Below are 45,846 nucleotides of genomic sequence, written 5' to 3'. Positions count from 1 at the left end.
CCCATGTGAGAGTAAGTCATCGCCAGCTCATTATTCCAAACACCCCGGTCTCGAAAGAAATCGGGGTGTTTTTTTATCGCTAAAATTAAAATAAAGATAAAAACAACTCTAAAAGAACATTTGTACAGGTGCTCTGTTTCAGAGATATAATGAAGAAGCTTTTTATTTTGGCATGATCTCGTGAAATTTAATTCTTTCTCTCAATTACCTGAAGATAATGAAGAACTTTCTCTTCCAGAGTTGATCTATTGGGCATCTTTAGGTGATCTAGAGCAAGTAAAACAATTATTAATAGAGGGAGAGGATCCTAATCAGATAGATGAGGAAGGTTATAGTGCTCTACAAGCAGCGGCTGAAAATGACCATTTAGAGATAGTGAAGCTCTTGGTAGGAAAAGGTGCGCAAGTTGCTTATAAAAGTGAATACACAGCACTACAGCTTGCAGAAATGGCAGGTAATACTGATGTAGTGGAGTATTTAAAGAGTTTATAAAATTAAAAAGGCCTCTTGTGTTTGGAAAAGAGGCTTTTTATTCAATTTAAGACAAATGATATCTTTGTAGCTTTTCAACAATTGATTGAAGACCTTTTACTTCAAATTCATTGGCTTCAAACTTTTCATCTTTATTGCGTTTAAAGATATCTCGTATTTCTATTACAGCATTGGGGTCAACAATACTTAAACTTGAGGTGACTTGGCGTATTTGGCTAATAGAGCGAGAGCCATTTGTGGAGCCATAGCCAATAAATGCGGCTGGTTTACCGCTCCATTCTTTACCTACATAGTCGAGTGCATTTTTCAAAGCTGGACTGTAACCGTGGTTGTATTCTGGGCTAATAAAGATAAATGCATCAGCTTGGGCAATTTTATCTGCCCATTCTTGTTGTTTAGGTTGATCATAAATTCCGGTAGCGGGTGGGTGAGAGCCTGAAAACAGAGGTAAATCCCATTCTTTTAAATCGACCACTTTGGTTTGGAAATCATTTAGACCTAATGTTGGAATTGTTGATTCTACCCAATTGGCAATTTTAATTGCTGTACGTCCTTCACGAACACTTCCCACGACAATATAGACCAGCATATATTTTTCCTAAGGATTTTTATCTTTATAACTTAATTCATTACATAGGACGTGAGAATATAGAATTTGTAAGGATTATTATGTCATGCATAAAGATTAAATAATAAAAAAGCCCTCAATCGAGGGCTTTTTTTACATCAACTTAATGCCTTGCTGGCCAGCTGGAGTTACTTTGAATATCTCTACTTCAAAAGTAATATTTTTGCCTGCTAAAGGATGGTTGAAATCAATTTCAGTAATATCATCATTCACTGATTTCACGACACCAAATAAAGTTGCTTTTGCTTTATCTTCAAACTCGATCATGTGACCAGGAATAGGTCGTTGTTCGAATTTAACCGTATCAAAAGTTTGTATATTTTCTGGATTCCAAGGACCAAAAGCATCTTCTGGTGGAAGATGTACTGTACGTCGGTCACCTGCACGTAAGCCGAATAAGGCTTTCTCAAAACCTGGTAACAAGTTACCGTCACCAATAGTCAAGCTAACAGGTTCTTCACGGCTACGTGTATTGTCAATTTCTACGCCATTTTCAAGAGCAACAGAAAAGTGTAGGTCAACTTTAGAACCGTCAGTAATACGAATTTCTTCATTAGGTTGAATAATTTCGGTCATATTATGCATCCGAATTTTTAGGTCTTTGCTTCTCAAGGAAGAATGTATCGATGAGTAGCAAAATGGTACCTAGAGTAATGGCACTGTCCGCAATATTAAAAGCTGGAAAGTGATGATTTTGGTAATAAACATGTATGAAATCGACCACATAACCTAAAGTAATACGGTCAATTAAATTACCAAGTGCTCCACCTAAAATTAAAGCGATAGCTACAGGTAGCACCACCATTTTTTTAGGCATACGTAGCAACCAAAATACAAAAAGTATTGAAACTAAGCCTGCCAAAGATGTGAAGAAATAGCGTTGCCATCCTCCAGCATCAGATAAAAAGCTAAAGGCTGCACCATAGTTATGTAATAGTGTCCAGTTTAAAAATGGAAGCACAGGTACAGGATCTGCATAGTTCAGATGTGTACTTGCGATCCACTTTGTCCATTGATCCAACACAATGGCAAGGACAGAAAGTCCAAGCCAAATGAGGTTGTGTGGATAAAACTGGAATAAGCCTTTTTTAGCTTGTGAATTAGGCATATTTTCTCACTTCGCCACGACCAGTGACGTTCACAATACAACGACCACATAAACCAGGATGATCGGCGTGTGTATTTACATCAGGAAGGACGTGCCAGCAACGTGCACATTTTTCACCTTCAGCTGCAGATACTTGTACACGTAAGCCTTCCATTTCAGTTGCTTCACCTTGTTCAGCAAATGGATGTACTACTACTTGCGAAGTAATAAGAACAAAACGGAGTTCATCAGCCAATTGGTTTAAAACTGTTTGTAATGATTCATTTGCCCAAAGTTCAACTTTGGCTGAAAGATTACTGCCGACAAGTTTAGCGTTACGAGCTGCTTCAATCTGTTTATTTACTGCAGATTTTACGCTAATCAATGTTTGCCAGTCTGCTTCAGAAAGTAAGTTTGCTTTTGATGAAATAGGTAGGTCATACCATTCAGCTGTAAATACATACTTCTCAGTTTGTTCTGGAATAAGTGGCCAAGCTTCTTGAGCTGTGAAGCTTAGAATTGGGCTCATCCAGCGAACAAATGCTTGTACGATATGATAAAGCGCTGTTTGTGCAGAACGACGCGCTTGTGAGTCAGCCTTAGTGGTGTATTGACGGTCTTTGATGATGTCTAGATAGAAACCACCTAAGTCATTAATACAGAAGCTTGTTAATGCACTACACACGACATGGAAGTTCATTTCTTCATATGCAGTGATAATAGTTTGTTGTACTTCATTCGCACGTTGCAAGATGTATTGATCAAGAGCGATAAGATCATCTACTGCTAAAGCATCTGTACTTGGTTTGAAACCATTTAAGTTTGCAAGCAAGAAGCGTAGCGTATTACGAATACGACGGTAGCTATCACTTACACGGCTAAAGATTTCTTTTGATGCTGCGATTTCATAGCGATAGTCGCTAGACGCTACATATAAACGTAAACCGTCAGCACCAAGTTGTTTGATGATTTCTTCAAGCGGAATATAGTTGCCTAAAGATTTCGACAATTTACGGCCATTTTCATCCACTGTGAAACCATGTGTTAACAAGGCTTTGTATGGCGCGCGGTTATGAATTGCCATAGACGTTAATAAAGAAGATTGGAACCAGCCACGGTGTTGGTCTGAACCTTCTAAATATAAGTCAGCAGGGCTTTCTAATTCTTCACGTTGCTCAAGTACAGCGTAATGCGTTGTACCAGAGTCAAACCATACATCTAGCGTATCGCGAACCGCATTGTACTGTTCAGCATCTTCACCAATGAAGTCTTTTGCATCACGGTTAAACCATGCATCGATACCTTCTTGTTCGATAAGTTTTGCAACTTCTTCGATGAGTTCAGGCGTACGAGGGTGCAATTCATTTGTATCTTTATGAACGAAGAAAGGAATTGGCACACCCCAAGTACGTTGACGTGAGATACACCAGTCTGGACGACCTTCAATCATTGATTCAATACGGTTTTTACCCCAGTTCGGTACAAACTCGATATCGTTTTCAATGGCGTTAAGCGCACCTTCACGTAAACCTTTTTGATCCATGCTGATAAACCATTGTGGTGTAGCACGGAAAATAATAGGAGTTTTATGACGCCAGCAGTGTGGGTAGCTGTGTTTAATAGGTTGATGAGCCCATAAGCGGCCTACAGCACCTAAAGCTTCAATAATCTTTGGATTGGCTTTATAGATGTGCTCACCAGCAAAGATTGGTGCGGTTGGTAAGTAAACACCGTTACCACCCACTGGGTTTTCAACTTTAAGGTTGTATTGAAGACCTACTTTATAGTCGTCTGCACCGTGGCCAGGAGCAGTGTGTACCGCACCTGTACCGCTTGTTGCGATAACGTGTTCACCTAAAATAACTGGAACTTGGCGATCGGTAAGTAAAGGGTGTTGTAAAGTAAGATTTTCAAGAGCTGAACCAGTAAAGTCAGCTAAGACAACCGGGTTTTCAAGCTTGTAACGCTCAATTGCAGAAGCAACTAGGTCTTTAGCAAGAATAAAGTTTTGTTTACCACGTTCAGTCGTTACTTGTACTAATTGATATTCAATTTCGGCATGCAATGCAACTGCTTGGTTCGCTGGCAATGTCCAAGGTGTAGTGGTCCAGATCACGATGTCTGTTGGGTCTTGAACATCTACATTTACACGAGCGCTTAAATCTTTTAAATCTACAACGCCAAAACCAACGTCAATTGCGTCAGATTTTTTATCTTCGTATTCAACTTCAGCTTCAGCAAGTGCTGAGCCACAGTCCATACACCAGTTCACTGGCTTTAAGCCCGGCTGGATATGACCATTTTTTTGGATCAAACCTAGAGCACGAACGATATCGGCTTCTTGTTTGTAGTTCATGGTGAGATAAGGATTATCCCAATCACCTAAAACACCAAGACGTTTAAAGTCAGCACGCTGTAAATCAATTTGTTTTAGCGCATATTCACGGCAGAGTTTACGGAAAGTCGCTGCGTCAACTTTTTCGCCTACTTTACCTACTTTTTCTTCAACTTTTAATTCGATTGGTAAGCCATGACAGTCCCAACCTGGAACATATGGCGCATCGAAACCTGCCAAAGTACGGCTTTTTACGATGACGTCTTTGAGTACTTTGTTAACCGCATGACCCAAGTGAATTGTACCGTTCGCATATGGAGGGCCATCATGCAAAATATATTTTTTCTTGCCAATACGCGATGCACGAATCTGCTGATAAATGTTGTCGGTATACCACTCTTCTAACCATTTCACTTCACGTACTGCCAAATTTGCTTTCATTGCAAATTCAGTATCCGGCAGGTTTAGCGTGGCTTTGTAGTCCACTGCATTTTCAGTAGTTTGCTTATCGCTCATGCAAGTTGTCTTCCAGTTTAATCAGCTTGGGAGCCGACATGTTTTACAATCAAAATTCGAATTAAAAAGGAAATTGTGTCGTGTCGTTACGATATTGTCGTAATTGTTGCACGTCATTATCAATTCCTGCCTTAAGTGCCTCAAGCGAAGGGTAGTTCAATTCACCATGAAGATAGTGAAGAAAAGTCACCCGCATAAATAAGCCATACAGATTAGCAGAAACATCAGGGAAATGTACTTCTAATCTCCACTCTGGATGTTCTTGCTGAATGGCTGGGCGAGTACCGACATGACCTGCACCATAAAGGCTATTTTCATGATATCCGGCAATTCCTGGCTTTTCAGGGTCATCCTGAAGCACTTTTTGAGTTAGCGAAGTTGTTTCGCAAATGACTTCAACGCCATAAATACCATTTAAACAAGGCTTATGGCGGTTGAGACGGACATTAATCGTTGGAAAATCTAAAGTTCGTCCAATTTGGTCGCCATATTGAACTCGTCCAGTAATACTGTACGGACGGCCTAATAATTTAGCTGCTAAAGCGAGATTACCCACTTGAAGCACTTGGCGAATACGAGTTGAACTGACGCGTTCACCTTCGAGTTCAATCGTATGTAAATTTGTGACTTGAAAGCCGTAATTTCTTAAAAATTCGCTGTTGCCTTGACGGTCTTTACCGAAATGAAAGTCATCTCCTAAAACCAAAGCCTGCGCATTTAATTTGTCTTTTAATAAATCTGCGAATTCTGATGCGCTCATGCTACGGAAATGCTGGTCAAATTTGGCAACCGCAATGTAATCCACCCCAAGTTCAGCGAGGTATTCAACTTTTTCTCGTAATGAATTAATACGAGGTGGGGCATCGTAGCCTTTAAAGAACTCAAGCGGTTGCGGCTCAAAAATCATGACCAATGTTTTTAAGCCTTGTGCTGCAGCAATTTTTTTGAGTTGAGCAATCATCGCTTGGTGACCTAAATGGACACCATCAAAATTACCAATAGTTACCGCTGTTTGCGGCAACTGGAAATTGGGCGATAACGCATTAAGACGAAGCAGTTTCATGAACTTAAAATATGGCTATTTTTGCAAGGGCTATATATTGCCATAATCTCACAGATTCGTCTTGTTGTTGTGTTTTTACTCAGGTATTTTTCAATATGAATATCTTTTATATCTAAAAAACTGATGAATTAAATAAAAATAAATCAATTTTTCTTATTATTAATTTATCCTACTATAGCTTCATCCACTCTTTGACTAGAGACTCAAGATGAAAAGACCCTTTTACCAATTAAATCAAAGTAAAGATGTTATACGGCATTTTACCCCAAATTGGTTTACAGCAACTATGGGTACTGGTGTGGTGAGTATGATTTTAATTCAGCTTCCATTTGCCAAATCATTTTTATTTATGCTGGCGACGCTGTTATGGCAATTTAATATTGTTCTATTTAGTGTTTTTTCAGGTCTTTATTTATTGCGGTGGTTTCTTTTCCCTCATGAAGCGAAGCAAGTATTTAATCATCCAAATATGAGTTTGTTTTTAGGCGCTATACCGATGGGGCTCGCAACCATATTAAATGGCTTTTTAAGCTTCGGTGTCGGGCTTTACGGTGAAGTGGCAGTTCATATCGCTCAAGCTTTATGGTACGTCGATATCTTTTTAGCACTCGCAATTGCGTGGATTGTGCCGTTTTGCATGTTTAGCCGTCAGAATCATCAGCTACATACCATGACTGCAATCTGGCTTTTACCTGTCGTTGCTTGTGAAGTAGCAGCAAGCTCTGCGGGCATGTTGGTTGCACACTTACCAGCAGATTTGCATAGCTTTCATTTATTGTTAGCGGGCTACGTACTTTGGGGAATTTCTGTTTTACCTGCATTCGCTATTTTGACGATTTTAATGCTGCGTATGGCTTTGCATCAGTTACCGGAAAAAGAAGTCGCAATTTCTAGCTGGTTATCTTTAGGTCCAATTGGAACAGGTGCGTTAGGTCTATTGTTGCTAGGTGAACAGTCAAAAAGAGTGGCGCCAAATGTAGGATTTGACCAGTTTGCCAATGTATTTCAAGCATTAGGCGTGGTGGGCAGTTTGGTACTGTTAGGCTTTGGGTTATGGTGGCTAGGTCTTGCGATCTTAACAACGCTTCGTCATGCAAAAACAGGTATTCCATTTAACTTGGGATGGTGGGGCTTAACCTTTCCACTTGGTGTGTTTATTTTGGCTTTATTTAATTTAGGGCATCAGGTTGAAGTTGTATTTTTACAGTATGTTGCGGTGGCACTCAGTGTTTTATTATTAGTGATGTGGAGCGTTGTAATGAAGAAAACCTTAGCCGGAGCCTATAGTGGGCAACTGTTCTTCTCTCCATGTTTAATCGCCTTACAACAAAAAATGCAGTAATAGTGAAAAGGTGCAAAAAAGCTTTTGCACCTGATTTATACTTATTTTCTAATTTATTTAATTTTGATTTGAGCTTTTTGAATGAACAAAGATATCGCTTTAATTATGGCACTTCCTAATGAATCTAAAGGTTTGTTTGAGCAAGCAGGTATTGAAGTCCATTATAGCGGTATCGGTAAAATCAACGCTGCCTTTAAAGCATTTGAAGTTATTCAAAAAACAGGCTGTAAAACTCTAATTAACTTAGGTTCGGCAGGAAGTTCATCTTTTAATCGACATGATTTGGTCGAAGTAAAAACTTTTGTGCAACGTGATATGGATGTTTCACCATTAGGGTTTGAAGTCGGTGTAACGCCGTTAGATGAGCACTTACCTGCTGAAATTCATCTTCAATCACATTTTTCTGATTTACCAAAAGGCATTTGCGGGACAGGGGACTCATTTGAAACGGGTCAGCCGAAAGTCGCTTGTGATGTGGTGGATATGGAAGGGTATGCCTTAGCCAAAGTTTGCCATAAGCTAGGTGTACGCCTAATTTCAGTGAAGTATATTACTGATGGCGCAGACGATACCGCTCATTTAGATTGGGAAGAAAATTTATTATTGGGCGCGCAAAAACTCTTGGCTCTTTATCAAAATCATTTCTAAAAAAAAGATCGGCAAATTTGCCGATCTTTTTTTGTTTTAACGAGGGATTACGCCGTACAGCATGAGATGTACTGTATGCTCAATCGAGCGTTGGAACATACTGCGGTTTCGCAACGTTTTTCCAGTCACCATTTCCATTTGCGTGGCAAAATCGGCATAGTTTTGTGTAAGACCCCAAATATTGAGTATTAACAGCTCAGGGTCGATATCTGGGGAAATTTTACCTTCTTCCTGCCAAGTCTGAATGACTTTAGCTTTGCGCTTAAATAGCTTTTTCAAAGGCCCTTTCAGTATAGGTAAAATGTGCGGCGCCCCTTGGATAATTTCCAAAGCAAATAGTCGCGAAGCTTTTGGTTGGCTACGTGAAAGTTCGATTTTTTGTATTAAGTAGTGAGACAAAGCTTCGGCTGGTTCTAACTCAGCTTCTAAGGTTTGTAAGGGAGCAAGCCATTTTTGTAAAACTGTGGTCAGCACTTCCACATATAAAGACTCTTTATTTTCATAGTAATAGAAAATATTCGACTTATGCATGTCAGCGAGTTGGGCAATTTCATCCAGACTTGCACCACTGAACCCATATAGTGAAAACACATCAAGGGCGGCAGCAAGAAGCTGATTGCGCTTTTGAGTACTCTTCTTTTGTTCCATTTGCTGCATAAATTAAAAAGATAGTGCTCCCATTGTAAGGTAAATCGTTTGATTTGTGCACAGGTGTCTCACTTTTTTAGTGAAAAAACGGATAGTTATTTGAGCAATAGATATACTATTGTGCAAAAAATAGAGAGATTCACTAGTTTATTGTTATTCTTAAAAATATTTTTTTATATTCGCCCCAAAAAAGAGCAATAAATCATCAGTTTTATTGCTCGTTAATTGGACATTTTGTAGTTGAAATGGTTCTCATTACTCATCTCAGCTTTAAGTTGCTAAAACAGCATCGAGTACTTGTTGTTCAAGCTGGGCAAAAGTTATGCTCTTTTTACGCGGACGTGGCAAATTCACTTGGAAACTTTGGGCAATTTGGCCCTTATCTAATAGGATAATACGGTCGGCCAGTTGTACTGCTTCACTTACATCGTGTGTGACCAAAATGGCAGTAAAACCTTGCTCTTTCCATAAACGTTCAATCAAGCTTTGCATCTCAAGACGGGTGAGCGCGTCTAATGCACCTAACGGCTCATCTAACAGTAAAATACGTGGAGTATGAGATAATGCGCGAGCTAACGCTGTACGCTGGCGCTGGCCACCTGAGAGCTGTGAAGGCCACTGTCCCGATTTTTCTTTTAAACCCACCTTTTCCAGTAATTCTTCTGCCAAAGCATGTTGTGATTTTGGTAGTCCAAGTTGAACGTTTTGAAGAATATTTCGCCAAGGAAGTAAGCGTGGGTCTTGGAACATAACCCGAATGTCATCGTTAGTAATGCCTTCGCGTAAATGTCGCGCAGATTTAAATTTAATTTCTCCGAAACTCGCTTTTTCAAGTTGGGCAATTAAGCGTAGTAACGTACTTTTACCGCAGCCACTACGACCAACAATTGCCAAAAATTCGCCCGGTTGAATATGCAGGTTAAGATCTTCAAGAACTTTCACCTCACCATAAAACTTGTAAAGCTGTTCAATCAGAATCTCTGCACCTACGACAGGTTCTTGTGACTCTGGATGATTTTCTGGAATGAGCTCTACGTCATTCTGATTAATATTTAAATTCAGATTTGTCATATTTTAAGCTCCCTTATTTTTGATAACCAGCGTGCCAACGTAGTAAATAGCGTTCCAAAATTTGTGCTAAAACATCGGCTAACTTTCCTAATAGGGCGTAAAGAAGAATACCGACCAGAACCACATCTGTTTGCAAAAACTCTCGTGCATTCATGGTCATATAACCAATACCTGCTTGCGCTGAGATCGTTTCAGCCACAATGAGTAATACCCAAACCAAACCTAATGCGAAGCGTAAACCTACTAAAATAGAAGGCATTGCACCTGGTAGAATAATTTCTTTGTAGAGCTGCCAGCGGGAAAGCCCATAGCTTTTACCCATCTCAATCAATTGTGGGTCGACTGAACGAATTCCATGATAGGTGTTGATATAAATTGGGAAGAAAACACCGACAGCAACTAAAAACAATTTTGCTGTTTCATCAATACCAAACCACAAAATCACCAGCGGAATAAGCGCAAGAGCTGGGATATTACGAATCATCTGTAAGGTTGTATCGAGTAGGGTGGAGGCGAAACGCGAAGACCCATTGAGCAGACCTAATAGCAAGCCTAAACCACCGCCTACTAAAAGCCCAAGCAATGCACGACCAGCACTTACTTTAACGTGATGCCATAGTTCGCCACTCACCAAAAGATGCCAAAAAGCTGAAATGACAGCACTTGGAGCAGGTAAAATGCGGCTTTCTAAAAGACCTGAACTTGAGGCAATTTGCCAAACAACCAATAGAACAATTGGGAAAATCCAGGGCAGCAAACGCTGCCCGATTTGTTTTGTTCCACGTGAAACAATATTTACATCTTGGCTCATGCAGGCTCCTTGACGGAACTATTTTGCTTCTTCTCGTCTGGAACATAGTTGTTGGCAATAATCTCACCGAATGGACCAGTTAAGTTTGGCTGAGCAAGTTTAGCTCGGGTCTCAATTGGTAATAACGGGAATACTAACTCTGCAAAACGGATCGACTCTTCAAGATGTGGATAGCCCGAGAAAATAAAAGTATCGATACCTAAATCAGCATACTCCTGAATACGAGCAGCAACTGTTTCTGGGTCACCTACAAGTGCCGTACCTGCACCACCACGGACTAAACCAATACCAGCCCATAGGTTTGGAGAGACTTCTAACTTGTCTCGGTTACCGCCATGTAGTGCGGCCATCCGTTGTTGGCCTACCGAGTCCATTTGTGCAAATTTTTTCTGTGCTGCAGCAATAGTTGCATCGTCGAGATATTGAATAAGCTCGTTCGCTGCTGCCCATGCTTGTTCGTTGGTTTCGCGAACAATGACATGCAAGCGAATGCCATAAGTTAATTTACGGCCTTTACCCTCGGCTTTTGCACGAACATGCTCGATCTTTTCTTTCACGGCTGCTGGTGGTTCACCCCAAGTGAGGTAAGTGTCTACTTGCTCCGCTGCAAGGTCGACAGCGACATCTGAAGAACCGCCAAACCAAAGTGGTGGGTAAGGCTTTTGGACAGGTGGGTAAAGTAGTTTTGCATCATCTACTTGTAGGCGTTCACCGTGGAATGTAAAAGCTTCACCCGTATGTGAACGCGTCAAAATTTCACGCCAGATTTTTACGTATTCATTGGCAGTTTGATAACGCGTTGAGTGATCTTCATATAAACCATCACCGCGTAGTTCTGCTTCATCGCCACCAGTCACTAAGTTGAGTAGCACACGACCATTCGATAAGCGGTCAAATGTAGCAGCCATACGAGCAGCCAAAGCTGGTGTTGTTACACCCGGACGTAACGCAACTAAAAACTTAAGGTGCTGAGTTGCATCAATCAGGCTCGCCGCCGTAATCCACGGGTCTTCACATGAACGGCCAGTTGGAATAAGTACACCCTCATAACCCAAATTATCTACTGCCACAGCAATTTGCTTCATATAGGCATGGTCAACCTGACGAGCGCCTTTACTTGTACCTAAATAGCGACTATCACCGTGGGTAGGAATAAACCAGAAAATTTTCATGTGCATTACCTATATGTCTATATGAAATTACTTGGCACCCCAAACAGCTTGTTTAATGCTGATTGGTTTTGGAATGATGCCTTGTTGGGTAAAGATGTCTGCAAGCTGCTGTTGTTCAGCAATCACTTTGCTGTTAAGAGGAGCTGCTGCTGATGGACGTGGACGACGTTTAATGAATAAGTCACTAGTTGCAGGTTTTAAGCCTGTACTTTGGCCAATCGTGCTCGCCGTTTCTGTTTGATGGCTTTGAACCCATTTGTCAGCTTGATTAATCTGTTTGATGAGTTCAGGAACAGCTTTTGGATATTGCTTAACAAAATTTGGAGCGGCTAAATAAAAGGTATAGTTCGGACTTAAACCTTTACCTGAAGCAAGTACACGAGCTTGGTCTTCTAGTTGCGCTGAAGCGTAGTAAGGGTCCCAAATTGCCCATGCATCAACGGCACCTTTTTGGAATGCAGCGCGAGCATCGGCAGGTGTGAGCCAAATTGGCGTAATGTCGCTCCATTTTAAGCCCGCTTTACGCACAGCCTGTACGAGCAAGTAATGTGAACTGGAACCTTTTTGCAACGCAATACGTTTGCCTTTTAGGTCTTTAAGCTGGGTGAGCTGTGAGTTTTTAGGAACTAAAATTGCTGACGCTAATGGCTTAGCTGCTTCATAAGCAATGTAATATAAAGGCTTGCCCGCTGCTTGAGCATAGACTGGAGGGGTGTCTCCAGTAACGCCAACATCGAGTGAGCCAACAGCCAAGGCTTCTAAAATTTGAGGGCCAGCCGGGAACTCGTTCCAAGTGATCTTGGCATTTGGAAATTCTTGTTCAAATAGTTTTTGTTGCTTGGCAATCGCGAAGTTAATCGAGCTTTTTTGAAAACCGATACGAAGTTCTTTTACGGTTGGGTCAATTGCCCAAGCAGGTGCAGCAATCGTTAAACCTAAGACAGCGACTGCACTAAAGCGCTTAACTAACTGAGTCCACTGACTCTTATTAAATAATGACTGATGTTGCATATAGATATCCTTGTTCCCTTCAGGCAAGGCACAGCATTTATATCGTTATTTAAGCTGTACCAAAGCTGGGTTTATTTCAGTTTTAAAATGGCATCTTGAATGGTGAGCTTGTTTGGAATGAGCTTTTGCGCATAAAAGGCATCGGCTACATATTGTTGTTCTTGAGCGACCTTGTCAGATATTGGTTGAACACCAAAACCCATTCGCGAAATAGAAGTTTTGAGTACATCAAACTCAAGTGCCGTAGGTTTTTCGAGTAGCTTGGCCGCTTCATCTTGATGCGTGCTGACCCATTGGGTTGTTTGATTTAGCGTTTGTACAACAGTGTTGAGCACTTTTGGATTACTTTCTGCAAATTTACGATCAGCTAAGTAAAACTGATGATTGCTTACCAAGTTTTCACCTGTTGCTAAAACTCGAGCTTGAATTTGATGTTGAGCTGCTGCAAAGAACGGGTCCCAAATGACCCATGCATCGACAGCGCCCTTTTCAAATGCAGCACGTGCGTCTGATGGCGGTAAATAAACTGGTTGAATATCACTTAAGCTCAAGTGATTTGCTTCTAAGACTTTCAATAAAAGGTAGTGAACATTCGAACCTTTATTCAGTGCGACACGTTTGCCTTTTAAATCCTGAATTGAGTGAATAGGAGAGTCTTTTTGTACCAATAATGCTTCTGCTTTTGGTGCAGCAGGTTGGTTTGCAACATAAACTAAATTGGGGTTGGCTGCTTGAGCAAAAATAGGTGGTGCTTCGCCAGCCTCTCCCAATGAAACGCTTCCGACATTTAAACCCTCAAGTAATTGAGGACCCGCAGGAAATTCGACCCATTTCACTTGTACGCCTTGATCTTTTAGCGCTTTTTCCAAGTCACCACGAGCTTTTAAAATAGGAAGGATGCCATATTTCTGGTATCCAATATTTAGAGTTGTGGTGGTCTGTTCCTCTTTTTTGGCACAACCACCTAGCATCATCACTCCCGCAAGGCTGGCAGCAATGACTGAATATTTTGCCCATGAAGTGGAATTAAAAAGTGCCATGTGGTTTCGTGCTCCCCGAAAGAGAAAAAGAAAAATAATTGGATGAGCAGATACCCTAAAGGGATTTTTATTTCATAAAAAATAAGTATTCGGTCTTTATTTATACAAAAAAAAGCTAAAAACTTTCGGCGATAAACTTATGCAAAAAAAAGATTTATTAAACAGAATAATATTTAGAAAATGGTGTTTAAGTTTTTGTAAATAAAATGAAAAATATGAAATGAAGAAAATTTAAAGATTTAAAAAAAGTACAACCATACATTAATGGTATGTATGGTTGTACTTTTGGGACTAAGCTTATCTGAAATAAGAATATCTTAAAAAATGCAAAGACTAGGGAAGCAGTTTTTTAAACACTAAAGAATTTCTTTGATAGTTATATAGTGCCTGACGGGCATTTGGTAATTCATCAACAGTGACTTGATGGAAACCATGTTCTAAAAACCAATGAGCAGTTCGTGTTGTTAAGACAAATAATTGACGAATGCCTTGTTGTTTGGCCTTTTCTTCAAGGAATTGCAGAATTTGGCTACCACGATTTGATTTGCGATAACTAGGGTGTACTGCTACACAAGCAATTTCTGCCGAACGAGTTTCATTAAATTCAGTTGGAATTGGATAAAGAGCAGCACAAGCCAAAATCATACCGTCTCGTTCAATAACCGCAAACTGGCTAATTTCCTGCTCTAAACGTTCACGCGAACGATAAACCAAGATGCCTTCTTCTTCTAACGGACGCAATAAATTCATTAAGCCACCCACATCTTGAATATGGGCTGTGCGAACTTCTTCATAGTGTGCATCAGTAATCATGGTACCCACACCGTCACGGGTGAAGAGTTCTTCAATAAGTGCGCCATCATAGGCATAAGAAATTAAATGAACACGGTGAACACCCGATAAAGATGCCTTTTTTGCTTCCTGTAAATGTAGGGTTAGGGTGGGGCTACTGGTCTGGTATTGCTGAATATAGTAATCAAGCTGATGCGGGCTCAATTCACGCAATAATTGTCCTTCTTCATTAAGCAAACCTTGTTGTTCACCTAAAAAGATTAATTTGTCTGCTTTTAAATAGGTTGCGGTTTTGGTTGCCACCTCTTCAGCTCTTAAATTAAATACTTCACCAGTGGTTGAATAACCAGTCGGGCCCAGTAAAACAATATTATCGTTATCGAGATGACGCTCAATCGCGTCGGTATCTATGGAACGAACTTCACCCGTAAGCTGAAAATCCATTCCATCACGAATACCATAAGGTTTAGCTGTAACGAAATTCCCTGATACAACATCTATTCGAGCGCCGTACATTGGAGAATTAGCCAATCCCATAGATAACAGTGCTTCAATTTCTAACCGAATAGACCCCACAGCACTCATGACACAGCCTAATGATTCGCGTGTTGTAATACGACTGTTATCATAAAAAGGAGTTTCGATACCTTTATCTTTAAGGTTTTGATTAATTTGTGGACGTGCACCATGGACTAAAATTAAGCGGATACCAAGTGAATGCAATAAAGCAATATCATGAATAATATGTTCGAAATTAGGATCGCGGACGGCTTCACCGCCAAACATTAAAACAAAAGTTTTATCGCGATGGGCATTAATATAAGGTGCTGAATGTCGGAACCAATGTACATAATGTTGGGTGTTATTATGTGATTTCTCTAAAGACTTACTTGGCATACCGATCTCGAATCAACAGCAAAAAGATATAAAGATGATTCTAAACAAAAAAGCTTAAAGTCGCATGTTTTAGATATAAAAACACCCAAATTAGATTTGGGTGTCTGATATTTTATTATATTAACGAATCACTTTAATGATTTTATGGCTTTGTTCATTTACCAGTACATAGTTACCATTCACTTTATACCATTTTTGAAAACGCCCTGGCTTGGTTAGTTTCTGGTGTGAGCGATAGTCAACTGCATAACGTGGGTGCTGATATTCACGGGGTACAACTTGACCTGCTCGCCAGTCATTACGATGGTCGTCTTTTTTAATCACTTTAACTGTTTTTACTTCATGGTTTGGGTAATTACCATGACGATCATGGTCATTTGGAGCAGCCATTGCTGTTGTTGTGATTAAACCACTCATTGAAAGAACAATTGCTGTTGTTAGTTTTTTCATCATGAACCTCGAATGATCAATTAAATTTCGATAATTGAAGATTAGTGAATAATTAAAGATAAATCGTGAAGACTAAGAACGATAAATGTGAAAAAATTCTATGAAATAAGAAGAAATTTAGAATATATGAATTTTTATTATCTAATTGATATATAAAATAAAAAAAGGATAATACCGATGGGCTTTATCCTTTTTTACTAACTGATGAGTGAGGAGCTATCAGTTTTATAAACCACGAATGCTAACAATACTGTTAGAGTCTGTATCGACTAAAATATAGTCATTGTTAATTTTATACCATTGCTGGTTACGGTCTGGTTTAGGCAAGTTACTGTCTCTATAGTCGACCTTATAGCCATTGCCGCGATAATGCTGTGGCATGACATAACCTGGCTGCCAGCGATGTTGTTTTAGACGCTCAAAACCACGTTCTTCACGCATACGGCGCTCATCGCGGAAACGATCATCGTCATTGTCCCGATCAAATTTATGTCCACGATCATTCCATTCACCATGCGGACCACCTTTAGGGCCATGTCCTCGATCAAAAGGAGGGTCGGCAAAGCTTGCCATACTAGTAGTCAGTACGGTTATGCAAAGAGTTAAGGTAGTGAACAACTTTTTCATGATGCATCCTCGTTTACATCTGATGTCTCTCATGGTGAATACTCTACGCGTAAAATGCAGAGAAACTGTGAAGATCATTTAATGCTTCAATTAAAATTACGGATAGATCCAGAGTTTTTATCAATAATAAAAAAGGCTTGTATATATCTTTTCAGGTATAGCCAAGCCAGATGTGATGATCGGCTGTAATGTATTTTAGCTGTTCATCCGTAATTATTTAATCCTGAGCATCAATACTTTGTCCATTGAGCGCCAAACTATCTTCACCCATTAAATAAAGATAAGCTGGCATAATCGACTCAGGCGTCAATAATGTTTTTGGATCTTCTTCAGGATAGGCTTTTGCGCGCATTGCTGTGCGTGTTGCACCGGGGTTAATGCAGTTAAAGCGGATATTTGGATAGGTATGCTCAGCAGCAAAAATTTTACTTACAGCTTCAATTGCGACTTTAGACACTGAATACGCGCCCCAGAGTGCACGTGCTTCGCGACCTACGCCAGAGCTGGTAAATACCACAGAAGCGTTATCTGATTTTTGTAAAAGCGGGAGTAGGGCTTGAGTAAGAGCAAAAGGCGCACGTAAATTGACTGACATCACATCATCCCATACTTCTGTTGGATAATGTGCCAGTTCTACTCGATCACCTAAAATGCCGGCATTGTGCAAAATACCGTCCAGACGTCCAAATTGCTTTTCGAGAGTATTTACTAAAAAGTCATAATCACGATCAGAAGCACTCGAAAGTTGTAATGGTAAAATTGCAGGCTGAGGAGCGCCTAAACCTTCGATTTCATCATAAATTACTTCAAGTTTATTTAAGGTTCTACCATGCAAAACCACAGTTGCGCCGTGTAAAGCATAACTGAGGGCCGCAGCTCGCCCAATTCCATCACCTGCACCAGTGATTAAAATAATTCGATCTTTGAGAAGATCTGGACGAGGTTGATATTCTGAATATTTCATTGGTAAACCTCCTTCTTTTTATATTGATATAAATAACTGTTAAAAAAGCCTGTAAAACTCTTGTATTAACCTATCATACGCTGATTTTCCTGTAGAGCAGGAAGCTTTTGACGTAACATCTCGTGTAATTCTGTCACCGTATTTACAATCGAGTCGGCTTGCCAAGCGACTAAATCATCACGATGTTCGATAGGTAAATAACCGTATGCTGCCAAGATCGTATACATATCGGCATTGCGACCAGCATCAATATCACGTGGATGATCACCCACATAAATAATTTCATTTGCGGGTATATTTAACTGCTTTGCAGCCAAATACATTGGTTCAGGGTCTGGCTTGGTTTTAGAAACGTCTTCTGGACACACTAGAACTGCACAGCGTTCAGTCAGATTTAATTTTTCTAACAATGACTCACTTAAACCACGTGGTTTATTGGTCACAATACCCCACGGAATTTGCTGAGCTTCTAACTCTTCTAAAAGTGGATACATGCCTTCAAACAGGTCTGTATCGACGACAATATTATTGCCATAAATATCTAAAAAGTTTTGTCGATGTGCCAAGAAAATTGGATTGGCTACATCCAGTTCTGGATAAACCAATTTGACCATCGCTCGTGCGCCCTCAGAAACCTGAGTACGGATGAGGTCTGCATCAACTACAGGGCGTCTTGCATCACGACACATTTGTTGAATAATACGAATAAAATCGGCAGCCGTATCGATGAGAGTGCCGTCTAAATCAAATAAAACAGCTTTCATCATGCACCTGTATTTACTGTATGAACCATATAGTTAACATCAACATTTGGCGCTAACCAGTAATGCTTGGTAAGCGGGTTGTAGTGCAAGCCTGTCATTTCTTTTAAAGTTAAGCCTGCATTACGAATGTCATGTGCCATTTCTGAAGGGCGAATAAACTTGTGATAATCATGTGTACCTTTTGGAAGCATGCGTAATACGTATTCAGCACCAATAATCGCAAATAAATATGACTTTGGGTTACGGTTAATGGTCGAGAAAAACACATGACCACCTGGCTTCACTAAAGCCTGACATGCTTTAACAATAGATGCTGGATCAGGAACGTGTTCCATCATTTCCATGCAAGTGACCACATCGTATTGACCTGCTTGCTCTTGAGCCAATTCTTCAACTGGAATTTGGCGATATTCAATATTTTGAACATTGTCTTGCTGAGCATGCAAACGACCTACAGCTAAAGGTGCTTCACCCATATCAATACCGAGTACATCTGCACCACGGCGAGCCATGCTTTCAGCTAAAATACCGCCACCGCAGCCAACATCAAGTACTTTTTTGCCTGCAAGACCACCAACACGTTCATCAATCCAGTTTAAACGTAATGGGTTAATTTGATGAAGTGGGCGAAATTCAGAATGTTGATCCCACCATTTGGCAGCAAGTGCTTCAAACTTTGCGATTTCTTGTAAATCAACATTCAATTGCGACATGGTGCTACCTCTAAACTTGAGTTATCTTTTTGGATGTAGTTCGCCGTTAGTGTAGCGATTATTGGGAAAAAAGCGATAAACCCAATAAAAAACTTCACAGAAGCAAAACGAATTTAGCATATTTGTTTTATATTTAGAGCATAAGCTAATGCATAACAACTTAGAGGAAAAGCTGTAGCAATGAAAAAATTGGTTTTGGGTGGTTTGAGTGCAGCAATTATGGCCGTATCGGGTAGTGCAATGGCAGCAGATTTCGTTGCTGGTAAAGACTACACCGTGATTGCCAATCCAGGCAAAGTGGAAGTACCGGGGAAAATCGAAGTACGTGAGTTCTTTTGGTATGGTTGTCCGCACTGTTTTAAACTTGAACCACATATGCAAACGTGGTTAAAACAAATTCCTAATGATGTACGTTTTGTACGTACACCAGCTGCTATGAACAAAGTATGGGAACAAGGGGCACGTACTTATTATACATCTGAGGCATTAGGTGTTCGTAAGCGCACACATTTACCATTATTCCATGCCATTCAGGTGAATGGTCAGCAGATTTTTGATCAGGCTTCTGCGGCTAAATTCTTCACGCGTTATGGGGTACCTGAAGAGAAATTTAACAGTACTTACAACTCATTTGCCGTAACTGCAAAAGTTGCTGAGTCAAATAAACTTGCTCAACAGTACCAATTAACTGGTGTTCCTGCTGTAGTAGTAAATGGTAAATACGTAGTACAAGGCGAAGATGGTAAAGTGACCCAAGTACTTAACTACTTAATTGAGAAAGAACGTAAAGCAAAATAATTTTGATTGCGTTAGAAAAAGGGCTCCATTAGGAGCCCGTTTTTAATATTTAATTACTTTCACAATCACGGAATAATTCAATTAATTTTGATGATTTTCATCTTCGATTTGGAAATTTAGTGCATCAAAATTGGTGGTTTGTGTTGGCAACGACAATGCCTGATTAATATATAAATTAATGAGTTTTTGGCGAGAACCAATTGAACGCTGATAATACGTTGAGTTTAGAAGCAGTGATGCGCCATAAGTCAGTGACCAGATATATGATAAATAATCACGAATCGACATATCGTAGTTCAATGATTTTAAATAACTTTCAGTAATATCTTTAATCGCTAAAATACGTTGCTGACGAATTTCATAAAGCTCTTCAAAGAGGTGTTTCAACTTAGACTCTGTCATGGTCAGATTTTCTTCAAGTTGATGCAATAGAATCGTTTTGCCCGGTGTGAGCAAATGATGCAGCATGTAACGGGGTGCATACTCTTTAAAGTCAGTATTATATTTTTGAGAAATTTCTAAAATTTGTTTTTCATTTTGAATAATGAGTTCAAGTAGAAGTTCATTTTTACTTCTAAAGTGCTTATAAAGCGTACCTTTTGCAATATCTAGCTCGGCCACTAATTCATCTAGAGTAATTTCCTGATTGTTTTCTAGTAACAATTTTTCTGCAACGCTCAGAATCTTTTCTTTGCGCATTAAAAACTGTGTATGACGATCAAGATTCATAGGTATTCCCACACCAGTTTGGCCTAACGAATAGTTTACTTCCTGTAAAAAAGAAAAAGACTTTTCTCGAAATTTTGAGCCTTTTTCTTTCTCTGTTTACGTATTACCACATAACCTGTTTTTTGTCATTTGCCGCTTCTATCGTTCCCAGTTCGCAATCCCTCTAAACAGTAAGCGAACTTGTGTAGATGCGTTTTCAATAAAGGCAGTTTGTTGCTGCTTGAGCTGTTCACCTTGATATTGTTTGGCGAGGTTAAGCCACGTCATTGCCCATGTAAATGACATATTAGTCAAAATGGTAGATAAGACATTTAAATCTTGAGGGTTTTGAATATGTTTAAAATTTTCGAGTTTAGTTAGATCAGTTGTTAGGTCTTCAATCAGAAATTCGATTTCTCGAGCAATCGCTGTACGAACCGTTTCTGAACCGCCCCAACGTTCAGCAATCATAAATTGCCACTGTTTAGGGCTATGATTCACTGCCTGCACAAATAGCTCAATACTGGTTTGGGTTTTAGCGGATTTATGTTGTAAATAACTTTGTCCAAGTTGATGTAAAACGCTTTTTAAATGTAAGGCAACTTGATCGACCAGTTCCTTACCGAGTTCATCCATGTCTTGAAAATGGCGATAAAACGCTGTTGGTACCAAACCAACTTCACGTGCAACTTCACGCAAACTGATACTACTGAACGAACGCCCAGACGTACTTAAATGCAAGGCTGCATCGAGAAGTGCCTGACGACTTTGCTGTTTTCGTTCATCCCGTATCGACATTAAAAGAACCTATTTAAACCGTGAGCCAAAGTCTAACAAAAAAGAGCAAACTTTCATAAAAAAAATAGTGAACAAGTGTTGACTGAGTGAACACTTATAAATATAGTGTACATATGTTCACTATACGAACATGTGTTCACTCAAATAAATAGCCAGAAACAAAAGAGGAACGTATGAACGCAACACTTAACTATCAACCACATTGGGTTCGAGAAGATTTCGTTGATTTTGTTTTGCAAAAAATTAATGTGTCTTGGGCTTGGAAAAGGGTACTTGCAGAAGTTACCGCAGTTCAGCCACTTCATACCAATATGGTGCTGATCAAGCTTAAACCGAATCGTAATTTTAATTTCGATCAGGTTTGTGCAGGTCAAAGTATTTTACTGACTTTACTTATCGATGGCGTTTACCAACAGCGTAGTTATTCAATTATTGAAGTAACCACTCAAGGTGAAATTGCTTTGGGTATTAAAGTACAAGGCTTGGTATCTCGCGCAGCTCAACTTTTACATGTGGGTGAGTGTGTTGAAATTTCACAGCCACAAGGTGAGTTCACTTTGCATCAAGGCCAGCAGCCCGCGATTTTAATTGCATCAGGAAGCGGTATTACTGCAATTTATTCACTTTTGCAGCAAGCTTTGAAACAGCAGCTTGAACAAATTCATGTGATTTATTTTAATCGTGCGGAAATTTTTCATGCTGAACTAAAAGCTTTGGCAGAACAGTACCCACAGCTTCAATATCATTTTTTTAATACTACCGAGCAAAAGCAGCATTTAACTGAAAGCCTGCTACAGAAGCTGGTTCCTGACTTTGAGCAAACAGCAACTTATGTGTGTGGTCATCACGGCATGATGCAGCAGGCGAATGAAATTTATGCACAAAAAGGTGCTCAGTCTCAGCTTCACCAAGAATATTTCCAACCCCTTCAAGTGACGGGAACTCATACCGCACAGCCTGTTATTTTCCGCCGTGCCCAACACGAGTTTTTAGCTGAAACAAATTTACTGAGCAGTGCAGAGCAAGCAGGACTACGTCCGCAACATGGTTGCCGTATGGGTGTCTGCAATAAATGCAGTTGTACCAAAGTAAGCGGAGTGACTCAAAACCTGTTAACAGGTGAAATTGAAGATCAACCGAACCGTCCAATTAAACTATGCGTGAGCCAGGCATTAAGCCCAGTCACGATTGATCTATAAAAAGAATTAAAGAGGATTAACCCTATGAATATGGCATTAGAATTTTCTACCGTTTCTAAATCTGCTCATTTAACACCTGAACAGACTGAAGAGTTTGGTCGCCGTATTGAACAGATTCGTCAAGAAGTGATGCAAAGTCTTGGTGAACAAGACGCAAAATATATCTACAAAGTGCGTAATTTTGTTCGCTATACCGAAATCGCATCGCGTGGCATGTTGATGTTTGGTGGCTGGATTCCACCTGTCTGGTTATTGGGAACAGGCTTATTAGGCATTTCTAAAATTGTAGAAAATATGGAACTTGGTCATAACGTTATGCATGGTCAGTTTGATTGGTTAAATGAACCAAGCCTGAACGGTAATACTTACGATTGGGATACCATTGCATCGGGTGATGACTGGCGTGAAACACATAACTATGTGCACCATACCTATACCAATATTGTAGGTAAAGACCATGATGTCGGATATGGAATTTTACGAGTAAGTGATCAACAGAAGTGGGAACCTCGCCACCTGTTCAATATTCCACTCGGTCTACAGTTAATGTTTTTCTTTGAATGGTATGTAGGTGTACAAAACTTACATCTTGAAGATGCATTAGTTTATAAAACCAAGAGCTGGAAACAGGTTTGGAAAGACTCGGCTAAAGTCCGTAAAAAAGCAACGCGCCAAGTTTTAAAAGACTATGTGTTTTTCCCTGTGATCTCTGGTCCTATGTTTTTACCAGTTTTTGCGGGAAATGTAGTTGCCAATATTATTCGTAACTTGTGGTCATCTGCCGTGATCTTTAATGGTCACTTTACTGAAGATGCAGAAACGTTTGAGCCGGACAATACCGACACTGAAACTAAGGCAGAGTGGTATTTACGTCAGATTCGTGGTTCGAGTAATTTTAGTGGCACAGAGTGGATGCACTTTATGAGTGGTAACTTAAGTCATCAAATTGAACACCACTTATTCCCAGATATGCCTGCCAACCGCTATAAAGAAGTAGCGCCAAAGATTAAGGCACTCTGTGCAGAATATGGTATTCACTACAACGAAGCGAGCTTTATGCGCCAGTTCTGGAGTGTATGGGTACGTTTAGCAAAATGCTCATTACCAAACCAAACTAATGGAAAAGTGATGCAGACATTAGAAAAGTTAAAAGCAAAATTTAAATTTGCATAATCTCAGTTAATCCAAAATAGCTCCTTTTTAGGGGCTATTTTTATTTTTAAGTCATGAAAAGTACAGACTTACATTTCAAAGTAGGGAATAAACTCAACCTGTCAAAATCCTTTGCTATACTATGCCCAAGTTTGTATTTAAGAGAAGTTAGGAAGGATTATGCGTATTGACCAACGTGCATTAGACCAATTACGTGAAGTGAAAATTACACGAAACTACACCCGTTATGCTGAAGGTTCTGTGCTGGTCGAATTTGGTCACACCAAAGTCCTTTGTACTGCAAGCATTGATAACTCAGTGCCACGCTTTTTAAAAGGCCAAGGTCAAGGCTGGGTAACAGCAGAGTATGGTATGTTACCGCGTTCAACACATTCTCGTTGTGACCGTGAAGCTGCTCGTGGTAAACAAACTGGTCGTACTCAAGAAATCCAACGCCTCATTGGCCGTAGCTTACGTGCGATGGTTGATTTGAAAAAGCTTGGTGAAAATACCATTACCATCGACTGCGATGTCATTCAGGCAGATGGCGGTACACGTACTGCTTCAATCACTGGTGCTGCTGTAGCATTGGTTGATGCGATGAATGTTTTACTTGCACAGAAAAAAATTAAGCATGATCCGCTTAAAGGCTTAGTTGCTGCAATTTCTGTAGGTATGTATCAAGATGAAGTGCTTCTTGATCTTTGCTATGAAGAAGATTCGAACTGTCAAACTGACTTAAATGTCGTGATGACACAAGCTGGCGAGTTTATTGAAATTCAAGGTACAGCCGAAGATAAACCGTTTACTCGTGCACAAAGCAATGCCATGTTAGAAATGGCAGAAAAAGGAATTGCCGAGCTGATTAAAAAGCAACAAGAAGCTTTAGGCTGGTAATCTCAAGTTATCTAAAAAACGCATCTTCGGATGCGTTTTTTTATGCCTTCATCAAATCGACATAAAAACATCACTTGCTTGTCACTTTTACGCTTTATTAGTAGTTCGCATTTAAACCGTTTGGAAAAAAATGATGCGAAAAATTTCACTTTTATTTATTACATCTTTAGCGCTTATGCTCAGTGCTTGTAACGATGACAACAACTCAGATAATTCATCGCCAACAACACCGCCAACTAGCAATTGCAAAATGCACTGTGCACCATAATAAAAATTAAGGATGAAAAAATGAATCGTCGCGAATTTCTTTTAAATTCTACAAAAACTATGTTTGGGACCGCTGCTCTGGCAAGTTTCCCGTTAAGTATTCAAAAAGCGCTGGCTATTGATGCCAAAGTTGAAAGTGGAACTATTCAAGATGTTAAACATATCGTGATTTTGACTCAGGAAAACCGCTCGTTTGATAATTATTTCGGAACATTAAAAGGTGTGCGTGGTTTTGGTGACCGCTTTACCATTCCAATGACAGAAAGCCGCAAAGTTTGGGAGCAATACGACGCCAAGAAAAATAAAGTATTGCCTTACCATTTAGATAGTCGTTTAGGAAATGCTCAGCGTGTTTCAGGAACTCCTCACTCTTGGTCTGATGGCCAAGCTGCTTGGGACAATGGTCGTATGAGCGACTGGGTGGCTTATAAGAAACCGCAGTCAATGGGCTACTATAAAAAGCAAGAAGTTGAATATCAGTTTGCTTTAGCCAACGCTTTTACCATTTGTGATGCCTACCACTGCGCTATGCATGCAGGGACTAACCCGAACCGTAAGTTTATATGGACTGGAACCAATGGACCTACAGGCGCAGGTGTAGCCAGTGTGGTCAACGAATTTGATGGGATTGGATCATCAACAGAAGGTTATGAATGGACGACGTATCCTGAGCGTTTACAGCAGGCTGGCGTGACATGGAAAGTGTATCAAAATATGCCAGATAACTTTACCGATAACCCCTTAGCTGGTTTCAAGCAATATCGCCGTGCTAACGAGCAATCTGGTCAACCTGTCAGTAATGACACCTCAACATGCCCAGCATACGATGAAAAAATCGATGCAACACAGCCACTTTATAAAGGTATTGCCAATACCATGCCAGATGGTGGTTTTTTAGGAACTTTTAAAGCTGATATTGCGCAAGGAAAACTACCTCAAGTGAGTTGGTTAGTTGCTCCGGCAACTTACAGTGAACATCCAGGGCCATCTAGTCCTGTGCAAGGCGCTTGGTATATTCAGGAAGTATTAAATGCTTTAACTGAAAACCCTCAAGTGTGGAGTCAAACGGTTTTATTGGTGAACTTCGATGAAAATGATGGTTTCTTCGACCATGTTCCTTCACCGAGTGCGCCATCTAAAGATATAAATGGCGTTGTATATGGAAAAACAACTTTAACCGATCAGCAAGTATCTTATGAATACTTTAATCATCCAGCAGTAGCGACTTCAAAATCTCAACCTAAGCCAGATGGTCGAGTGTATGGGCCGGGTGTGCGTGTTCCTATGTATGTGATTTCACCGTGGAGCCGTGGTGGCTGGGTAAACTCTCAAGTCTTTGACCATACTTCTATTTTACAGTTTTTAGAAAAACGCTTTGGTGTACAAGAGCCGAATATTAGCCCATACCGCCGCGCCGTATGTGGTGATTTAACGACAGCATTTAATTTTAAAACACCGAACCTTTTGCCTGTTGCTGAACTAGATGGCAAGAAAACCAAAGCCGAAGCCGATGCGATTCGTGTTGCTCAAGCTTTATTGCCACAAGTTCCTGTACCGAGCCAGCAGCAATTTCCTCAGCAGGAAATGGGGATTCGACCATCACGTGCTTTGCCATATATTTTGCACACCAGTGCCAAAGTTGATGCCACTCAAAAAACAGTTAAATTGATGTTCTCTAATACGGGTAAACAAGCAGCTGTTTTCCATGTCTATAATCGATTAGATCTTACAGTAGCTCCTCGTCGCTATATGGTTGAGGCAGGTAAACAGCTTGATGACGTGTGGAATACCACAAATGGACAGTATGATTTATGGGTACTTGGACCAAATGGTTTCCATCGTGCGTTTAAAGGCAATTTGAACCAAGTTAACCAAACTCAAGCATTACCAGAAATTAGAGTCTGTGTGGAAGAGTGTGATGCGAATTTGTATTTAAAAGTTCGTCACGACGGCAATAAGTCAGTCAAGCTTAACGTCAAAGCAAATGCTTATCTACCAAATAAAACATGGAATATAGAAACGAATAGTTCTGAAAAAGAATTAGTTTGGGATATGTCTGAATTTGGTGGTTGGTATGACTTTACGGTGACATTAGCTGATGATGCAACGTTTAGTCGCCGTTTTGCAGGACGTATAGAAACTCAAGAAGATTCGATTTCTGACCCATATATGGGTTATTTAGAGTCTTGAGTTGCTGTAATGGATGGATGATTAAGCTGACGTTTTGAGTTAATAATTTATTTTAAATTAGCTAGCACGACGGAGTCTTATCGTTTATTCATCCAGTGGAAGTAGCTAATTCGTTACTTTGGTTTCGCCCAAAGTAACCAAATGCATTTGTCATCTACAAAACCTGTTCTCTTTCTGCATATATCTGATTTATTGCAAAAACAATATATTTATAGATTTTGGGCAGGTTGTAGATGACACCTAGCACAATCTAAAGTTCGGAAATATAAAGGAAGAGAGGGTAATATCTTGTTGTGTAGATGAATAATAAAAATAAAGACTTACCTTTTGTAACAGAATCTCCTAAGCTTGGTCATATTTATCTTTTACCTTGAAACCCTGAATTTTTAAAAGTGATGGGGAAAATTTATGCTACAAGGTTTTATTGTATTATTAGCAGTAGTTACTTTTGTTTTAATGGCTGCCGACCCACGAGATAACGGGGCACAAGCGACTCAGTCAGCATGGCAAAAAACACAAGCGGCAGACATGACTAAGTCGCAGAAACAAACCAATAACGATGTGGATTTTATTTAAGCATTAAAACGCATAGATAAATCAACAGCTCTGACGTCTTTAGTCAGGACACCCATAGAAATATAGTCGACACCAGTAGTTGCCACTTCACGCAAGTTTTCAATGGTGATATTGCCAGAAGCTTCGAGTTTACAACGTCCAGCTACATGCTTTACGGCATCAATCATTTGCTGTTGGCTGAAGTTGTCTAGCATGACAATGTCCGCACCAGCCTCAAGTGCTTGGTTGAGCTCATCCCAAGTTTCAACTTCGACTTCAACTGGTTTGCCTGGTGCAATTTGGTGTGCTTTTGCAATTGCTTGGGCAATACCACCAGCTGCCATAATATGGTTTTCTTTAATTAAGAATGCATCAAATAAACCAAGACGATGGTTTTGTCCGCCGCCAATAGCAACAGCATATTTTTGTGCAATACGCAAACCCGGTAAAGTTTTACGTGTATCGAGAAGTTTTGTATTTAAACCTTCAAGATGCTGAACATATTCAGCAGTTTTTGTAGCAACAGCAGATAAAGTTTGAATAAAGTTTAAAGCAGGGCGCTCTACCGTCAGTAAGCTACGTGCAGAACCAGCAAGCTTTAAAAAGGCTTCATTTGCAGCAACACGGTCACCTTCTTGTTTTAACCAAGTCACCTGTACAGTGTTGTCATAAGCTGAGATGAGCGCATTCACCCAAGGCTGTCCAGCTAAAACCATATCTTCACGGCTAATGATAGTTGCGGTAGCCTGTTCATCTTCAGGTGTGAGCATGGCGGTAATGTCACCGTCCCCAATATCTTCTTGTAATGCTTGTTGAATATTGATTTGAATTGACTGTTCAAGCAAAGACTGAGGTATGCTCATACGGTTTCCATTTTGTCGATGACCCTAAAACTTGCGATATATTAGCACCGTCGACTTTAAAAATAAGCTGTTTTATGAGATTAATCGCGATAAACAATCGTGCTGACTACTTTGAAAAGCACATAAGTGTTTTAAACTAAAACAATGGCAAGCAATTTATTGGCACTTCAATGAAGAAAATCACACCGTATGAAGTTATAGATGGACAATTAAAAGGGGCGAGACAAGTTCCTTCTCCAAATTTTAACCAGCGTCCGACTGGTACCGAAATTCAAATGATTGTGGTTCATAATATTAGCTTGCCGCCATCTCAATTTGGAGGTGGGTATATTGAGCAGTTTTTTCAAAACAAGTTAGATTGGTCAGTTCATCCTTATTTCCAGACTATTGAAGGTATGCAGGTCTCTACGCACCTGTTAATTTTACGAACAGGTGAGGTCCTACAGTTTGTTAATTTTAATGATCGTGCATGGCACGCAGGGCGTTCGAGCTATTTAGCCAAAGTTGAATGCAATGATTATTCAATTGGTATTGAGCTTGAAGGAAGTGATGATTTACCTTTTGAGGAAATACAGTACAGCGTACTAACCGATGTGGTTAGGGCTATTCGCCAAGCTTACCCTGAAATTAAGAATCATATTGCAGGGCATTCGGACATTGCGCCGGGCCGAAAAACTGATCCGGGGCCTTATTTTAAATGGCAACACTTTAGACAACTATTAGCACAGAAAAAAACTTGAGTTCATTCATCATTTCACAACGAAAAGATTTTCTAGTTTCATTACAATAGCGACTTTCGAATATAGCTGTAGGTGAGTACGATGGCATTGTGGCGATCGACTTTTATTGTCAGTGCGATGACGATGTTGTCACGTGTGTTGGGGTTGGTACGAGATGTCGTATTACTCAACGTGTTTGGTGCGGGTAAAGATTTCGATACCTTCGTTGTGGCTTTTCGTATTCCCAATTTCTTTCGACGATTGTTTGCCGAAGGAGCTTTCTCGCAAGCCTTTATTCCAGTACTAACCGAATATAAAACAGGCCGAGCACATGCTGAAGTTCAAATCCTGATTAGTCGGGTATTTGGTTGCTTACTCACGGTCATGACCTTACTCACTTTTGTGGCTATGGTGTTAGCACCAGCGATCATCTATATGTATGCGCCGGGCTTCCATAATGACCCTGAAAAGTTCGATTTAGCGGTCAGTATGTTCCGTCTGACTATTCCATATCTAATGTTTATGTCACTGACTGCTTTTGCCAGCAGTATCTTAAACAGTTATGGTTCTTTTGCTTCCCCAGCCTTTTCGCCTGTTTTGCTTAATGTCGCAATGATTGCAGGTGCATGGTGGCTTACCCCATATATGGCTGAGCCTATTAAAGCATTAGGATGGTCTGTTGTCGCAGCAGGTATTTTACAGTTAGCCATACAAATTCCTGAATTATGGCGTAAAAACTTACTGATTCCACCCAAAGTTGATTTTAAACACGAGGGTGTAGAGCGTATTTTAAAATTAATGCTTCCAGCATTATTTGGTGTGTCTGTGACTCAGATTAACCTATTGTTAAATACGATTTGGGCCTCTTTCATGCAAGACGGTTCGGTATCTTGGCTCTACAGTGCAGAGCGTATGACTGAGCTACCTTTAGGTTTAATCGGTGTTGCGATTGGTACAGTCATTTTGCCTTCGCTTTCAGCACGCCATGCTGAGCAAGATCAGGAAAAGTTCCGCGGCATGATCGACTGGGCAGCAAGAGTTATTGTGTTGGTTGGTTTGCCAGCAAGTATCGCCTTATTTATGCTTTCTACACCGATTATTCAGGCTTTATTCCAACGTGGAGAATTTGACCTACGTGATACTCAAATGACAGCACTTGCATTGCAATGTATGAGTGCTGGTGTAATTTCTTTTATGCTCATTAAGGTGTTTGCACCAGGCTTCTATGCGCAGCAAGATACTAAAACACCAGTACGTGTAGGTTTAATGTCAGTTGCCGCAAATGCCATTTTAAACGTTGTATTTATTGGATTCTTTAAACTAATCAATTGGCATGCTGAGCATATGGCGCTTGCATTGGCATCTTCTGGCTCAGCTTTGGTAAATGCCGGTTTGCTCTACTTCTATCTACATAAGCGTAATATTTTCCGATTTGGCTCACATTGGAAAAAACTAGCTCTTCAATATGGTTTAGCAAACCTTGCTATGATTGCAGTACTTTGGTTTGGGTTAAATTGGTATAACGGTGAACTTTCTCAATGGATCCGTATTGCTGAGGTCGCAGGTCTATGCGTAGTAGGTGTAATCGCTTACTTAATTGGCTTACTGATTACTGGTTTTAGACCAAGAGATTTAAAACATTAAAATAAAAAAAGCGATCTTAAATGATCGCTTTTTTTTGATCTTAAAAAACTTATTTTGGCAAAACTTGTAGCAATTCAATATCAAAAATTAAAGTACTATTTGGACCAATACTATCACCAGCGCCTACTTCACCATAAGCAAGTTTAGCTGGAATAAAGAAACGGGTTTTACCGCCTTCTTTCATCGTTTGTAAGCCTTCTGTCCAGCCTGTAATCACCTGATTCAACTGGAAATCGACAGGGTGATTACGTGCAATTGAACTGTCAAAGACAGTTCCGTCGAGTAAACGGCCTTCATAGTTCACTTTTACACGAGAAGTAGCTTTAGGTGTTTTACCAGAACCTTCTTTTAATACTTGATATTGCAAACCTGATTTTGTTGTAATCACACCAGATTTCTTAGCATTTTCCGCCAGAAAAGCAGCCCCAGCTTGGGCATTTTGTTGCCCTTGCTTTTGAAATTCAACAAGCTGTTTAGCTTCTAAAGTTTTTTTATACTCATTAATCGCTTTCGCCATTTCTTCATCAGTGAGGCGTGCTGACTTGTTCTGAGCACCTTCTTGAAGACCTTGATAAAAGATATCAAGATTTAAATCTGTTAATGCATCAGTATTATTACGTCCCATTAAATAGCCATAACTATAGCTAAACTGATCTTTTGCTGGGCTTTTATTTGTTATCGGCGTGGCAGCAAGAACAGATAAACTCATTGTTGAGGCTGCAATAACCAAACTAATTTTTTTCATGCCATTTTCCAAAAAAACAGGAGAGTATAATTACTCTCCTGGATTGTCATTATTTCACTGAAATGAGTTCAACATCAAAAATCAGTGTACTGTTTGCTGGGATCCCTGAAACTTCTTGTGGACCATATGCAAGGTTTGATGGAATAAAGAAAGTCGCTTTTCCGCCTTCTTTCATAAGTTGAAGACCTTCAGTCCATCCTGGAATCACCTGATTAAGAGGGAACTCGATAGGTTGACCACGTTTATAAGAACTATCAAAAACCTGACCGTTAATTAAACGACCTTCATAATGAACTTTAACAACAGACTGTGCTGTTGGCTGCTTACCAGTACCTTCTTTAGTAATGATATATTGCAAACCTGATGCAGTAGTTTTTACCCCAGCTTTTGTTTTGTTTTCAGCAAGGAATTGTGCATCTGCAGAATCAGCAGATGTGCCTGCTTGCGCTGGTTTATCTGGGTGCTGCATTTTTTGTTGTAACTCTTTTTCATAAGCTGCAACAGCTGCTTTTAAATCTTCTTGAGTATAAGCACTTGGCTGTTTGCTACGTGCATCATGGATCCCTTGAACAAATGCCTTTGTATCCAGTTCTGGAGGAGTTTGTTGCGCAACTTCATACCCAAGCACATAACTGATTTTTTGAATTGGAGAAGCATTTTTGTCTGCTTTACGTCCAACTTCTGTGGTCGGATGTTGAGTTGCATAATATACAGGTACAAGTGCAGCACCGCCTAAAACTACAGCGACAGCAATGGGTAAGGCTTTACTCATAAAAGGTTCCAAAAATAATCATTTGAGTCTAAAAGGCTGCTTCGATCTTAGCATGCTTCGACTTAAGCATAGAATGTTTAACAAAAAAAACGAGTGGTTTTTTTATATATTTTAGTTAGTTTTAATTTGGCGAAACTTAAAAAATTAAATAAAAAAACCGGATCATTTGATCCGGTTTTATGAAAACTTGAAACTTAGTCTTCTTTTTGTGCTTTATAGGCATAGGCATAGTTATAACCATAACCACCGCCACTAGAGCGTTGAATATCGTTAAGAATAAAGCCATTCACCTTAACACCAGCTTGTTCAAAGCGATTAACTGTTAATTCAAGCTCTTTCATATGAGACTTAGCATAACGAGCAACAATTAAGTTCACACCAGTATATTGAGAGATAATAATGCCGTCAGTTACTGCAAGCACTGGTGGAGTATCAATAATGATATGGTCATATTGCGTTTGGAACTTCTCTAGTAAGTCTTTGAACTGTGTAGAGCTCAACATTTCTGAGGGATTCGTTGGGCTCTTACCACGGGTAATCACGTCGAGATTCGCAACTTGCGTTTTATGCAAAACTTGTGTCAAGTCAGCTTGGCCACTTAGTAATTCAGAAAGACCAGGTTTTACATCGACATCGAAGTATTTATGCATATAACCACGGCGCATATCAGCATCAATCAATAATACGCGTTTATTCCCTTGTGCAAAAATAGTAGCTAGGTTTGTTGAAATAAACGATTTTCCGACTTCTGGAGACGGGCCAGCAATCATAATAATATTATTTTTTGCTGAGGTTAAAGCGAAGTGAATGGCAGTACGAATACTACGCAAACTTTCAATCGCAATATCATCACTACTTTTAACTGCTAAAATAGGAATACTCTTTTTCTTTTTCAAAATACTCATACGAGTCTCTTGAATAGGAGAACGAGGTACGGTCGCATAAACTGGAAGATCTAATTCATTTTCAATTTGAGTAGAATCATTAACTCCACTACGCATCATATTACGTAATAATGCAATTAATATCCCGATAAAACCACCAACAAAAATAGAAAGTATTAGAACAATCAATTTTTTAGGTTTAATAGGTTTAACAGGTTCTACAGCAGTATCAATAATGCGAACATTACCAATCTCACCTGCATTAGCAATTTTAAGCTGTTGATAACTGTTTAGTAACGACGTATAGAGCTCTGTGTTTACTTTTACATCACGATATAGTTGTAAATATAAACGTTGTGTTTCAGGAAGTTGAGTTAAACGATTATTAAGATCAGCAATCTTTTTATTAATCTCTGTAATTTGTGCATCGATTTGACGGATTAATGGATGATCATTGGTATATTTAGCAGAAAGCTCAGCTTGTTTCTGTTGTAGCTCGATTTTAAGCTTTTCTAAATCAATATTTTGCTTAAGTAATAGCTCCGACTCAGCATTTACATCGACTGTTTTATACTTTTCACGAAATTGGTTAAACTTGATCTCAGAATCTTCTAGCTGCTTTCGAAGCTCTGGTAATTGTTTCTCAAGAAAAGCTAAAGTTTGTTTAGATTCTAAAGACTTTCGCTCAATGTTTTGTTGGTGATAAACAGTTAGAACATTATTTAGTACTTGTGTAATGTGCTCAGGATCTTGACCTAGATAATTTAAACCAATAACACCAGTCACTTTACCTTTTTCAGCAACACTATAGATATCATTAAAATTTTTAACGGCTGTTGGTAGAGCGAGTTTAGTTAAAGTATAGCTTTGTTCTTTCAGGTTACCTTGAGCATTAAGTTGTACCTGCCAAAGACCTCTATTTGTATTTAGTATATTTTTTTTGTTTAATTGACCATTAAATACAACTTGATCTTTGTATGTTAAAGTGAATTGATTTGCACCTTTGGACTCTAACTTTAAGGGTTTATCTAAATAATATTCAGGTACTTTAAGTTCTCGTATAATCAAATTATTATTTTGATTACTGTACAGTACAGATTCATGACGATACTCAAGTCTACTCTTATCTTGTGAAATTAACTTGTCGATCAATCCTGATTGGTTATCTTTGACGTTAATATCAAGATTAAGGTTCTGGATGACTTGTCCTAAAACCATTCTAGAACGAAGAATCTCTATTTCTGGATCAGCTGGTGATTTTTGAGATAGACCTCCACTGACTTTAGAAAGGTCACCAAGCAAAGCAGCAGAGGCAGCGCCTTTACTGTCCTCAACTTGTACCATTGCATCTACAGAATAAGTATCTGGCGTTATCCGTAAGTATAGCAAGGCACAAATTAAACTTAAGACCACGCAGCATGCTATGATTTTCCACTGTGCAATCAATGAAAAGAATAACTCTTTTAAATCGATGCTATCTTCGCTAGTTTTAGAGTTTTGGTTCATAAATTTACAACTAATATACAATTATAATTGAGTGCGCCAATCTTGCACATAGCTTTGAATGTTGCGGCAAGTCTGATCAAAAAAAGCTTGGTCATGCTGATAGGGGTCAGGTATATTTTGCCCTTGCCAATGGCCAAGCCTAAAAATTTTACCCTTAGCAAATGGCCAAGTTTGTTCAATATGCTTTTGCTGATTATTGCTCATGACTAAAATCAAATCATTTTGTTTGATCAATTCAGCACTGAGCTGGCGAGCCACGTGTGGTCTCATATCAATATTCAACTGATCCATACAATGAATCGCTTTGTCATCTGCAGTATGACCTACTAGGGCTGAAATACCAGCAGATGATATGTTTAATGCTGGATGTTGGGTCTTTAAAAAGTATTCTGCCATTGGACTGCGGCAAATATTACCTACACAGACTACTAAGATATTTTGTAACTGCATTCTAGTTTTTACCCAATTGATCAAAGGTATAAAGTGCACTTGAGAATGGTACAATCTGGTTCATAATACGCTGCCAGCGTGTTAAACCAGTTGCATCAATATAAACAATATCATTTTTTTGCATTTGGAATTGATTAGATAATGCAAGGTTACCAATACTACTCAAATTGAGCTGATAGATTGTTGATCTTTTTGTTTGTAAATCTGTACGCATGACATAAATACGAGCTGCACTTGCCGAGTATGGATTAACACCTTCACTCTCGCCCAATACATCACTTAAGGTCATTCCCTGATCTCGTAATGGAATTGCTGAACTTTTATTAGACTCACCCATAACATAGAGTTTTTGATTTTGTTTAGTATTTACATAAATTGTATCATTGGGTTGGACTAATAATTTGTGCAGTGAATAACCTTGTTTCTCAAGTGCAACGACATTTAAATTATAAACTTCGCCATTACGAATGAGTTGAATATCGGTATTGTCACCAGACTCTTGATTTACACCTCCAGCCATACTTAAGGCTGTATAAATACTAATTGGTTGATCATCTAAAGTGTATTGTCCACTTTTCATAACCTGACCATTAACAAAATAGCGTTTAGCTTGGTATGACAACACGCGCACTACAACATCAGGTGTTTTTAAATATTTAGCAAATTGACTTCGTAAATATTTATTGGTTTCAGCCAGTGTTTTCCCTGCAATATGAACTTGTCCTACAAGTGGTAATTGAACATTACCTGCAGAATCAATAGGATAACCAAATGCTTTAATATCAGTAGAGGCTCCTTGAATAGGAGGAGTAATTTCAGGATATGCCCAAAGCTGAATAGATAAGACATCCCCAGCGCTTAAGCGATATTGATAAAAAGGAGTATTAAATAAAGCACTTATATTTCCTTGCGGAAGCAAAGCATCAGAACTAATTTTTGGAATATTGCTTTGGGTGAGTTGAACAACAGAAACTTCTGCTCCTTGTTCTGTCTTAAAAGTACCTTGTTCAGGTAAGTCATAAGTTTGTAAGCCTGAGGTGACTGCACATCCTGTAAACGAAAGTGAAATGGCTAAAAATAATAATGTGCTTTGGTACTTCACATTCAAACCCTTTATTGTTTGTAATCCAATGATACTTTGCATGAAGACATTGGATTGTAGTCTATAATTAACCCAAATCATACTTTATTTGCCAAGCAGTGATTGTATATTTCGAGAAAATTTTGTTTAAAGTCTGCTATATTAGCGTAGTAGGTCGTATCCATGATGTTTCTCCATTTAAAATTAAATGGTTAGGTTTTATATATGTTTCAACTTGAACAACTAAAAATAGCAATTATCGGCTTAGGGTATGTTGGATTACCTTTGGCAGTTGAATTTGCTAAACATAAACCTACAATCGGCTTTGATATAAATGAAAATCGGATATTAGAGTTAAAAAATGGACATGACCATACATTAGAAGTCTCTTCAGATGAGTTAAAACACGTACGGCAGTTATCGTATACAGCAAATATTGAAGACTTACAAAATTCAAACTTTTTTATCGTCACGGTGCCAACACCCATTGACGATTTTAAACAACCAGATTTGACTCCTCTTGTAAAAGCATCACAAAGTATTGCTAAAGTATTAAAAAAAGGTGATACCGTTGTTTATGAATCAACTGTTTATCCCGGTGCTACAGAAGAGGTGTGCATACCTGAATTAGAAAAATATTCAGGCTTGATATTTAATCAAGATTTTTTTGTAGGTTATAGTCCGGAACGTATTAACCCAGGTGATAAGCAACGACGTGTGACCAATATTTTAAAAATTACATCAGGTTCAACATCTGAAGTTGCAGACTATGTTGATGAGGTTTATAACCTGATTATTGAAGCAGGGACACATAAAGCTCCTAATATTAAAGTCGCTGAAGCAGCTAAAGTAATTGAAAATACACAAAGAGATGTCAACATTGCACTGATTAATGAATTGGCTCTTATTTTTAATAAAATGGGTATTGATACCGAAGATGTACTTAAAGCAGCAGGTACAAAATGGAATTTTTTAAACTTTAGACCTGGTTTAGTTGGTGGTCATTGTATTGGTGTTGACCCGTATTATTTAACGCATAAAGCAGAGTCAATTGGTTTACATCCAGAAATTATTTTGGCAGCTCGTCGTTTAAATGATCGTATGGGTGAATATGTTGCAACCCAATTGATCAAAGAAATGGTAAAGCAGCGCATACAAGTGGTAGGTGCTCGTATATTAATTTTAGGTTTGAGTTTTAAAGAAAACTGCCCTGATATCCGGAACACCAAAATTGTAGATATGGTGAAAGCACTAAAGGAATACGATTTAGATCTTGATATTTACGATCCTTGGGTGGATAGTGCCGAAGTTGAAGGCGAGTATGGCTTAGCTCCGGTTACGGAATTAAAGCAAGGTCATTATGATGCAATAGTTATTGCTGTTGCCCATGATCAGTTTAAAGCAATGTCGAGTCAGGAGCTCATTGCATTAGGCAAAGAGAAACATGTTCTATATGACTTAAAGTACATACTTGATAAAACTGAAAGTGATTTACGACTGTAAATATGATGAACTTAATTTATAAATTAAAAAATGATCCTAGAATTAGAAATTCACTATGGATGCTTTTTGAAAAAGGTATATCTCTTTTTGGTTTAATTTTTATTATTTCGGCTGTAGCTAAATACACAGGGCCAGCTATATATGGTGAAATTGCATTAGCCGCTTCAATTTTTATTGTATTAAAAACAATTGCTCAGTTGGGGTTGGATCAAATATATTTTAAATATGTTAGCCAAAATAAACCTCATCATAGTCTTTTTTTAGAAAATTCAATATTATTTGTTAGTGCACTATATCTGTTTCTATCTACATTTGTATTAATATGGGCTTATTTTAATACAAGTTTTACTGGTTTCTTTTTTGTTTTTTCCACTGGTATTGCTTATTATTTTATATCTATTGACTTAGCTAATTCTTTTTATGAAGGTCAATTATTGTCAAAATTTAATGTATTAGCAAATATTATTGGGTTACTTGTCGCACTCATTCTAAGATATAGTATAGTGTATTTTAAGTTGAATGTATTATATTTAAATATTCCAATTATTTTAATGTCATTAATACCATTTTTAATTAAAATTATTATATATAAATATAGATATTATATTGATTTTAATAAAATTATAGCTAAAAAACAAACTAAAAAATATTTCGGCTATTTTTTAGGGACTGGTATACCCTTAACTTTAGCAATTTTAACAGCTACTATTAATGGGCAGATATCAAATTTTTTATTGGCTTATTTAGAAGGAACAAAAAGTGTAGGAATATATTCTATTGCATTTATTCTTGCGGGTGCATGGTGTATTGTACCAACAACGTTAATTATGAGTTATATGACTTCTATATATAATATTAATATTGATAATAATAAAGAGTATATAAAGTTATCTAATAAAGTTTTATATAATATAGTTGTTCTGTCCTTAGTTGTAGTCATTTTACTTGAGTTTTTTGCATATTATATTGTTATTTTTTTATATGGTAGCGAGTATATTGAATCTCTTGAGGTTTTGCGATGGCTATTAATTTTTCAGTTTTTTTGGGTAATAGGGTTTTATTTTTCACGTTTAATTATCAAGTTTAATGGGTATAAGTTTTTAGCATATAAATCAATTTTTTGCTGTTTATTAAACTTAACTCTATCTTTCTTTTTTATAAAAAAATGGGGTGTAGTTGGGGCAGCATATGCAGTTCTAGTTACAGAGTTTATATCATCTTTGATTTTAAATTTATTTTATAAAAAGGCAAGTATCGTAAAGGTTTTATTGCCTATAGGAGCCTACAAAATATGAGTGTTGCATTAACAATTTTTACTCCAGCATATAATCGTGCTCATACTTTAGGTCGTTTATATGAAAGTTTAAAAAAACAAACTTTGAAAAATTTTGAATGGTTAATTGTAGATGATGGCTCAACAGATCATACAGAAATTGTTGTAAAAGAGTTTATACAAGATAGTATCATAAATATACGTTACTTAAAACAAGAAAATGCTGGTAAGCAGGCGGCATGGAATAAAGCTGTACTTAATGCGAATGGATTTTTATTTTGTGGAGTTGACTCAGATGATGCTCTCGCTAAAGAAACAAATATAGAAGAAATATTCCAGAAGTATATATCTTTACTAAATTCTGACTCTATTATAGGCTTGAGATTTCTAGCTTATTCAAATGTTAAAAAGAAATTTGATGGAAAAAAAATATCTGAAAATATTGTAATAAGTTCATATTTTGAAGAATTCTCTAATGCAAAAAATTTTGGTGAAAGAATTGATGTTTTTAAAACAGATATTTTGAAATGTTTTTTATATCCAGTCGCTTCGAATATTAAGTTTATTCCTGAGATATGGTTTTACGTCCAAATTTCGCATGCAGGGTATAAATTTGCATATATACCTGAACCATTAAGATTGTTTTTTGATGATGCAACAGAAAATCGTTTAAGTAAAAGTTCATTATTGAAGCATGCTGAAGGACATTATATATCCCGTGCTACTATGTTGAAACTTATTCCTATATATGTGTACTTTGGAAATGTAATGGCTTGGGTTAAAACAATTATTAGATTTGGACAGTGTGCACATTATTTAAACAAGAGTTTCATGCAACGTAAGCAAGATACAAATATTATTTATGCTATTTTTTCGTATTTTTCAAGATTTATAAAAGTTGGTATATAGTATGAAAAAAATTTGTTTTCTTATTGGTGATATTAATCATTCAGGTGGAACAGAGCGTGTTACTACTTTAATTGCAAACAATTTAGCTCAACAGAATAATAATGTCTTTATTTTATCATTAAGTCATGGAGACCAGCCTTTTTTTGAACTTAATTCAAATATTAAAATTCAGGCTTTATTTAATGAAAAAGTTTCAATGAAAAAGAATTTTTTCCAAGCAGTTAGAAAAATCCGGAATTTTTTGATATCTAAGCAAATAGATACCCTGATTGTTGTAGATAGTATCAGTTGCGTTTTTACAGTGCCTGCTTGCGCTGGATTAAGAATTAATCATATTTGTTGGGAACATTTTAACTTAAAAGTCAACCTTGGCTCTCGGTTTCGTGACTTGGGTCGATGGATGGCTGCAAAATGGGGTAATAAAATTGTTACATTGACTGAAAGAGATAAGTCTTTTTGGGATAAAAGATTTAATCTTACTCATACGAATAAAGTTGTTGCAATAGCAAATCCTAGTCCTTATGAGCTTCAAGACAATACCCCAAGCCTAGAACATAAAATTATTCTGTGTGTTGGACGTTTAACTTATCAAAAAGGTTTCGACTTACTCATACCTAGTTGGTCGAAAGTTGCTCATAAATTGGATGGTTGGAAAATTATAATTGTTGGAACTGGAGAGGATGAGGTTAGCTTAAAAGAAATGGCTGTAAACTATGGCGTTTCAGAGTCAATTATTTTTGCTGGTCAGCAAAAAAATATGGATCAATTTTATCGGCAGGCTTCTTTCTTTTGTATGAGTTCTCGTTTTGAAGGCTTGCCAATGGTTTTATTAGAAGCACAAAGTTATGGATTACCTATCGTTGCATTTGACTGTGATACAGGGCCAGCTGAAATAATAAATGATACAAATGGCTGTTTAGTAGAGGATGGTAATATTGAGGAACTATCTATGCAAATTTTCCGATTCGCTCATGATATAAATAGTACCGATTTTTGTACGATGATAAATAAGTCCTTTGATAATGCAAAGAGCTATAATATTGAAAGTATTGTAAAAGAATGGGTTAAGGTGATTTGTTGATGATAATAGATAAAAAAGCTTTTTTAAGTATCTATATGCTCTTGATCTTTCTTTTTTTTACATTGGATTTAAATAGTCCTTTTATTTTTTATGGGAATTTATTGATATTTATTCCTATTTTAGTTCTCTTTAGATTTATATATTATCCCAAAGTTAGTGTAAAAAAAATTGTTCTAACTTTGTTTTTAATATTTTTTTGGGAAATTTTAATTTATATTCAATCTTTTAGTACCTTGTATGATAATTTAATATTAAACTCACAAAGATCAGTCTTTCTTTTTATTTCAATGTTTTTAATTTCGGATCTTGTGGATAAGATAGATAAAGAAATTATACTGAAAAGTCTGAATTATTATATTGCCTTTCTAAGTTTAATTGTTGTTCTTCAATTTTTAGGAGTTTATATCTTTGGTCTTTCTTCTAAGAGTGTAGATGTATCTGTTTTATTAGGTGGGGAAGTTTCTCGTTCAGAGTATATGGATGATTTATATCGACCTACAGGGCTTATGTCAGAACCAGCAGCTTTTGTTGGTGCACAAATAGCTCTATTGTCTTTACAGTATATAATGTCAAAGAAAAATGATTTTTATAGGTTTTTAGGTATTTTTTCAGTTTTATTATCACTATCATTTGCTGGCTTTATTCTGGTGGCTATCTATTCAATAATAGTTTTTACAAAAAATATAAAAAACTTTCTTACATTAATATTGATTGCTGTGATGGCTTTTATTGGTCTATCTGAAGTAATAAAAGATAGATTAGAAGTCTTAGGATCTGATAAAGATGGTAGTAATAATGTGAAGTTTGAAGCATTACAGTATTTTTTTTCTGATCCAATGCATATATTTTTTGGTTATGGCAATATTGTCCGGACTCCTCGCACACCTATTTTTTTTGAAGGGGCGACAGATATTACCTTTTTTTTTGCAATTATAGCTATATTTGGTGTTTTCGTAGGTGGTGGGATTCTACTTAGTTTTATCACGTGGCTTTTTAGAAGTAAATATAACTATAAAGAAAAAGTTGTAATATTGCTTCCTTTAATAAAATTAACAAATCCCGCATTAATATTTTTTAGTTGTTTTATTTTTTTAATATTAAGCCTTGAAAGAAGAGATAGACAATGAATATATTGTACTTAATTACAGGCCTTGGTGGTGGTGGTGCTGAAAAAGTCGTGGTTGACTTAGCAGATCAAATGCATTTACGTGGGCATCGTGTGAAAATTGCATATCTGAAAGGTGAAGTTATTGTTAAGCCTCAATCAGCCGATATTGAATTAATTTGTTTAGAATTAAATAGAATAACGCAAATGAGACATGCATTTAAAAAATTTAAATCTATTATCAAACAATTTAAACCTGATGTTGTGCATGCACATATGGTACATGCAAATATTTTTGCGAGATTAGTACGTAAATTTATAGGCTTTCCTCGTCTAATTTGTACCGCTCATAATTCTAATGAAGGGGGGCGTATGAGAATGATGCTTTATCGTTTTACAGATACACTTTCTGACCTTAATACTAATGTAAGCCATGAAGCAACTTTGAAGTTTGTTGAGCTTAAAGCATTTAATGAAAATGCAAAAACTGTTTATAATGGTATTGATTTAAATAAATTTAATAGAAAAGCGAATGTTTGCAGATATGATTTTGTACATGAAAACCAAAAGTTTTTATTGGCAGTGGGGCGCTTTAATGAGCAAAAAGATTATCCTAATTTGTTAGATGCAATATATACGTTAAAAAATAAGTTTAAACTCGATTTTAAGCTGATTATAGCTGGTGATGGTGAATTACGTTTTAATATAGAAAATAAAATTAATTTACTTGGTCTAAATCAGGATGTAATACTTTTAGGACGTAGGAATGATATTGCTGATTTAATGTCAGTTGCCGATTTATTCGTTTTACCTTCAGCATGGGAGGGGTTTGGTCTAGTTGTTGCAGAAGCGATGGCATGTGAATGTTTTGTTGTTGCAACAGATTGTGGTGGCGTAAAAGAGGTATTAGGGGGACATGGGCTGTTGGTAGAGCCTAGGAATTCAGATCAATTAGCAGATGCTCTGAACACTGCTTTACAGTTAGATAGAAAAACCAAGGATGTACATACTCAACAGGCTTTGCTTTATGTAAAACAAAATTTTGATTTACAAAAAATTATCAAGCAATGGTTGGATATATATGCAAACTAAAAAAATCGCTCTTGTTGGTACTACAGGTTCAAGTTTCTATGGTTTTCGTGCTGATTTAATACGAATGCTCGTGACTAATGGGCATCAAGTATATGCTTTTACTTCTGAATATACAGAAAGCTGTTTAGAAAAAATTAAAGCATTAGGTGCTGAACCTGTTACTTACCAATTAAGTCGAGGAGGATTAAACCCTTTTGCCGATATTGCATCCACATATCAGCTTATTCGTAAAATAAAAATAATTAAGCCAGATATCGTTTTTTCATATTTTGCGAAACCTGTAATTTATGGAACATTAGCTGCAAGCTTTGCAAAAGTGCCTCATGTTATTGGTATGCTCGAAGGGCTTGGATATACCTTTACAGCACAACCAGAAGGCCAAAGCGGCAAAACGAAACTTATTCGTAATATTCAAGTTTTATTATATCGACTAGCCCTTCCTAGATTGGATGATATGATTTTTTTAAATCCTGATGATGAAAACGATCTTATACATACATATGCTCTACCCGTCAAAAAGGTACACATTCTGGGTGGTATCGGTTTAGACTTGAAAGAGTATTGTTATAGTCCAGCTCCAGTAGAACCTGTAAATTTTTTATTTATTGGACGTTTATTGAAAGAAAAGGGTATATTTGAGTTTATTAATGCCATTAGAATAGTAAAAAATAAATATCCTGATACAAAGTTTACAATATTAGGTGGTTTAGATACACAGAATATGGGAGCATTATCAAAATCTCAGCTAGATGAACTAATCGCAGAGGGTTTATTTGAATATCCTGGACATGTTTCTAATGTAAAAGATTGGATCGCCAACTCGAGTGTGTTTGTACTTCCATCTTATAGAGAAGGCATACCAAGAAGTACACAAGAAGCTATGGCTATTGGACGTCCTGTTATTACAACAGATGTTCCAGGATGTAGAGAAACGGTGGTTGATGGTGTGAATGGTTTTGTTGTTCCTTGTTGGGATGCCGAGGCCCTAGCAGAAAAAATGTACTTTTTTATCGAGTCACCATTTCAAATAAATCTTATGGGGCTAGAAAGTATGAAAATGGCCCATCAAAAGTTTGATGCTGAAAAAGTAAATGATAGATTATTCGAAATTATGGGTTTAAATGGTTCTTATGAAAAGATTAGTTGATATTTTCATTGCAACAATAGCCTTAATTCTACTATCTCCTATTTTTTTAATAGTAGCATTTAAGGTGAAAAAAAATTTAGGTTCACCCATATTCTTTTATCAAGAAAGACCTGGAAAGGACGGAAAATTATTTAAAATGATTAAGTTCCGTTCGATGAAGGATGCATTTGATGCGCAAGGTAATCCATTGCCAGATGAGGCGCGTATTACTCCATTTGGGCAGAAATTACGTTCTACTAGCTTAGATGAAATGCCACAGCTTATTAATGTTTTAAAAGGTGATATGAGTGTGGTAGGTCCTCGTCCAATGTTAAAAGACTTTGTCGCTTTATATTCACCAGAACAAGCACGTCGTTTAGAAGTTCGCCCTGGAATGACAGGTTTAGCTCAGGTCAGTGGACGTAATGAACTAGATTATGAAGAGCGGTTTAAATGTGACGTTTGGTATGTAGACAATCATAGTGTTTGGGTTGATTTTAAAATCATGTTTAAAACAGTCAAAGTGATGTTAAGACGCGAAGGTATTAATGCACCAGGACATGTAGGACCATCTCTATTTAAAGGTAATGACGTCCAAGAAAATGCCGACTCATCTGTAAAGTAAATTTTATATCTTGAAATATTTCTTATGATCAAAAAAGCAGTTTTACCAGTAGCCGGTTTAGGTACACGTTTTTTACCCGCAAGTAAGTCAATCCCAAAAGAAATGGTTACGGTAGTTGACCGCCCAGCAATTGAATATGTCGTCCGTGAAGCGGTGGAAGCTGGAGTTGAACAAATTATTTTGGTAACTCACTCTTCAAAAGCATCGATTGAAAACTATTTTGATCGGAACTTTGAGTTGGAGACTACTCTAGAGCAAAAGAAAAAATTTGATTTACTTGCAGAGATTACCCAAATCGTTCCTGCTCATGTGAGTGTGGTAAGCGTAAGACAACCTCAACCTTTAGGTTTAGGGCATGCGGTTTTATGTGCGAAAAGTGTAGTAGGGCAAGATGATTTTGCTGTGTTATTACCAGATGTATTGGTGAAAGATAGCTCAGGGCAGAATGATTTGTCGCGTATGATTTCTCGTTATAATGAATGTCAGGCGGCACAAATTATGGTAGAAGCAGTTCCTAATCACTTAGTAGATCAATACGGTATTGTTGATGTTGCACAAAGTCCAAATGAAGGCGAAAGCATCGCTATGCAGGGTATTATTGAAAAACCTGCAGTGGGTTCTGCACCGTCCAATTTATCTGTTGTTGGTCGTTATGTTTTGCCTGCAAAAATTATGCAATTACTCGAAAATACACCGAAGGGGGCGGGTAATGAAATTCAGTTAACAGATGCAATTGCGATGCTGCAACAAACTGATGTAGTGGAAGCCTATCGTATGCAGGGACAAACCTTTGACTGTGGTAGTAAGCTTGGTTATTTAAAAGCCGTACTTCA

46 protein-coding genes (1 of these 46 cut by a window edge) are annotated in these 45,846 nt (G+C 37.9%); 21 read left to right on the top strand and 25 right to left on the bottom strand.

Going from position 1 to position 45,846, the window contains the following annotated elements:
- Window positions 1-180: 180 nt before the first annotated feature.
- Entirely contained in the window at window positions 181-492 is a 312-nt protein-coding gene (locus tag AC056_RS18295; protein WP_039250150.1) for an ankyrin repeat domain-containing protein, read from the top strand.
- A 46-nt stretch (window positions 493-538) separates the two neighbouring features.
- On the opposite strand, the gene AC056_RS18290 is transcribed toward AC056_RS18295, so the two are convergent.
- The 5 genes from AC056_RS18290 to ribF form a co-directional block, all read right to left on the bottom strand.
- Window positions 539-1,081, bottom strand: a complete 543-nt coding sequence (locus tag AC056_RS18290) for an NADPH-dependent FMN reductase (protein ID WP_077164411.1) — start codon at window positions 1,079-1,081, stop codon at window positions 539-541.
- A 132-nt stretch (window positions 1,082-1,213) separates the two neighbouring features.
- The gene (locus tag AC056_RS18285) at window positions 1,214-1,696 is read right to left on the bottom strand and encodes an FKBP-type peptidyl-prolyl cis-trans isomerase (RefSeq protein ID WP_004884037.1); all 483 of its coding nucleotides are present in this window, start codon (window positions 1,694-1,696) and stop codon (window positions 1,214-1,216) included.
- A gap of 1 nt (window position 1,697) precedes the next feature.
- Window positions 1,698-2,228, bottom strand: coding sequence for a signal peptidase II (gene lspA, locus AC056_RS18280; protein ID WP_001133879.1), 531 nt, complete (start codon window positions 2,226-2,228; stop codon window positions 1,698-1,700).
- Window positions 2,221-5,058 carry an isoleucine--tRNA ligase gene (gene ileS, locus AC056_RS18275; RefSeq protein WP_077164410.1) on the bottom strand — a complete coding sequence of 946 codons (2,838 nt, stop codon included), beginning with the start codon at window positions 5,056-5,058 and terminating at the stop codon, window positions 2,221-2,223. The genes lspA and ileS overlap by 8 nt, the downstream gene beginning before the upstream one ends.
- A 61-nt stretch (window positions 5,059-5,119) precedes the next feature.
- Entirely contained in the window at window positions 5,120-6,121 is a 1,002-nt protein-coding gene (gene ribF, locus AC056_RS18270; RefSeq protein ID WP_032011757.1) for a bifunctional riboflavin kinase/FAD synthetase, read from the bottom strand.
- Between the two features lie 208 nt (window positions 6,122-6,329).
- On the opposite strand from ribF, the gene AC056_RS18265 reads away from it, so the two are divergent.
- On the top strand, window positions 6,330-7,463 hold the full coding sequence (locus AC056_RS18265; RefSeq protein WP_077164409.1) for a TDT family transporter: 1,134 nt from the start codon (window positions 6,330-6,332) through the stop codon (window positions 7,461-7,463).
- Between the two features lie 81 nt (window positions 7,464-7,544).
- The gene (locus AC056_RS18260; protein ID WP_004706125.1) at window positions 7,545-8,111 is read left to right on the top strand and encodes a 5'-methylthioadenosine/S-adenosylhomocysteine nucleosidase; all 567 of its coding nucleotides are present in this window, start codon (window positions 7,545-7,547) and stop codon (window positions 8,109-8,111) included.
- A gap of 36 nt (window positions 8,112-8,147) precedes the next feature.
- Here AC056_RS18260 and AC056_RS18255 read toward each other — a convergent pair whose 3' ends face one another.
- The 12 genes from AC056_RS18255 to ubiG form a co-directional block, all read right to left on the bottom strand.
- A complete protein-coding gene (locus AC056_RS18255; RefSeq protein ID WP_004706123.1) occupies window positions 8,148-8,768 on the bottom strand; it encodes a TetR/AcrR family transcriptional regulator in 621 nt (206 codons plus the stop codon).
- A 261-nt stretch (window positions 8,769-9,029) separates the two neighbouring features.
- Complete coding sequence (locus AC056_RS18250) at window positions 9,030-9,830, bottom strand: ABC transporter ATP-binding protein (protein ID WP_004706121.1); 801 nt, start codon at window positions 9,828-9,830, stop codon at window positions 9,030-9,032.
- Between the two features lie 13 nt (window positions 9,831-9,843).
- Window positions 9,844-10,641, bottom strand: coding sequence for an aliphatic sulfonate ABC transporter permease SsuC (gene ssuC, locus AC056_RS18245; protein ID WP_004706119.1), 798 nt, complete (start codon window positions 10,639-10,641; stop codon window positions 9,844-9,846).
- The gene (gene ssuD, locus AC056_RS18240; protein ID WP_077164408.1) at window positions 10,638-11,813 is read right to left on the bottom strand and encodes an FMNH2-dependent alkanesulfonate monooxygenase; all 1,176 of its coding nucleotides are present in this window, start codon (window positions 11,811-11,813) and stop codon (window positions 10,638-10,640) included. The genes ssuC and ssuD overlap by 4 nt, the downstream gene beginning before the upstream one ends.
- A 27-nt stretch (window positions 11,814-11,840) precedes the next feature.
- Window positions 11,841-12,824, bottom strand: coding sequence for a sulfonate ABC transporter substrate-binding protein (locus AC056_RS18235; protein ID WP_077164407.1), 984 nt, complete (start codon window positions 12,822-12,824; stop codon window positions 11,841-11,843).
- A gap of 71 nt (window positions 12,825-12,895) precedes the next feature.
- Entirely contained in the window at window positions 12,896-13,864 is a 969-nt protein-coding gene (locus AC056_RS18230) for a sulfonate ABC transporter substrate-binding protein (protein ID WP_077164406.1), read from the bottom strand.
- 333 nt (window positions 13,865-14,197) lie between these two features.
- Window positions 14,198-15,553, bottom strand: a complete 1,356-nt coding sequence (gene argA, locus AC056_RS18225) for an amino-acid N-acetyltransferase (protein WP_077164405.1) — start codon at window positions 15,551-15,553, stop codon at window positions 14,198-14,200.
- A gap of 120 nt (window positions 15,554-15,673) precedes the next feature.
- Window positions 15,674-16,003 (bottom strand): RcnB family protein, encoded by a 330-nt coding sequence (locus AC056_RS18220; protein WP_077164404.1) that lies wholly within the window; start codon window positions 16,001-16,003, stop codon window positions 15,674-15,676.
- A 225-nt stretch (window positions 16,004-16,228) separates the two neighbouring features.
- Window positions 16,229-16,630, bottom strand: a complete 402-nt coding sequence (locus tag AC056_RS18215; protein ID WP_019457897.1) for an RcnB family protein — start codon at window positions 16,628-16,630, stop codon at window positions 16,229-16,231.
- Between the two features lie 217 nt (window positions 16,631-16,847).
- On the bottom strand, window positions 16,848-17,594 hold the full coding sequence (locus AC056_RS18210) for a YciK family oxidoreductase (RefSeq protein ID WP_019457898.1): 747 nt from the start codon (window positions 17,592-17,594) through the stop codon (window positions 16,848-16,850).
- 65 nt (window positions 17,595-17,659) lie between these two features.
- Window positions 17,660-18,361 (bottom strand): HAD family hydrolase, encoded by a 702-nt coding sequence (locus tag AC056_RS18205; protein ID WP_077164402.1) that lies wholly within the window; start codon window positions 18,359-18,361, stop codon window positions 17,660-17,662.
- The gene (gene ubiG, locus AC056_RS18200; protein WP_019457900.1) at window positions 18,358-19,071 is read right to left on the bottom strand and encodes a bifunctional 2-polyprenyl-6-hydroxyphenol methylase/3-demethylubiquinol 3-O-methyltransferase UbiG; all 714 of its coding nucleotides are present in this window, start codon (window positions 19,069-19,071) and stop codon (window positions 18,358-18,360) included. Before ubiG ends, AC056_RS18205 begins: the two co-directional genes overlap by 4 nt.
- Window positions 19,072-19,251: 180 nt before the next feature.
- Between ubiG and AC056_RS18195 the strand changes: the two genes are divergently transcribed.
- Complete coding sequence (locus AC056_RS18195; RefSeq protein WP_019457901.1) at window positions 19,252-19,869, top strand: thiol:disulfide interchange protein DsbA/DsbL; 618 nt, start codon at window positions 19,252-19,254, stop codon at window positions 19,867-19,869.
- 81 nt (window positions 19,870-19,950) lie between these two features.
- Here AC056_RS18195 and AC056_RS18190 read toward each other — a convergent pair whose 3' ends face one another.
- Complete coding sequence (locus AC056_RS18190; RefSeq protein WP_077164401.1) at window positions 19,951-20,598, bottom strand: TetR/AcrR family transcriptional regulator; 648 nt, start codon at window positions 20,596-20,598, stop codon at window positions 19,951-19,953.
- 138 nt (window positions 20,599-20,736) lie between these two features.
- Window positions 20,737-21,375 carry a TetR family transcriptional regulator gene (locus AC056_RS18185; RefSeq protein WP_000027533.1) on the bottom strand — a complete coding sequence of 213 codons (639 nt, stop codon included), beginning with the start codon at window positions 21,373-21,375 and terminating at the stop codon, window positions 20,737-20,739.
- Between the two features lie 173 nt (window positions 21,376-21,548).
- On the opposite strand from AC056_RS18185, the gene AC056_RS18180 reads away from it, so the two are divergent.
- The 6 genes from AC056_RS18180 (at window position 21,549) to AC056_RS18155 (ending at window position 27,656) form a co-directional block, all read left to right on the top strand.
- Window positions 21,549-22,574: a ferredoxin reductase gene (locus tag AC056_RS18180; RefSeq protein ID WP_077164400.1), complete on the top strand. Its 1,026-nt coding sequence runs from the start codon at window positions 21,549-21,551 to the stop codon at window positions 22,572-22,574.
- A gap of 30 nt (window positions 22,575-22,604) precedes the next feature.
- A complete protein-coding gene (locus AC056_RS18175; protein ID WP_077164421.1) occupies window positions 22,605-23,747 on the top strand; it encodes a fatty acid desaturase family protein in 1,143 nt (380 codons plus the stop codon).
- Window positions 23,748-23,906: 159 nt separating this feature from the next.
- Window positions 23,907-24,623, top strand: coding sequence for a ribonuclease PH (gene rph, locus AC056_RS18170; protein ID WP_004706096.1), 717 nt, complete (start codon window positions 23,907-23,909; stop codon window positions 24,621-24,623).
- 133 nt (window positions 24,624-24,756) lie between these two features.
- The gene (locus tag AC056_RS19625) at window positions 24,757-24,891 is read left to right on the top strand and encodes a lipoprotein (protein ID WP_167370374.1); all 135 of its coding nucleotides are present in this window, start codon (window positions 24,757-24,759) and stop codon (window positions 24,889-24,891) included.
- 20 nt (window positions 24,892-24,911) lie between these two features.
- The gene (locus AC056_RS18160; RefSeq protein ID WP_077164398.1) at window positions 24,912-27,080 is read left to right on the top strand and encodes a phosphocholine-specific phospholipase C; all 2,169 of its coding nucleotides are present in this window, start codon (window positions 24,912-24,914) and stop codon (window positions 27,078-27,080) included.
- Between the two features lie 408 nt (window positions 27,081-27,488).
- Window positions 27,489-27,656 carry a hypothetical protein gene (locus AC056_RS18155; protein WP_077164397.1) on the top strand — a complete coding sequence of 56 codons (168 nt, stop codon included), beginning with the start codon at window positions 27,489-27,491 and terminating at the stop codon, window positions 27,654-27,656.
- Here the strand turns inward: AC056_RS18155 and nadC are convergent.
- Window positions 27,653-28,498, bottom strand: coding sequence for a carboxylating nicotinate-nucleotide diphosphorylase (gene nadC, locus AC056_RS18150; protein ID WP_019457906.1), 846 nt, complete (start codon window positions 28,496-28,498; stop codon window positions 27,653-27,655). The genes AC056_RS18155 and nadC overlap by 4 nt on opposite strands.
- A 170-nt stretch (window positions 28,499-28,668) precedes the next feature.
- Between nadC and ampD the strand changes: the two genes are divergently transcribed.
- Both ampD and murJ read left to right on the top strand, forming a co-directional pair.
- A complete protein-coding gene (gene ampD / locus AC056_RS18145) occupies window positions 28,669-29,238 on the top strand; it encodes a 1,6-anhydro-N-acetylmuramyl-L-alanine amidase AmpD (RefSeq protein WP_077164396.1) in 570 nt (189 codons plus the stop codon).
- Between the two features lie 72 nt (window positions 29,239-29,310).
- A complete protein-coding gene (murJ, locus tag AC056_RS18140; protein WP_171262132.1) occupies window positions 29,311-30,861 on the top strand; it encodes a murein biosynthesis integral membrane protein MurJ in 1,551 nt (516 codons plus the stop codon).
- 49 nt (window positions 30,862-30,910) lie between these two features.
- Here the strand turns inward: murJ and AC056_RS18135 are convergent, their stop codons facing one another.
- From AC056_RS18135 to AC056_RS18115, 5 genes are all read right to left on the bottom strand, one after another.
- Window positions 30,911-31,606, bottom strand: coding sequence for an FKBP-type peptidyl-prolyl cis-trans isomerase (locus tag AC056_RS18135; protein WP_019457909.1), 696 nt, complete (start codon window positions 31,604-31,606; stop codon window positions 30,911-30,913).
- 49 nt (window positions 31,607-31,655) lie between these two features.
- Window positions 31,656-32,378, bottom strand: a complete 723-nt coding sequence (locus tag AC056_RS18130) for an FKBP-type peptidyl-prolyl cis-trans isomerase (protein WP_077164393.1) — start codon at window positions 32,376-32,378, stop codon at window positions 31,656-31,658.
- A 194-nt stretch (window positions 32,379-32,572) separates the two neighbouring features.
- On the bottom strand, window positions 32,573-34,768 hold the full coding sequence (locus AC056_RS18125; RefSeq protein WP_039250190.1) for a polysaccharide biosynthesis tyrosine autokinase: 2,196 nt from the start codon (window positions 34,766-34,768) through the stop codon (window positions 32,573-32,575).
- Between the two features lie 21 nt (window positions 34,769-34,789).
- A complete protein-coding gene (locus AC056_RS18120; RefSeq protein WP_039250192.1) occupies window positions 34,790-35,218 on the bottom strand; it encodes a low molecular weight protein-tyrosine-phosphatase in 429 nt (142 codons plus the stop codon).
- Between the two features lies 1 nt (window position 35,219).
- A complete protein-coding gene (locus AC056_RS18115) occupies window positions 35,220-36,362 on the bottom strand; it encodes a polysaccharide biosynthesis/export family protein (protein ID WP_171220337.1) in 1,143 nt (380 codons plus the stop codon).
- Between the two features lie 162 nt (window positions 36,363-36,524).
- Here AC056_RS18115 and tviB point away from each other — a divergent pair, with 162 nt between their 5' ends.
- The 9 genes in view from tviB to galU are tightly spaced (at most 24 nt apart) and all read left to right on the top strand, a layout consistent with a single transcriptional unit that may run on beyond the window.
- Entirely contained in the window at window positions 36,525-37,802 is a 1,278-nt protein-coding gene (gene tviB / locus AC056_RS18110) for a Vi polysaccharide biosynthesis UDP-N-acetylglucosamine C-6 dehydrogenase TviB (protein ID WP_039250193.1), read from the top strand.
- 2 nt (window positions 37,803-37,804) lie between these two features.
- Window positions 37,805-39,097, top strand: a complete 1,293-nt coding sequence (locus tag AC056_RS18105) for an oligosaccharide flippase family protein (protein WP_077164392.1) — start codon at window positions 37,805-37,807, stop codon at window positions 39,095-39,097.
- The gene (locus AC056_RS18100; RefSeq protein WP_039255139.1) at window positions 39,094-39,984 is read left to right on the top strand and encodes a glycosyltransferase family 2 protein; all 891 of its coding nucleotides are present in this window, start codon (window positions 39,094-39,096) and stop codon (window positions 39,982-39,984) included. The genes AC056_RS18105 and AC056_RS18100 overlap by 4 nt, the downstream gene beginning before the upstream one ends.
- Window position 39,985: 1 nt before the next feature.
- Complete coding sequence (locus AC056_RS18095) at window positions 39,986-41,065, top strand: glycosyltransferase family 4 protein (RefSeq protein WP_039255138.1); 1,080 nt, start codon at window positions 39,986-39,988, stop codon at window positions 41,063-41,065.
- The gene (locus AC056_RS18090; protein ID WP_039255137.1) at window positions 41,065-42,192 is read left to right on the top strand and encodes a hypothetical protein; all 1,128 of its coding nucleotides are present in this window, start codon (window positions 41,065-41,067) and stop codon (window positions 42,190-42,192) included. The genes AC056_RS18095 and AC056_RS18090 overlap by 1 nt, the downstream gene beginning before the upstream one ends.
- Window positions 42,189-43,262: a glycosyltransferase gene (locus AC056_RS18085; protein WP_039255135.1), complete on the top strand. Its 1,074-nt coding sequence runs from the start codon at window positions 42,189-42,191 to the stop codon at window positions 43,260-43,262. The genes AC056_RS18090 and AC056_RS18085 overlap by 4 nt, the downstream gene beginning before the upstream one ends.
- Window positions 43,252-44,409: a glycosyltransferase family 4 protein gene (locus AC056_RS18080; protein WP_039255133.1), complete on the top strand. Its 1,158-nt coding sequence runs from the start codon at window positions 43,252-43,254 to the stop codon at window positions 44,407-44,409. The genes AC056_RS18085 and AC056_RS18080 overlap by 11 nt, the downstream gene beginning before the upstream one ends.
- Window positions 44,393-45,013, top strand: coding sequence for a sugar transferase (locus tag AC056_RS18075; RefSeq protein ID WP_039255147.1), 621 nt, complete (start codon window positions 44,393-44,395; stop codon window positions 45,011-45,013). Before AC056_RS18080 ends, AC056_RS18075 begins: the two co-directional genes overlap by 17 nt.
- A gap of 24 nt (window positions 45,014-45,037) precedes the next feature.
- A protein-coding gene (gene galU / locus AC056_RS18070; RefSeq protein WP_002050531.1) for a UTP--glucose-1-phosphate uridylyltransferase GalU crosses the window boundary here: on the top strand, window positions 45,038-45,846 show its 5' portion. The gene runs 67 nt beyond the window's last position; only the first 809 of its 876 coding nucleotides appear in the window; its start codon is at window positions 45,038-45,040; its stop codon lies beyond the right edge, outside the window.

The sequence above is a fragment of the Acinetobacter genomosp. 33YU genome (genome assembly GCF_001990725.1).
GTDB lineage: Bacteria > Pseudomonadota > Gammaproteobacteria > Pseudomonadales > Moraxellaceae > Acinetobacter > Acinetobacter seifertii.
Note: the sequence above shows the minus strand (reverse complement) of the source record. Positions and strands in the feature narration are given on the sequence as shown.

Excerpts from the sequence above, each read along its gene's own strand:
- AC056_RS18290 (WP_077164411.1), bottom strand. The coding sequence starts at position 1,081 with ATGCTGGTCTATATTGTCGTGGGAAGTGTTCGTGAAGGACGTACAGCA.
- AC056_RS18285 (WP_004884037.1), bottom strand. The coding sequence starts at position 1,696 with ATGACCGAAATTATTCAACCTAATGAAGAAATTCGTATTACTGACGGT.
- lspA (WP_001133879.1), bottom strand. The coding sequence starts at position 2,228 with ATGCCTAATTCACAAGCTAAAAAAGGCTTATTCCAGTTTTATCCACAC.
- ileS (WP_077164410.1), bottom strand. The coding sequence starts at position 5,058 with ATGAGCGATAAGCAAACTACTGAAAATGCAGTGGACTACAAAGCCACG.
- ribF (WP_032011757.1), bottom strand. The coding sequence starts at position 6,121 with ATGAAACTGCTTCGTCTTAATGCGTTATCGCCCAATTTCCAGTTGCCG.
- AC056_RS18265 (WP_077164409.1), top strand. The coding sequence starts at position 6,330 with ATGAAAAGACCCTTTTACCAATTAAATCAAAGTAAAGATGTTATACGG.
- AC056_RS18260 (WP_004706125.1), top strand. The coding sequence starts at position 7,545 with ATGAACAAAGATATCGCTTTAATTATGGCACTTCCTAATGAATCTAAA.
- AC056_RS18255 (WP_004706123.1), bottom strand. The coding sequence starts at position 8,768 with ATGCAGCAAATGGAACAAAAGAAGAGTACTCAAAAGCGCAATCAGCTT.
- AC056_RS18250 (WP_004706121.1), bottom strand. The coding sequence starts at position 9,830 with ATGACAAATCTGAATTTAAATATTAATCAGAATGACGTAGAGCTCATT.
- ssuC (WP_004706119.1), bottom strand. The coding sequence starts at position 10,641 with ATGAGCCAAGATGTAAATATTGTTTCACGTGGAACAAAACAAATCGGG.
- ssuD (WP_077164408.1), bottom strand. The coding sequence starts at position 11,813 with ATGAAAATTTTCTGGTTTATTCCTACCCACGGTGATAGTCGCTATTTA.
- AC056_RS18235 (WP_077164407.1), bottom strand. The coding sequence starts at position 12,824 with ATGCAACATCAGTCATTATTTAATAAGAGTCAGTGGACTCAGTTAGTT.
- AC056_RS18230 (WP_077164406.1), bottom strand. The coding sequence starts at position 13,864 with ATGGCACTTTTTAATTCCACTTCATGGGCAAAATATTCAGTCATTGCT.
- argA (WP_077164405.1), bottom strand. The coding sequence starts at position 15,553 with ATGCCAAGTAAGTCTTTAGAGAAATCACATAATAACACCCAACATTAT.
- AC056_RS18220 (WP_077164404.1), bottom strand. The coding sequence starts at position 16,003 with ATGAAAAAACTAACAACAGCAATTGTTCTTTCAATGAGTGGTTTAATC.
- AC056_RS18215 (WP_019457897.1), bottom strand. The coding sequence starts at position 16,630 with ATGAAAAAGTTGTTCACTACCTTAACTCTTTGCATAACCGTACTGACT.
- AC056_RS18210 (WP_019457898.1), bottom strand. The coding sequence starts at position 17,594 with ATGAAATATTCAGAATATCAACCTCGTCCAGATCTTCTCAAAGATCGA.
- AC056_RS18205 (WP_077164402.1), bottom strand. The coding sequence starts at position 18,361 with ATGATGAAAGCTGTTTTATTTGATTTAGACGGCACTCTCATCGATACG.
- ubiG (WP_019457900.1), bottom strand. The coding sequence starts at position 19,071 with ATGTCGCAATTGAATGTTGATTTACAAGAAATCGCAAAGTTTGAAGCA.
- AC056_RS18195 (WP_019457901.1), top strand. The coding sequence starts at position 19,252 with ATGAAAAAATTGGTTTTGGGTGGTTTGAGTGCAGCAATTATGGCCGTA.
- AC056_RS18190 (WP_077164401.1), bottom strand. The coding sequence starts at position 20,598 with ATGAATCTTGATCGTCATACACAGTTTTTAATGCGCAAAGAAAAGATT.
- AC056_RS18185 (WP_000027533.1), bottom strand. The coding sequence starts at position 21,375 with ATGTCGATACGGGATGAACGAAAACAGCAAAGTCGTCAGGCACTTCTC.
- AC056_RS18180 (WP_077164400.1), top strand. The coding sequence starts at position 21,549 with ATGAACGCAACACTTAACTATCAACCACATTGGGTTCGAGAAGATTTC.
- AC056_RS18175 (WP_077164421.1), top strand. The coding sequence starts at position 22,605 with ATGGCATTAGAATTTTCTACCGTTTCTAAATCTGCTCATTTAACACCT.
- rph (WP_004706096.1), top strand. The coding sequence starts at position 23,907 with ATGCGTATTGACCAACGTGCATTAGACCAATTACGTGAAGTGAAAATT.
- AC056_RS19625 (WP_167370374.1), top strand. The coding sequence starts at position 24,757 with ATGCGAAAAATTTCACTTTTATTTATTACATCTTTAGCGCTTATGCTC.
- AC056_RS18160 (WP_077164398.1), top strand. The coding sequence starts at position 24,912 with ATGAATCGTCGCGAATTTCTTTTAAATTCTACAAAAACTATGTTTGGG.
- AC056_RS18155 (WP_077164397.1), top strand. The coding sequence starts at position 27,489 with ATGCTACAAGGTTTTATTGTATTATTAGCAGTAGTTACTTTTGTTTTA.
- nadC (WP_019457906.1), bottom strand. The coding sequence starts at position 28,498 with ATGAGCATACCTCAGTCTTTGCTTGAACAGTCAATTCAAATCAATATT.
- ampD (WP_077164396.1), top strand. The coding sequence starts at position 28,669 with ATGAAGAAAATCACACCGTATGAAGTTATAGATGGACAATTAAAAGGG.
- AC056_RS18135 (WP_019457909.1), bottom strand. The coding sequence starts at position 31,606 with ATGAAAAAAATTAGTTTGGTTATTGCAGCCTCAACAATGAGTTTATCT.
- AC056_RS18130 (WP_077164393.1), bottom strand. The coding sequence starts at position 32,378 with ATGAGTAAAGCCTTACCCATTGCTGTCGCTGTAGTTTTAGGCGGTGCT.
- AC056_RS18125 (WP_039250190.1), bottom strand. The coding sequence starts at position 34,768 with ATGAACCAAAACTCTAAAACTAGCGAAGATAGCATCGATTTAAAAGAG.
- AC056_RS18120 (WP_039250192.1), bottom strand. The coding sequence starts at position 35,218 with ATGCAGTTACAAAATATCTTAGTAGTCTGTGTAGGTAATATTTGCCGC.
- AC056_RS18115 (WP_171220337.1), bottom strand. The coding sequence starts at position 36,362 with ATGCAAAGTATCATTGGATTACAAACAATAAAGGGTTTGAATGTGAAG.
- tviB (WP_039250193.1), top strand. The coding sequence starts at position 36,525 with ATGTTTCAACTTGAACAACTAAAAATAGCAATTATCGGCTTAGGGTAT.
- AC056_RS18105 (WP_077164392.1), top strand. The coding sequence starts at position 37,805 with ATGATGAACTTAATTTATAAATTAAAAAATGATCCTAGAATTAGAAAT.
- AC056_RS18100 (WP_039255139.1), top strand. The coding sequence starts at position 39,094 with ATGAGTGTTGCATTAACAATTTTTACTCCAGCATATAATCGTGCTCAT.
- AC056_RS18095 (WP_039255138.1), top strand. The coding sequence starts at position 39,986 with ATGAAAAAAATTTGTTTTCTTATTGGTGATATTAATCATTCAGGTGGA.
- AC056_RS18090 (WP_039255137.1), top strand. The coding sequence starts at position 41,065 with ATGATAATAGATAAAAAAGCTTTTTTAAGTATCTATATGCTCTTGATC.
- AC056_RS18085 (WP_039255135.1), top strand. The coding sequence starts at position 42,189 with ATGAATATATTGTACTTAATTACAGGCCTTGGTGGTGGTGGTGCTGAA.
- AC056_RS18080 (WP_039255133.1), top strand. The coding sequence starts at position 43,252 with ATGCAAACTAAAAAAATCGCTCTTGTTGGTACTACAGGTTCAAGTTTC.
- AC056_RS18075 (WP_039255147.1), top strand. The coding sequence starts at position 44,393 with ATGAAAAGATTAGTTGATATTTTCATTGCAACAATAGCCTTAATTCTA.